Origin of the sequence: Bradyrhizobium roseum, assembly GCF_030413175.1 — a bacterium.
GTDB lineage: Bacteria > Pseudomonadota > Alphaproteobacteria > Rhizobiales > Xanthobacteraceae > Bradyrhizobium > Bradyrhizobium roseum.
Genome location: NZ_CP129212.1, coordinates 6,823,243 through 6,878,610 on the forward strand (window position 1 = coordinate 6,823,243; position 55,368 = coordinate 6,878,610).

Consider the following 55,368-nt stretch of genomic DNA (forward strand, 5'->3'; position numbering starts at 1 on the left):
CGATTCGTCCCCGAGCACCGATTGCCGGAACCGCGACGTCAGGATGACGCCGTCTGCCGGCGGCATCACGAACGGGAGCGCTTCGGGATTGATCTTGATCTGGGCGAACGCCGTTCCGCGCCCCTCATGGGCGAGTTCGCGCAACTCGGTGACTTCGGCCATGGTGCGGACGATGCGCGAGGTGCGGATGCCGCAGGCGGTGGCGATCGCCGCAAGGTCGACGCCGGAAGCCGTCGGCGTCTTCTGCATGCCAGTCTCGCCGAAGCGCTCGTTGTCGAGCACGGCGATGGTGAGGTTCTTCGGCGCCTCCACCGCGATCGGTGCCAGCGAACCGACATTCATCAGCAGCTCGCCGTCGCCAGTGATGACCAGCACCTTGCGCTTCGGCTGCGCCAGCGCCAGGCCGAGCCCGATCATCGACGCGCCGCCCATCGCGCCCCATAGCGGGAAATTGTTGGCATGATCGCCGGCGGCCGAGACGTCCCAGTTCGGCGCGCCGAGGCCGGCAATGACGAGCAAGTCGGCACGGTCGCGAACCAGTTCGTTGACGACGTCGCGGCGGTTCAGCAGTGCGTTCGGGTTGGCGGTCATTTGCGGGCAAGCTCCTTGAAGTTCTTGGCACCGAGGACGCGCTGTCCGAGCAGGACCGCGACCGGCTTCCAGGTGTTGAAGGCGAGGTGCGCCGCGCCCTGCACGGTGGAGGCGACCAAATCAGGATCGTCCACCTTGTTCACGATCACGCCCATGGCTTCCAGCGAGGGGCGCGTGCCCTGCCCCATCGGGATCTGCCATGGATTGAACTCGCCCCAATCGCCGCGCATGGTGACGATCATCAGCAGCGGCATGTGGCAGATCACCGGTAGCGACAGCATGTTGATGCAGTTGCCGACGCCGCTCGACTGCAGCAGCAGCACGCCGCGCTCGCCGCCGAGCCACGCGCCCGCCAGCATCGCCACCCCCTCTTCTTCCGTCGTCAGGGTAACGACGCGCGTCTCAGGGTCGGCCTCGAAGGAACGGATCAGGCGGCTGTGACCGGCGTCCGGCACCATGGCGACCTGGCGAATGCCGGCGTCCTTGAGCACGCGATAGATTTCATCCGGCCATGTCGGCAGCGGGGCCTGCGCCGCGCTCCCCGCTTTTGCTGCTTCCGCCATCGGGCTCCGTTTCCTCTGCGATTCCAGGTTCGATTGACGCGAACCATAGATCGCCGCAGGGGGTTGAGGAATTTGAATGTGAGCATGGCTTGTATCGCGAAATTGAAAGGCTTGGTGCACCACGCTCCTCCATTTCGTTGAGGTGCGGGCGCACGCTTGCGCCGCGTGCGTTGCCGCATTCATTGAGGACGACGCGAAGCAGTGACAGCTGGTTGGATGGCCGACGCAACCAGAAAAGATTCTGACAACCTCAACGCGAATTGTTCTTGATTTGTTCCATTTTGTCAGGCAGGCTGAACAAGCTCATTCAGGAGTTTTTCGATGGACCGCGTTCAACCTGGTTACGTTCAGCTCGTTCTTCATGACAACGAGGACACCCCGCAGGATTATGTCATCGGCCTGCTCCGCTCGGTATTCGGTCAATCGCCGACCGACGCCTTCGAGGTGATGGTCACCATCGAAAAGCGCGGCAAAGCAGTTTGCGGCACGTATCCGCGCGCCGTCGCTGAGGCGCTGTTGCAGGCGGCATTGGAACGAATCAGGGCATCGGGCCATCAGCTGGCGATGACCGCCCAAGCCGGCGATGACCTCGGCAATGATCGCTGCAAGCTGTGCGGCAATTTCTCCGAACATCCGCTTCGTTTGGTACGCAAGACGGCGCTGGTTTGCGACGACTGTATGCTGGCGACCGCGGAAGAACTCGGCGTCATCAAGGAAACAAGGCGATTCGACTTTGCTTGTACCGCCATTGAGTGGCATTTCGCCGGCTTCTCCCCGGATGATTTGATTTCAGCGTCGCGTCAGTTTCCCGGACACATGCGCGCCGACGTTCAGACTGCGGTCGACCAATTGTTCTCTGGTCAGCGCGGCAGGTTTTTCGGCATTCAGGAGTATCACCGCTACGATACCCTCACCTTTGCCGCGCTGACGAGGCCCGGACACAGCGCGCATGCCATCGCGCCGGCGCAATACCATGATGTGGAGGTGGGTGACGCCGAGCCGGTCAAATGCCTCGACAATGGACTTTGGCTTTCTGACGCCGGGGACTTGCGATATGCCGTCGTGCTCTCCGCTCATCGCGAACATGGAGAGGAAGCGGGTGTTCGGATCGAGATCGCGGTGCCCTCCGGAGAGACAGGCGCAGAGTTCGTGAGACTCTGCTTCGCGGCCATCGAGGACGCGGTCAACGCCGCGAACTGCTACCGGGGCAAGGTCCTGTCATTCGATGGCGGCGCCAACTATCGTGGCAGATCGCGCGGCCTGATGGTGCACAGGCTGCCGCCCGTCGAACGCGCCAACGTGATCCTGCCCGAGACGGCACTGAAACTGCTCGACCACAACATTCTCAACTTTGTGGAGCGCCGCGCACAGCTGCGCCTGCTCGGTCAGTCGACCCGCAAGGGAATCCTGCTCTACGGACCGCCCGGCACCGGAAAGACACACACCATTCGCTACCTCGCCAGCAGCTTGCCCGGCCACACGACATTGATCATCACGGCTGCGCAGGTCGCCCTGCTCGGAGCCTATATCAACCTTGCTCGCTTGTTGCAGCCGGCCATGGTGGTGATCGAGGATGTCGACCTCATCGCACGGGATCGCGAGAGGATGGGACCGTGCGAAGAATCCATGCTCAACAAGCTTCTCAACGAGATGGACGGGTTGAAGGAAGATGCCGACATCCTGTTTGTCCTCACGACCAACCGGCCCGAACAACTCGAAGGCGCACTGGCTAACCGGCCCGGCCGGATCGATCAGGCGATCGAGATTCCGTTGCCCGATGATGCCGGCCGACGCAAGCTGGTTCAGCTCTACGGCAAGGGTCTGCGGCTCGACGAAGCCCTGATTGACGAAGCCGTCCGGCGAACCCGGGGCGTCAGCGCCGCCTTCATCAAGGAATTGATGCGGCGTACCGCGCAGGCCGCCATCGGCCGGGATGGCGGCACGGCCATCACGTCAGCCGATATCGGTGAAGCGCTCGATGACATGCTGTTCGCGAGCGGCAAGCTCAATGTCAAATTGCTCGGAGGGGCACTCGAAATGGCGCAGGCGGCAGCCGCGGTGTGACAGGTTCGATGCGCATTGGCGGGCCGAAAGGATATTACTTCGGCTTGGAATCCGGCGGGCAGTTCGGGTCGACCTTCAGCGGCTTGCCGCCGCTCTGCACGGTCGGCGCAGCCGAGTTGGATCCGCCCGCCTCGGGCAGTATAGCGCTCTTCTCGACGGACATTGAATTGGCGGTCTTTTCCTCGCCTCTTCCCGTTGTCGCAGCTGACGACGTGGTGCAAGCCGTCTCGGGCTTGGCGTCCGAGGCGCCGGTGGTCTGGGCGGCCGCGGCGCTCATGCCCAGCAGCCCGGCGACGATCAATACCGCGACCCGCGTCATCATATTCTCCGGCCTAAATGGATTACCCGGACCAAACGTCCGGCCCCAGCGATGGTTCCGGAACGACCATCGCGGCATTGCGACAACCCGCCGTCACGCCGTATGTTGCGGCATCCAGGGAGCCCTTGATGACCATCGATCTCACCCGACGCACGCTGCTCCACCTCGCCGGCGTCTCATCGCTGACCGCGGCAGCTGTTGCCGCAGCGCGGGCCGAGGGCACGGCGGGCGGCGGGCCGACCTTTGCCAACCGGACGCCGATGCGGGTCGGCATGGTGACGTTGCGCGTGCGCAACCTCGATCTCGTCGCCGATTACTATCGCGACGTGATCGGCCTCACCGTGATGGCACGCTCCATGATGGGCGCGCTGCTCGGCGCGGGCGGCGTGCGGCTGTTGAACCTGCAGCGGCGGGAAAGCGCGCCGCGCGAGACACGCAACGCCGCGGGGCTCTATCACACCGCGTTTCTGATGCCGACGCGAAAAGACCTCGCGCGCTGGCTGGTGCACGCCGCCGCCAACAAGGTTCGGCTATCCGGCTTCGCCGATCACCTCGTCAGCGAATCCGTCTATCTCGACGATCCCGAAGGCAACGGGATTGAAGTCTATGCCGACCGCGCCCCCGATACCTGGAAATGGGACGGCGGCTCGGTCGCGATGGCAACCGACCAGCTCGACATCGATGGCCTGCTGGCGCTGACGGATACGCGCGCACCCAATTATGCCAAGGCGCCCGACGATCTCAGGATCGGCCACATGCACCTGCGCGTCGGCGACCTCGAACAGGCCGAGCGCTTCTACGGCGGCGCCATCGGCCTGGATCCAACCCGCAAGCGCAGCGGCGCTGCGTTCCTGTCTTCGGGCCGCTATCACCATCACCTCGGCATCAACGTCTGGCAAAGCGCCGGCGCCGGCCCGCGCGACAGTACCTCCATGGGCCTGGCGTGGTTTTCGCTGGAGATCGCGGCGGAAGACATTCTGCAGGCGCAGACGCAGCGCCTGCGGCAGGCGGGCGCGCCCGTCACCGCCATCGAGAACGGCATCGAAACCTCGGACCCTTGGGGCACCCAGGTGCGTCTTGTCAGTGTCTGACGCTTCGGACAGGCGTCGATGGGCGGCGCAGCCGGTTCGGATTGTCCCTGCCGGCAAGCCGGAAATGGGAGCTGCCTTCGCCCGAGACCTTGAACCTTATTTCTTCTTGCCGGTACCCAAGGTCGGCTGCCAGCCGCCGGCCTTCTGGCTCGGCGCCGCGGCAATGACCTTGATCTTCTCCTTCTTGGGCTTCTTGGTTTCCCGATTGCCTTTTTGCTCGCCTTTGGCCATGTCGATCTCCCTGGATTGCTGGTGTGCCGGAACTGAATGCTACTGGTCGGTATAAGTCATCGATCAAAGACGAGGCGGGTCGAGATCGTACCTGACCTTGAAAGTCGTGATCAGATCGAGCGTGCGGGTACGATAGAAATTGTCGGCCTCCGAGACCGGCCGGCTGATGCTCGCGCTCCATCCGTAAGCATCGTCGAACACAAACATCGTCATCCCCAAAGGCCAGGGACCATGGAGGCTCCTCGCCTGCTCGACAATCATGTCTTGGAGTTCCTCGGCGGTCTTGGCGGCTCTGATGTTCATGGTTTGCCTCCGCAACCTGTTGAAGGCGAGCGGCTTGCAAACCCCGTCACCAATAGACGCTGTCGAGAACGCGGTGATGACTGACCCTAGGCTCGCGTCGCGGGAATAGCGAGCGCTAAAACGCGGTGGAGACACGCGCACCGGCTGCCGCACTCGCCTTTGCTCTTCACCAACCCGCATCGCGATTGCGGAAGCATCGCTGACGCAATCCCGTCACGACCAATGCGGCGCATCTCAATCGAAGCCCGATGGCAGCTCTCCCTTGCGGAAAATGACCGTCGGCTCGTCATCGTAGTCACCCATCTCCGCATCGCCGGTGGATGAAAAGGCAACGACGCCGAGCTTGCTCAAGGCCAGCCGCTCCGCGGTCCGAAGGGCGCCGGTTGCCGTCTTGCAGGCAATCGGCGCGTCGGCCTTCAGGCTTCCGCCCCGCCCGGCGTTGAATGCCTGCACGAAATAGCTTGTTTCGCGAGCCATGGTGATCTCCCTTGAGAATACACGCAGCACCGCATCTCTGGATTCAGGACATCGACCGCATCAATTCTGAGATCTGCATTGTCGCAAAGTTGGAGTACGTGTCCGACACGGCATAAGGCAGGATGAGCTGATCATTGTGCGCCATCGCTCCGCAGGTATAGACGACGTTGGGGACATAACCTTCGCGTTCGGAAAGCTCGGGTCGCAACAACGGCTCCTTCGAACGCGCCAGCACCCTGGATGGGTCGCGCTTGTCGAGCAGCGCCGCGCCGATCGAATATTTGCGAACCGGGCCGACACCGTGCGTCAGCATCAGCCAGCCTTCCTCGAGTTCGACCGGAGATCCGCAGTTGCCGATCTGAACGAACTCCCAGGGAAATTGCGGCTTCAGGATCGCCTGGCCCTCTTCCCATCTGTACAGATCGTCGGAATAGAGCAGATAGAGATTTTCATTGTCCTGTCGCGCGATCATGGCGTACCTGCCGTCGATCTTGCGCGGAAACAACGCCATGCCCTTGTTGTGCGAGGCGGCGCCTTGCAACGGCGTCATCTTGAACGAGAGGAAGTCGGCGGTCTCGATCAGTTCCGAACGGATCGCAGTGCCTCGGTAGGCGGTGTAGGTCGCGTAATAGGTCGTGCGCCCTCCGTCGCTGAACTGGACGAAACGCGCATCCTCGATTCCGTTCGCCTGGGATTCCGTCACCGGAAAGATCACGCGCTCGCTGATGTCCGTCGCCGGCTCGAAGACGATTTCGACATTGTCGCCGATCGGCCCGGCGCCTCGATGCGCGATACGAGGGCTCGTGGCGAGCCGGGCCGTCGGATCGACGCTGATGCTGCCATCCGCCGCGATGACACCCGAGCGAAACGTCAGCGACGATACGTGCCCTTCCCCAACAGCGCGAAGACTCAGAATGAAACGCAGGTTGCCTTTGGGAATATCCGACTGATCGGGGTGCGGAACGATGCTCGGATTGAACAACGCCGATGCTTCAAAGGAGTATTCGTTCAGGAAGTAGGCGCCGATCAGCTGACGCTGCACGTCGGAGAATCCGCGGTGCGCCATCAGCGCCACTTCCATTTCATCGGCCCGCCGCTCAAACGTCTCCAGCAGGTTGCGATGACGGCCCTGGAAATTCTCCAGCACATCGGCCAGTTGCCCGGCCGCGACCTGCGGATCGAGATTGAGAACCCGCTCCACAATATGGTTGGCGCGGGTCTTGTCGGTCGGGTTGAGATCGCGCGGTTCGGTCGTCGGCTTGAACGGACGTACGATCACCCGCGCGGGATCGGGCCTTAAATGGAGCGCCCGCCGATTGACAAAAGTGGCTTGCAAAACGGTGACCTCTGTTGGCTTTTGGGTGGCTGGACGCTTCACTCAGGTACCGGTGGCGCGAAGCGCCACGGGATTCGTCGGGTTGATACTGGCGCGCGCAAGCTGGCGCATGTCGGCCAGTGCCAGCAGATACGACACCACCGATTCGCCGCCACGATTTTCATTGGCGCGGTCCGGATGCAATCCATCGCGACAGCTGCCGGTCTCGGGGTCGACCAGCGGAACCGACAAGTCGTTTCCGCCGAAGAACCAGAAGAAGACCCCGGCCGCGGTGGATTTCCATTCGACGTCGCCGTCCGCGCGCCACGCCGTCAGGCAAGCTGCAATCGTGGCGGTGGCTTCCACCGGCTGCTGATCGAATGTCCCGGGATGTTTCCGATGTTCGCCGAAGCTCGTGGTACCCACGGGACGGAAAAACCCGGTCGACGACGTCTGCAGCGTCATCAGCCAACGAAGGGTTCTCAGGCCGGCATCGACATAGACGGGGGTTCGGGTCGCAAGGCCGGTCGCAATCAGCGCCTGCGGCAGGCGAGCATTGTCATATGCCAGGACTTCCTCGAACCAAACCCAGTCCGGCGTTTCGACCAACGCAAGGGCAGACAGCAGCGTATCGGCGAGAAAATGCCTGACCTCACGGGCGCGCTGATCCTCTGGAACCGCGGCGCAGTAGCCGTCCAGGCCGAGCAGCGTGAAAGCGATGGCGCGAGGCGAGCGAAACGCCGCGCCGGTCGAGAGCGCCTCGGCGAACAAGGCCGCGGCCCATCGGCGACGCGACCGGCTGGCATCCTTGCGCGCGCATTCGCCAAGGGCCCACAAGGTTCGCCCGTGACTGTCCTCGGAGCCTTCATCTTCCAGCCAGGTTCGGTTGAAGCCCATGAAGTTCCGGAACCGCCTGGCATCGGCATTCCAGGCATGCTGCACAAAGGCGGCGAAGCGCCCGGTTTGGCTTTCCGAAAGCGGCTTCTCGCCCGGCTCGTTGAGCGCGCAAGCCAGCAGCAAGGCGCGGGCATTGTCGTCCACGCAATATCCATGCGCACGATCAGGCACCGAATGTACGGCGTGCTGGAACAGCCCGGTATCGTCGCACATCGATAGGAAATGGCCCAACTGCATGTCCGGCACTTCGGGGCCGTGCGGGGCGATCGCGTCCGGGGCCGCGCGCGCAATCACCTTCAGCCGGTGGCCTTGCCGGGCATTTTCGAAGGCGGTCATGTACCGCTCGGCGGTACGCTCCCATGTCATCGACCGGCTGGTCGCGTAGGCGCGCTCGCGCATGGCTTGCCGGCGCGGTCCATCCGTCAGCAATGACGCGATTTCGTTGCCGGTCTCCGCCGGGTCGCCGAAGGCGACGAGCACGCCGCGGCCGTCTGCCAGCAGCTCGCGCGCATGCCAGTAAGGCGTCGAGACCACCGGCTTGCCCAGGCCGAAGCTGTAGGCCAGCGTGCCCGATGTCATCTGCGCCTCGTTGAGATACGGCGTGACATAGACGTCGCACATGGAGATGAATTCGAGCAGCGTGGATTGATCCACGAACTGGTCGAGGAATACGACGTGGTCCTCGACGCCGAGCTTGCGTACACGCGCCATCAGGCTGCCGCGATAGGCTTCGCCCTGGTCGCGAACCAGATTGGGATGCGTCGCTCCGAGCACCACGTAAACCGCGTCCGGCCGTCTTTGCAGGATCGAGGGCATGGCGTCGATCATGACCTCGATGCCCTTGCTGGGAGACAGCAGGCCGAACGTCAAGATCACCGACCGGTCGCTATATCCGAGTTTGGCCTTTGCCACGTCCGGCGCGACGAACGGAAAATCGGGAATGCCATGGGCGATGACTTCGATCTTGTCGTCCGGCACGCGATAGACATTGCGCAGCAGTTCGCGGCCCTTGCTGGCCATCACGATAACTTTCGACGACAGCTCGACAATACGTTCCATCACCGCGCGCTGCGCCGCCGTCGGCGCGGCCAGCACCGTGTGCAGGGTCGTGACGACCGGCATGGTCAGGCGGGACAGCAGTTCCAGGATATGAGCCCCGGCGTCACCGCCGAAGATGCCGAATTCGTGCTGCAGGCAAACGATGTCGAATCGGCCGGCATTGAGAAACGCCGCGGCGCCGACATATTCCTCGATGCTGTCGTCCTTGATCTGCCAGGCGACGGAATCGGGATAGTCGTAGCTCTGCCCGTGGTCGGTCATTGCCACGATGCAGGTTTGCAGGTTTGGCCGCGCATTGGCGATCGCGCGCTGCAAGTCGGTGGAGAATGTCGCGATACCGCAGCGGCGAGGCAACGAATTGCCGATGATTGCGATCTTGCGAAGCGGCGTCATATTTGTGCCTCGGCAAGGCGCGTGAGCTTCGACGGCTCGACGGCGGCGGCCTGATCAGGTTTGATCGATTGCCCGGAGAGCTTGTGCAACAGCGAGCCAATTGGCTCGCTTGCAGGATAGGTGACGAGAGCGGTCAGCCCGCTGGCACCGACTTCGATGCTGTTGCGGCCGCCGCTGACAAAGACCGCCTCACCGATTGACATCGCGGCCAATCCGATCGCGGCATGGCCGTCGAGCGCGAGAATCCAGGTTTCCGGGTCGGCGAGCAGCGCCCAGCTAGAACCCGAGGGCAGTTCAATCAGCTCAAGCACGAAATGCTGGCTGGCCACCAGGACGGTCCGCTCAGGAGTCAGGCGGGCGGCAGGACGTGGTGTCCGAAGCGGCCAGGCGTTTGCGACCGCTACGCCATTGTCGACGTGCAGTTCACGTTCCCGGCCGTAATCGAACAGCCGAAACGTGGTGTCGCTGCGCTGCTGAATCTCGGCGAGCACGATGCCGGCGCCGAGCGCGTGGATCGTGCCGGCCGGAATGAAGATCACGTCGCCTTTCGCCACCAGACGCCATTGAACCAGATCGACGATCGAACCGTTCGCGATCGCGGCGTACAATTCCTGTGGCGTGATACGTCGGTTCAGACCGACGCCGATCCGAGCGCCCGGCTCCGCCGAGAGGATGTACCACGCTTCGCTCTTGCCGTTCGGCATCCCCATCGCGCGCGCATAGGTGTCGTCCGGGTGGACCTGAATCGACAGCGGTGCGCTGGTGAAGAGCAACTTCACAAGCAAGGCAGGAGCCGGCGCATCGCCGTCAGCGCGGTCGAACCAGAGCTCTCCCACCGCATCTCCGGCCACATCGATGCTGCTCCACGGCTCGAGATTGCTGACACCCCAGGGCTTCGGCATGGCCCGCACAGACGCGTGTTCGATAGACATAGCGTCTCCTGACCCGTCACGCGCACGCCGAAGCGACGTGCCGCCGGTCGAAATGGTCCGCAGGATATGTGGCTTAAGCGTTGCGCCCGCCGGATCGCCTTGTGCGAAACCGAGTACGCTGTTGTTCATATGGATACTGCCGGCCCCAATAACAACCGCCATCGCGATCGGCAGGGCGCGGTTCTTCCTACGGAATCTCGTCGGTCCAAACCTTGAAGCCGACCAGCGTGTTTGGCCCGAAGGTCTGCGTGATCGGCACATCGGAAGCGTCGCGGCCCTGCGCGATCAGCACGCGGCCGATCCGCGGCTCGTTGTTGCGGGGATCGAAGGTGCGCCAGTGGCCGCCGATATAGGCTTCGAACCAGCCGGCGAAATCACCGACCGCCCAGGGTTTTGGCGTGCCGATGTCGCTCAGATAGCCCGTGCAATAGCGCGCAGGAATGTTCATGCAGCGACAGAACGCAATGGCCAGATGGGCATAGTCGCGGCAGACGCCCTTGCCTTCCTCATAAGCCTCCCACGCCGTCTTGCTGGCGCGCGCGTGCTCATATCCGAAGGCGATGTGATGGTGCACGAAATCGCAGATTGCCTGGACCCGCGCCCAGCCCGGCGGGGTTTTCTCGAACAATCGCCAGGCGATGTCCGAAAGCCGGTCGGTCTCGCAATAGCGGCTGCCGAGCAGATAGACCAGGGTATCCGCGGGAAGATCCTCGACCGCATGCTGAACCGCGGAAGCAAACACCGGATCCGGCAAACCGCTGTCGCGCACCACGCCATCGCCGGCAAGGCGGACGCGGCCGGCGGGCGCGACCATCCGGCTGCACCAGTTGCCGAACATGTCGCGATAGGGCGTGATCTCGACGACCGGATCTGTCGTGAGGAAGTCCGGCACGATGACATCGGATGCGCGGGTGAAGTGCATGCCGAGCACCATGATCATCGGTGTCGGTTGCGGAAAATCGTAGAGCATTTCGAATCCGACGCGAAGCTTCACTCGAAACGCCTTTCTAGCTGCTAAGTGCTCGAAGTGGCTATGAAAACGGCGAATACAAGCCGCGGCCCGGCTTATTCGATCAAATACGGCGCTATGCGGAGAAATCGATAGCTAATTGCCGCGAAAGCGCGCACGCTGTCACGATGTCCGAGAAACATCAGAACTTCGCGCGCCGGCTGGCCGGACTATCGGCATGACGACGCGCACCCGACGGGAAACGGTTCATTTCAGACATTCATTCCAGCTCAAGGGCGTCGACCGGCAACTCCCACCGGGAGCTTATGAAGTCATCGCCGACGAGGAGATGATCGAAGGCCTCTCGTTCCCGTGCTTCCGGCGGGTCGCCACCATGATCATGGTGCCCGGTGCACCGCCGCAACGGTCGTCGACGGAGATGATCTCGATCAGTTCGACCGACCTGTCCGACGCGCAACGCCTCGATGCGAGCGCGCCGCGATGACCGAGACGCCGATCGATCTCGACAAGCATCGCGGCATGGCGGCGCAGAAGGCCACCGATATCCGCCGCGTGATCGCAGACGTCGAGGCCAACGCGAAACTGCTGCGTGACAAACAGGGGGTCGTCGAAATCGAGATCCTTAGCGCGCCGGCCACGTCGTGGTCCGAAGCGGTGGCCAAGGCCCGTTATGTGCTCAACCTGTACGCCGCCGGCCTCGCGCCGACCGATACGCACCACCGCGACCTCGTGGCCGCCGTGCTCGCCGATCTCACCCGGCTTTCCGTGGAGGACAGCTGAACAAGCTCGGCTTGCGAGGCACCATCCTCACCATCCAGCCTTCCCGACAGGGAACGGCGTCAACCGAAGGTACCTGATGCAAAATCTCTCGCCACGTCATGTCATGACGGAAGAATCGCTTCGTCTCGGAGTGGAGTCCGGCTGGTATTCGACCAAGGTCAGTGGAACCTTCGTGTCGGGGCCACATTCTTCCGAAGCGGATTGCCTGCGCAGGATCGCAGAGATCAATCCGCCGCCGGTGACGAAAAGAAAAAGCTGACCGGCAAGACCGCACCGTTTCGGGAGGAAGCCCTGATGACCTTCGCGCGCGGCAACGTCCGAGGCTATGACGACGACCGGATGGTCCTGCTGTTTTCCATGATGGACGACGGCCGGGAAGTGCCCTGCGCCGTCAGTGCCGCGGCGATGGATGAACTGGAGCATGTGCCGCGGACGCCGGCCAACCGGCGCGAGGAACAGTTCGCGCGGCTGCGGGACCGAATCGAGGCCTGTGCGTCACGCAAATTCGAGGCGCGGGAGTTCGAAGGCACGCCCCCCGGCATCATCGTGCGCGGCATCGATTTCCGCTCGTGAACGCCCCGGCGGGCATAAAAAAGGGCGCGAGGGCCGGTTTGCGGACCGGCGCCTGATCATGTTTTATGGTCCGAGATATTTCTCAAAGGGACCGATGCATGAACTTGCCGATGAGCTGGGACGAATGGGCCGACCATGACGGCGTGGCGCTGGCCACGCGCGTCGCCAAGGGCGAACTGACGGCCGCCGAGCTGGCGGCGCAGGCCGCCGCCGGCATTGCCAGGGTCGACCCCGCGCTTTCCGGCGTCGTCGAAGTCTTCGAGGATGCGGTCGCAGACCCCGCCACCGACGGCACCAATCTGGACGGGCCGTTTGCGGGCCTGCCGTTCCTGATGAAGGACCTCGGTCCCACCATGAAGGGCCGCCTGCAGGAAATGGGCTCGCGCTATATGCGCGGCAACCGCGCCGCCGCCGACACCTTTATGACGTCGAAGATGCGCGGGGCCGGGCTCAATTTGATCGGCCGCACCACCACGCCGGAATTCGGGGTGTGCAGCTCGGCGGACAATCCGGAAGTTTACGTCACGCGCAATCCCTGGAATACCGACTACACCACCTGCGGCTCGTCTGCCGGGAGCGCCGCGATGGTCGCGGCCGGCGCAGTGCCAATCGCGCACGCCACCGATGGCGGGGGCTCGATCCGAATCCCCGCGGGCGTCAACGGCAATATCGGACTGAAGGTCTCGCGCGGTGTGTTCTCGCTGTCGCCGCTGATGTCCGACCTTTCCGGACTGGTCTCGATCCAGGGCTGCCAGTCGCGCACGGTGCGCGATACCGCGGCCTTCGTCGATGCCTGCCGCGGTCCGGCGCCGGGCGAGTTCATGCCGTTCTGGTCGCCGCCCGAGCCCTATACGCGGATGATCACGCGCGACCCGGCGCGGCTGAAAATCGCGCTGTCGCACCGATGGGGCGAGTACAGCGCGACACCGCATATCGCAGCCGAGCTGGAGAAGACCGGGCGCTTCCTCGAAGGCCTCGGCCATCACGTCGACTATGCCTTGCCGGAACTGGATTACCGCGAGGCCTTTGCCGCGCAGACCACCTGCTACATCAGCAATTTCGCCGTCGTGATCTCCAACATGCTGGCGGCGCGCGGACTGGACAAGCCGCCGGAAGACCTGATCGAGCCGATCAACATCCGGATCTGGGAGCATGGCCGCAACACGACGTACGCCGACCGGGCGCGGATGCAGGCCGTGTTCAACACGACGTCGCGCGGCTTCGGCAAGTTCTTCGAGGATTGGGATATCATCCTGACCCCGATCACGGCTTTGCCGACGCCGAAGGTCGGCACCACCGAGTATCTGACCATCAGCGACAACCCTGATGTGCTGGACTGGTTCGGCAACCTCTGGCGCAACTTCGCCTTCACGCCGCTCGCCAATCTCTGCGGCATCCCCGCGATCTCGCTGCCGCTCACCAGCCACGAGCATGGCCTGCCGCTCGGCATCCAGGCGATCGCAAGACAAGCCAATGACGGGCTGCTGCTGCAGTTCGCGGCGCAGATCGAACGCGCCATCGAAGGCAAGTGGAATGCAGGCGAACGCCCCGGCGTGCATGTGACGCGCGGCTGATCTAAGCCCTTATTGCGCTTGCAGCAAGACGACTGGCCCGGCCTCGTCGCTTGAGGTTTCGTGTTCTTCCCCGAGCAGAGCGTCGCGGGCCTGCTTGAGCCGCTTCAGGCTCGCCACGTTGATTTCACGCTTCTCGTCGAGCCGATTGAGATAGGACAGCGCGGCCTCGACCTGGGCGAGGTTCGGGACATGGTCCATGCTGTTCGATCCTTGCGCTGCGGGCTGATCGGCTTGCTCAAAGGCTGGCCTTGGGCGGGCGCCGCACTCGTACCATGCAGATGGCAGACCGATTGTGAAATCCATCACACGTGGCGCACGGCATTGTCGCTGGTGCAGCCGGCGGAGACCTTGGCGATGTCGCCCTCAAAGCCATCGCAGCCTCTCCCCGACGCGAGGCCAAAACAAAAACATCGAAAACAACCCCATGCACAGTAGGGATGTGCATGGAATCGCTAGCATTTTCGCGGCGGCTTGCGGCCACGGAATGGGCCCGTCATCCTGCCACTTCGCCAGAACGCATAGGGTGGGCGAAGTGCAGCGTGCCCACCCTCTTGCAGCGTGCTCGGTGAAAAATGGTGGGCACGTCGCTTGCGCTCCTTTGCCCACCCTACGCCACCTGCGATCGATCCCCCTACTTCCACTTCGCCAGATAGAAGCGCGGCAGTTCGTCCGGGTACGGGGTGAAATCGAGCTGTTTGGCGTGGCCGTAGGTCGTCACGTAGGTGTGCAGCGGCGCCCAGTAGGCCTGTTCGGTGATCCGCTTGATGACACCTGAATACGCTTCCTTGCGCACTTCCGGGTTGATGCTCGATCCGCCCTGGATCAGTCCCTTGTGGATGTCGGGATCGCGCGCGTAGTCGTCGGCGCCATTGTCGAAGAAGTTGGGCAAGAATGCCGAGACGTCGTTGATCGAGAAGCTGCCCCAACTTCCGAGATACATGCGCAACTCGCCCGCCTTGGCGCGCTGGATCAGCGCCGCGGTCTGCAGCTGGTTGAGCTTGGCGCGGATGCCGACGGCAAGCAGGTAGTTCTGGACCGCCGAGCCCCATTGCGGCAGCACGTAGCTGGCGAGCTCGACGTCGAAGCCGTCGGGGTAACCGGCCTCGGCGAGCAGCTTCTTCGCCTTCACCGGATCATAGTCGTAGGTCACCGCGGCTTCGGCGTCGCAGCCGAACTGCGACGGGAAGCATGGCGCCGCCGGCACGCGACTCCCGCCGGTGACGAGCTTGTCGGCGATCGCCTTGCGGTCGATCGCGTGCCAGATCGCCTGGCGCACCTTGTGCTTGGTCAAGGGATTGTCGGCGCCGGTGCGTCCGGCGGCATCCAGCGAGAGATAGCCGACGCGCATCGATTCCTTCCGCACCGCCTGCAGATGCGGCATCTTGTTGACGGGATCGAGCTGGTCCGGGTTCATGTTCCAGATCCAGTCGGCGCGACCGGCCAGCAGTTCGGTCATTTCGGTGGTGGCGTCGGGCACGAAGCGCACGCTCAGCTTCTTGATCGCGGGCTTGCCCTTCGGGCTGCCGGCCCAGTAATCCTCGAACCGCTCGAAATCGATGGAGACGCCCGGCTCGACCTTGGTCATCTTGTAGGGGCCGGCGCCGACCGGCGCCTTGGCGTAGCCTTCGGCGCCGACCTTCTCGCGATAGGCTTTCGGATAGATCGGGATCACCAGCGCGAAATATTCCAGCGCCGCGGGGTTCGGCCGCTTCAGCGTGACGCGGACCGAGAGGTCGCCGGTCTTCTCGGCCTTCTCGAGCCAGTTGTAGTTCGCGGGCGTCGACAATTTGCTGGCGGGATCGGCGATCAGGTTGATGGTGTAGACGACGTCGTCGGCCGTGAACGGGCTGCCGTCGTGGAATTTGACGCCGGGCCGCAAGGTGAACTCGATCGTGGTCGGATCCGGCTGCTTCCATTCGGTGGCGAGCAGCGGTTCGAGCTTGAACGTATCGGGGTTGCGGTAGACCAGCGCGTCCCAGCCCTGATGGTGCATCACCACGCCGGTGCGCAGATTGTTGTAATAGGGATCGATGTTGGGCAGCGCATCGCGCATCACGATCCGCAGCATGTCGGCCGATTTCTGGGCCGCCGCGGGCATCGCGGCGGCGCCGAGCAGCGCCATCGCCAGAATGGCCGCGCCGAGCCTGTTTTGCAGTCGCATATCGCTCTCCATTCTCAATGTGTCGTGATGTCAGTCAAGTGAAGCACGCCTCATGCCAGATGACATTCTACCATTCCCTGCGGCGGGCGGACCATGCGCGTTGGTGCCTCATGGCGGCAGCGGTCGATCGCCACGCGGCAGCGCGGGTTGAAGCGGCAGCCCGGCGGAATATTCGCCGGATCCGGCATGATGTCGCCGAGGCCGATGTCCGGCACACCCTTGCCCGGCTCCGGCGTCAGCACGCTCTGCAGCAGCGCCTTCGTATAGGGATGGGCGGGTTCGCGAAACAGCGCGTCGGTTTCGTTGCGCTCGACGAAGCGGCCGAGATACATCACCGCCACTTCGCTCGCGACATGCTCCACGACCGCAAGATTGTGGCTGATGAAGAGGTAGGTCAGCCCGAGGTCGCGGCGCAGATCGGCGAGCAGATTGAGGATTTGCGCCTGCACGGAGACGTCGAGCGCGCTGGTCGGCTCGTCGCAGATCACGATGCGGGGCTCCAGAATCAGCGCACGCGCGATCGCCGCGCGCTGGCGCTGCCCGCCGGAAAGCTGCGCCGGCATGCGCTCGCCCATCGCCGCCGACAGTCCGACGCGTTCGAGAATGCCGCCGACGCGGCGCTCGATCTCGGCGCGCGTAAACGTGCCTTGAGCGTCCAGCGGCAGCGCCACGATGTCCTTGATGCGGCGGCGCGGGTTCAGCGAGGCGAACGGATCCTGAAACACCGGCTGGATCAGCCGGGCGCGCGCCTTGCGGTCGAGGTCGAACAGGCGCTTGCCGTCGACCAGCACGGTGCCCGCCGTCGGCTTGAGCAGCCCGAGGATCAGGCGTGCCAGCGTGGATTTGCCGCAGCCGGATTCGCCGACGATACCGAGCACGCTGCCGGCCGGCACGCTGAAGCTGACGTCGTCGACCGCGACCACGCGCTTTTCCGCCGACGTCAAGCCGGTGTGGACGCGGAATTCGCAGCGCAGATTCTCGACTTCGATCGCGGCGGTCATGCGGGTTGCAGCTCCGCCCAATCCGGTTCGAGCCGGCAAAGATAATCATGTGCCTCGCCGGCCGGCCGACGCGGAATTTCGCGCGCGCATGCTTCCGTGGCGTGGGCGCAGCGCGAGCGGAAAGCGCAGCCGGCAAAGCCCGGCCCGATCGCCGGCACCACGCCCGGGATCGAGCCGAGCGGCTTGTCACGTTGCACCCGGCCCGGCACCGGCACACAGGACAGCAGGCCGCGCGTATAGGGGTGCTGCGGCGCGCGGAACAGCTCCGTGGTCGTGGCGCGTTCGACCACCTCGCCGGCATACATGACAGACACGTGGTCGGCGACGCGCGCGACGATGCCGAGGTCATGGGTGATCAGCAGGATCGAGAGCCCGAGATCGCGCTTGAGGTTGGCGAGCAGCCGCAGGATCTGCGCCTGCACGGTGACGTCGAGCGCGGTGGTCGGCTCGTCCGCAATCAGGAGTTCGGGATCGCACATCAGCGCCATCGCGATCATCACGCGCTGGCGCAGGCCGCCGGAGAGCTGGTGCGGAAACTGACCCAGCCGCATTCCCGGCGCGGTGATGCCGACAAGCCCCATCAGTTCGGCGGCGCGGTCGAGTGCGGCCGCGCGCGAGCCGCCCTTGTGGCGCGTCAGCACTTCCGCCATCTGCGAACCGATGGTGAAGGCCGGATTGAGGCTGGTCATCGGCTCCTGAAAGATCATCGCCATGCGGTTGCCGCGCAGCCGCGCCATCTCGCGATCGGACAGCGCGGTGAGATCGGTGCCGGCAAAACTCATCTTGTTGGCGGAACGCTGGCCGCCGCGGGCGAGCAGGCTCATCACCGCCAGCGCGGTGACGGACTTGCCGCAGCCGGACTCTCCGACCAGGCAATGGGTCTCACCCTTCTCGACCCGGAACGAGGCGCCGCGTACCGCCGCGGTACGGCCGCCGAAACTCACCTGCAGTCCGTCGACCTCGAGCAGCGCGCTCATCGCAGCCGCTCCGAGCCAAGCAGATTGCGCAACCCGTCGCCGACCAGATTGATGCCGAGCACCAGCACGGCCAGCGCGACGCCGGGGATCATGATCACCCAGGGCGAGAAGAACATGTAGTCCTTGCCTTCGGCGATCATCAGGCCCCATGACGGCAGCGGCGGCGGCACGCCGAGGCCGAGAAACGACAGCGCGGCTTCGAGCAGGATCGCCAGCGCCATTTCAAGCGTGGCCACCACGGCGAGATGACTCGCGATGTTCGGCAAAATCTCCTTGATCAGGATATGCGGCAGCGAGGCGCCGGCGCACCAGGCGGCGCTGACATAGTCATGGTTACGGACCTGCATCGTGGTGGAGCGCGCCACCACCGCAAAGCGATCCCATAACAACAGCCCCAGCGTCGCCACCACGAGCCCGAGGCCCGATCCCATCAGGCCGACCACGGCGAGCGCCACCAGCACGACCGGGATCGACAGGCGCGTGGTGATGGCGAACAGCACGATATCGTCGATCCGGCCGCCGAAGAAGCCACCGAGCACGCCGAGCGTGATGCCGATCAGGCCCGACGTGATCACCGTCATGATGCCGATCAACAATGAAATGCGCGCGCCATAGACCAGCCGCGCCAGATAATCCCGCCCGAGCTGGTCGGTGCCGAGCAGGTGTCCGGCCTGCGTGCCCTCCATCCAGAACGGCGGCTTGAGGCGGTTGCCGAGATCCTGCGTGAACGGGTCCGCCGGCACCAGCGCATTACCGATGACGGCCGCCACCACCACGAGCCCCACGATGGCGATCCCGATCGCGAAAGCAGCGCTCCCGAGACGTGAACTGCCCGCGCTCGAAGGCGGCGCCGCCTGAATGGCAATCGGCTCGCTCATGCCGTGCGCAGCCTCGGATCGAGCAGCGCATTGAGGATGTCGGCGAGCAGCGTCAGCCCGATGTAGAACACGGCAAGCACCAGCACCACCGCCTGCACCACGGGGAAATCGTTCTTGGCGATGCTTTCCCAGCCGAGATAGCCGACGCCGTGCAGCGCGAACACGGTCTCGATGACGATCGAGCCGCCGAGCATGAAGCCGAGCTGCACAGCGGCGATCGAGACCACGGGAATGGCGGCGTTGCGCAGCGCATGCTTGAAGATGATGCGCGCCCGCGACAGACCTTTCGCGCGCGCCGTACGAATATAGTCGGACGCCATCGCCTCGATCATGCCGGAGCGCGTCAGCCGCGTCAGCGCCGGGATCGCGGTGAAGGCAAGCACGATCCCCGGCATCACGAAATGCTGCCAGGTGCCGGTGCCGGAGATCGGCAGGATGCCGAGTTGCAGGCCGAGCACGATCATCAGGATCAGCGCCAGCCAGAAGCTCGGCACCGCCTGCCCCACCATCGTGAACAGGGTGACGCCGCGGTCGACCCAGGTGTTTTCGCGCAACGCGGCGAGGATGCCGAGCGGGATCGAGATAATCAGCGCGAGACTCAGGCCCACCAGGCCGAGCGTGACCGTGATCGGCAGGCGCTTGAGGATCAGGTTCGCTACGCTGTCCTTGAAGAAATAGCTCTGGCCGAAATCACCGATCAAAGCCCGGCCGGTCCAGGCGAAGAACTGCACATAAAGCGGGCGATCGAGGCCATAGGCCTTGCGCACGATTTCGACGTCGGCCTGCGTCGCCGATGGGCCGGCGATCGAAACCGCGAGGTCGCCGGACAGCCGCGTCAGCAGGAACGCAAGCGTCATCACGGTGAACGCGACCAGCACACCGATGGCAAGACGCCGGGCAATCAAACGCAACATCAACAAAACCCCAGGACCGGCGAACGCGTCCCCACGCTCTTAGGCCGGCCAAGCAAACGCAACGGTGTCACTAAACTGTCGTCCCACGCAAGAGAGCTGACGATTGCCACGATTGCCCTTGTGACAACCCCCAAGGCGATGATTGCAATGTGCGTGCCAACACGAGATGCAGTCGCCCGGCCCCTTTTCGAGGGAGAATCTGGACTATTCCCGGACCGAATAGATCAGGGACGTCCGCCAATCAAGGCGCCGGCCGGCTTCGACGCCTTCCGGCCTGGCCTACGCAGGGCGCAACGCCCATTTTTCGAGCGACCCGGGCACCAACAAGCGCCGGCCGACCGCAGCGTCACGACGACGCCGCGCGGGTCATGAAAGGTAGCGATCCGGCGCGAACGGCTTGACGTCATAGGGCGGCGGCGCGCCGGCGATCATGGCGGCAATGGCGGCGCCGGTCGCGGGGCCCGTCGTGAAGCCGATGTGCTGGTTGCCGAAGGCGAGCCACAGGCCGGCATGCCGGGGCGCCGGGCCGATCATCGGCAGGCTGTCGGGCAGTGTCGGCCGCGCGCCGCGCCAGGTTTCGCCGACCACGTCGCCGAATTCGACCACGCCACGCGCGAGCGGGACCACCTGGTCGAGCTGGGAGAACGAGGACGGCGCATCGCGGCCGGTCAGTTCGACGCCCGAGGTGACCCGGATGCCCTGCTCCATCGGCGTCATCAGAAAACTGCCGTCGGCGTCATGGATCGGTCGCCGCAGCGTGCGCGCCGGGTTCGGCTTGAATTCGCGATGGTAGCCGCGCTCGAAGGCCAGCGGCACATGATAGCCGAGCGGCCGCAAAATATCCGATGACCACGGCCCCAGCGCGACCACGACGTGGCGCGCAAGAATTTCGCCATCGGCGAGCACGACCCGCCAGCAATCGCCATCCGGCACGATCGCCTTGACGTCGGATGGCCTGACGTCGCCGCCCGCGCCCGCGAACATCCGCGCATAGGCCTTGACCACCTCGCCCGGCGAATCGACCGAGGCGGTCTGTGAGTGCAACAGGCCCACCTTGTAGACCGGCACGATATCCGGCTCGAGCGCGGACATATCCTGACGGTCGAGCAATTGGCTGGCGATGCCGAATTCGGTCAGCAGGGCCTGCTCCTGCTTCGCCGCCGCGACCGCATCGCCGCGCCACGCCTTCAGCCAGCCGGTCTCGCGGATGCGATGCCCCGCTCCCGCCTTCACGATCCATTCCCGGTGCAGTTTCAGCGAGGCGCCGATCAAGCCGTGCAGCGCGGCCGCCCGCGGCCTGAGACGCGGACCGGCCGAATTAGCCAGAAAGCGCGCGACCCATCCCGCGTTCTGAACCGCCCAGACCGGATTCCAGCGCAATGCCGGGTGACGGTTGGTGAGGTATTTCGGCAGCGCCTTCCACAGCGAGGGATTGTTGAGCGGCGAAATCGAGCCGCTGGAGATGATGCCGGCATTGCCATAGGAGGTCTCGCTGCCGGGCTCACGCCGGTCGACGAGCACGACCGACATTCCACGCTCTCGCGCAGCATAGGCCGTCGATACGCCGACGATTCCCGCGCCGAGCACGGCGACATCAACTGTTTCTTCCAGCATTGGCTTTCCAGATACCTGTCACGGCAGGATTTCACATCACGACCCGCCCGCCAATAGGCGGCGTTGCGCTCGGGAATCTTTTCGCGTCCTGACCCGGCACAGTCAAATCGGAATAGCATCAAATGCAAGAATGCATGCAAGCAGCGGCATGAGATGCGCCGCTCGACTGCAGAACCAACTTGAAAGCGCCATGCCGAAGCGGCAATTTGGAAAATCAGTCATCGATCTTCGGGTCCACCCAATAGCCCGGCCGCCTGCTCCACAGAACCGATAAAATCATACAACAAAGGTTCATCTGCCATGAGTCAGCCATCAGGTCCGCTCGCTGGTATCAAGGTTCTGGATATCACCAGCGTGCTGTACGGCCCGTACGCCAGCCAAACGCTGGGCGATTGGGGCGCGGAAGTCATCAAGATCGAGCCGCTGACGGGAGACACGTGGCGCTACAGCGGCCAGTTCCGCAATCGCGGCATGAGCGGACAGTTCATGGCGGTGAACAGAAACAAGCGCAGCCTGGCGCTGGATCTCAAGCAGCCGGACGGCAAGGCCGTGTTGCAGCGCCTGATCGCCACCGCGGACGTCCTGCTCACCAATATCCGTCCGGCGGCCTTGGCAAGACTGGGTTTTGGCTATGACGCCTGCCAGCAGATCAATCCACGGCTGGTCTACGCCGCCGCCACCGGCTTCGGCCAGGACGGACCCTGGGCCGCCCGCCCCGCCTTCGACGAGGTGATCCAGGCCAGTTCCGGTTTCGCTTCCGCGATGGGCAGCGACGATGAACCGGCCTTCGTGCCGAGCCTGGTCGCGGACAAGATCTGCGGGCTGACGATCGTGGGCGCGGTGTCGGCGGCGCTGCTGCATCGCGCGCGCACCGGCAAGGGACAGATGGTCGAAGTCCCCATGTTAGAGACCATCACCGCCTTCAACAGCATCGAAATGCTCGGCGGCCACGCCTTCGATCCGCCGATCGGACCGGCCGGCTACAAGCGCATGAAAGAGCGGCGGCCGGTGCGCACCAGGGATGGCTGGCTGACCATGCTGCCTTATTCGGGAGACAACTGGTGCACCTTTTTCGAAACCGTCGGCCATCCCGAATGCATTGAACAATTCGCGGTCAGGGACGCGGTGGCGCGCGGGAAAAATATCGATCGGATCTACGACAAGATGGCCGAGATCGCGATCACGCGGACCACGGCCGAATGGGAAGAACTGCTGCTTCGCATCGACGTTCCCCACGCCGCGTTTGCGAAGATTACCGAGATCGCCGAACAACCGCATTTGAAAGCCGTCGGGATGATCACCACGCTCGATCATCCGAGCGAGGGCAAGATCCGGCAGGCACGTCCCTCCGCCCGCTTTTCGGATACGCCGGCGGAAATCCGCCGCATGCCACCCCGGCTTGGCGAGCACTCGCGCGCGATCCTGCGCGAGGCCGGCTTTACCGAGGAAGACGTGGCTTCCATGATCGAGAGGAAAGCGGTCGGGACCTCCTCCTGAACCCGTACACCGAGGTTCTTGAGGGAGGTGAAGATCGCCTTGGCCGCCACAATGGAGCGATCCGCCGCAGAATCACACGCGCCGGTCGAATGGCGCGCACCGGCCGACGGCGAGAATTCTCAGATCGAAGTGCGCGCTTGCGAAGCTGCGCGAGGTTGCCGCGGCTGAACCCCGGGCGATGTATCCGCGGGGAGGCCGGGCTCGGGTCCCGCGATCGGAGCGGATTCTTCTCCCAGCGCCCGCCGCACCATGCTGCTGAGTTCGGATTTGCGGTAAGGCTTCGAGAGCAGCAGGACGCCGGGATCAAGCCGCCCGTGGTGCACGATCGCATCCTCGGTATAACCTGACGTATAGAGGACCTTCGTTCCCGGCCGGCGCCGCTCCATCTCGTCGGCAAGCTGACGGCCGGTCAGGCCTCCCGGCATGATCATATCGGTAAACAACAGGTCGAACGCCGCGCCGCGCTCCTCCAGTTCGAGCGCCGCCCGGCTGTCGGTCGCCGCGAGCGTTTTATAGCCGAGGCTGTTCAACTGGGCGAGCACGAAGCCGCGGACGAGGTCGTCGTCCTCGACCACCAGAACGGTCTCTCCGGCGCCCCGCGCGTGCTCGACCACGGGCGCGACGGCGTCGGCAGAGCCGGCCGCGGTCGGCAGATATAGCTTGAATGTGGTGCCGAGACCTTCCTCGCTGTAGACCTTGATGTGCCCGCCCGACTGCTTCACGAAGCCGTACACCATGCTGAGGCCCAATCCCGTGCCCCGGCCGGTCTCCTTGGTGGTGAAGAAGGGCTCGAATATCTTGTCGCGGACCCCCGGCGGCATGCCGCTGCCGGTATCAGTCACGGCGACCATCGCGTAGGCGCCCGAGCGAGCGTCGGGATTCATGCGCGCATAGGCTTCGTCGAGCACCACATCCGCGGCTTCAAGTATCAGCTTGCCGCCATGCGGCATCGCATCCCGGGCATTGATCGCCAGGTTCAGCAGCGCATTGGCGAGTTGCGAAGGATCGATGTGAACGGTGGGCATGTTGTCGGCCAGCCGCAACCGGACCTCGATCTGCTCGCCGAGCGTGGGCTTGAGCAGCTTGCACATTTCCTGGATGGTCTCGTTGATATCCACGTTGCGCGGCTGCAGAGGCTGCTTGCGGGCGAAAGCCAGCAGATGCTTGATCAATTCGGAGCAACGATCGGCGGCCTGATCGATCAGCGCCGCGACGTCCTGAAGATCGCTCCGGCCGCCGAGCTCGGCCACGAGGATTTCCGTCGTCCCGGTGATGACCGTGAGCATATTGTTGAAGTCGTGGGCGACACCGCCGGTGAGTTTTCCGATCGCATCGAGCTTTTGCGACTGATGCAGCTTGCGTTCGATGTCGCGACCCGCGGTGACATCGTGATAGATCAGCGCGGCGCCGCTGAATTCCCCCGCGGCATCGTGCAGCGAACAGCAGCTGACCAACGTATGGATCGGATCGTGCCGACCCGGCTGACGGATCACGACTTCTTCCTGGTCGAACTGTTCGCCGCGCATCGCGCGCGCCACCGGCATATCGCCGGTGGCGATGATCGTGGTCCCGTCGGCGCGATACAAGGCGTTCACCGCCCTCAATTGATCGAGCGTCATCCCGGGGCGATAGCCCAGCAGCGACTCGGTGGCGCGATTGGCAAGCAGGATCGCTCCTTTGGCATCGATGATCAATGCCGCCTCAGCCATGCCGGCGAACATGCTCTTGATCACCGACGTCGAACGGAGAAGCTGCTCCTGTGCGACAACCAGATGCCGGGTACGGTCCGCGACCGCGGCTTCCAGTCTTTCGTTCTCTCCTTCCTTGTCGCGCAACGAACTCTTCAGCTCCCGGCTGTCCCGAATCAGGATCAATGCGAGAAGGACGACCAGCGCGGTTCCGACGAGGCCGGCGGCGACCAGGTAGCTTCCAGTCTGTTGCGATTGTTCGGACCTGGCCGCGAGCAACCGCTCCTCTTCGGCCACCAGCTGGCCAAAACTCTCGGTGACGGCGGCCATCGCGGAGATGCCCCCGCCTTTCGCGATCAGGGCCGCCATTCCCGCCGTATCGCCCGCCTCCCGAAGCCGGACCAACTCGCTGGGTCCCGCAAACCGTTGGGCCACGATGACGCCGGTGCTTTCCAGCAGGCGCGTCTGGCGCGGATTGTCCCGCGTCGTCTCGGTCAGATCCGCGAGGGCCGGCCCGATGCGCTCCAGGGATTCGCGGTACTCCGCCGCCAGACGCGGATCGTTGGCGAGCGCGAATCCGCGCGCTGCGCTCTCCGCCTGGCGAATCAGAAGCTGCGCGTCCGAGAGCTTGTGCAGGACTTCCAGGCTGTGGGTGACCCGCAGCGCATCGGAACGGGATTTGAATTCGAGGAAGATCGAGGCCGCGCAGATCAACAACAACGCGAAAAGGCCCATGCCGAGCAGGGCGCGCTGTGACCGCATCGCGAACCGTCGCCGGCTGAGCCGGGAATTCTTATTCGAGTTCAGACGCAAGCCTTCCGGCGCTGTCGCGCCCCCCGCAAAAAAACTCCACGTAAAGGCCAGAGAGTTATGTCCTCGACGTACCAAGCCCCAGCGCTCGCAGTCGATTTCGTCAGCCGCGAATCGTCACGCAAGCTACAGACGATGCCAATTATCGTCTGCACACAAACGGGCATACCGCCAGCATCCGAATGCGATTTGCAGGAAGCGCATCATCATCGCACCTTTTTGTCTGGCGTGCGGCCGGCGCCCTTTCCGGAATCCGATTGCGTGTTGGTGACGCGCGGCGATCAACCCGTCGCCAAACAGATGATATCCGTCATTCCAACGCGTTCGATGCGACCTGATTCGCGTTTGTCAGAAGTTGCTCCGCGAACGCTTCGCCTGCCCCGGATTTACAGCGCTACGCCGATACCGATCCTTTTCGGGAAAGCGCTGATCCTGTTCAAGGGCAGCGTGAACTGCACGGTGCTCGAACCGGAAGGCCGGCTGGTATCGATCCTGTCGATCGACGCGGCGTTGCTCGACCAGAGCAGGTTCGATTTCGACGACGGCTTTCTCCTGGTGCGGCTGCCGGTGGCGGAACTTGCCCGACTTCAAGCGTCAAGCCGGCCCATCTCCTCCGGGAGTTACTTGAGGTCCCTGAACACTCTACGGAAATCCGGGAGCTGCAATCTTTCTTTCTCCCGCTGATATTCGATCTCGTTCAAAGGGCCTATCGCTGAAATGCGTGTCCGGAGGTTCATCTCATTGGGTTGTCGGACGATGTAATAGAACTCCGTGATCGACCGGTTTGCCGGCTGCGACCCCATCCGGGGATGCCGGGCGACTACGATGTATTTTGGACTCCAGCCGGCTTGAAATACGGTCGCGTCGGGGAGGCCGTCACCTGCGCAGTCACCGCGCATGTCAGCGGATACGGACCGACAGAGGCTCATGTCTTCGAGAATGTCGACTGCGACCAGCCGGTATGGTCCGTCAAGGACTTCGTCCCAAACGAATCCATTGCCGCATCCGGTCAGGCATAAGAACGTGACCAGGCTGGCCCTTCGCATGGCGTGTGAAATCATGCCTGGAGCCGCAAGATCGGTAATTTTGGAGTGCCCGGTCTTATACCGAAGTGGCGCGCCCGAAGAGATTCGAACTCCTGACCCCCAGATTCGTAGTCTGGTGCTCTATCCAGCTGAGCTACGGGCGCGTTTTCGCCTGGCATTTGGGCCTTGAGGGGCCCGGATGCGTCCGGACAAGGCCGGACGGTCGCGAAAGAGCGCTTTAGCTACCCGCTCCCGCCCCGCTTTGCAAGGGTTGGGGAAGCCGGTTTTGGGCGGTGAAGCCGGGGCGGTTAATTCGATGTCGTTCAGCCACTTGCACGACAGGCCGGTGGAGTTTGCCTGTGATCGCAGCGGGATTCCCCGCAATGACGGATGGACCGACAGGCCTTATGCCCACGCCCGCTCGTTGCGGACGCTCTGCAGTTCCACCGGGCGGTCGGGGATCGATATCCGGAAGGTGGCGCCGATGGTGCCTTCGACGAGGTGGATGTCGCCGCCATGGGCGCGGATCAGTTCGGCGGCGATGGCCAGCCCCAGCCCGCTGCCGCCGGGGCGGCCGGAGGTCTGGAACGCCTCGAACAGGTGCTCGCGCGCTTTCGCCGGCACGCCGGGGCCGGTGTCGGAGACCTCGATGATCGCGACCGAGCCTTCGCGGCGGCCGGTGATGCGGATCTGCAGCGGCGACCCCTCGCCCCGCGGGCGGCTTTCCAGCGCCTGTGCGGCGTTACGCACCAGGTTGAGCAGCACGCGAAACAGCTGGTCGGGGTCGGCGTCGATCGCGAGCCCGCGCTCGATCGCGCTGATCCAGGTGATCGAGGCATCGGCGGCCAACCCGGCAGATTCCCGCACCTCGGTCGCCACCGGCTCGACCAGGATCATGCGGCGGTCGGGCTCGGCCTCCTGCGCGCGGCCATAGGACAGCGTCGACTGGCAGAAATCGATGGCGCGTTCCAGCGAGCGCATCAGTTTCGGTGCAAAACGCTGCACGCGCGGGTCCGGCACGCTGGCGAGCTGGTCCGACAGCAATTGCGACGACGCCAGAAGATTGCGCAGATCGTGGTTGATCTTCGAAACCGCCAACCCGAGCGCGGCGAGCCGGCTCTTCTGCGAGAGCATCGAGACGAGATCGCGCTGCATGTCGGACAATTCGCGTTCCGCCACGCCGATCTCGTCGCCGCGCTGGCTCGGCACGATGATGCGCGCCGCGCTTTCCGGATTTTCATGGAAGCCGACCAGATTGGCTGTCAGCCGACGCATCGGGCGGACGAACAGGTAATGCAGCACCAGGTAAACCAGCCCCGCAGCGAGCACCGCTATTCCCAGCGAGACCAGCAGCAGGTTGCGCGAGAAGCGATACATCGCCTGCCGCAGCGGCTTTTCATCGACCACGACCTCGATGAATTGCGCGCCGCCGGGCGCCGGTCCCACCACGCGGATGGTCTGGTTGCCCCGCTCGAGCATGGTCTCGAAGGACTCGACGATCGCGGACCATACCGTGAGCTCCCGCATGTCGATGTCGCGATCGATCGCCGGCGGCAGGTCGGCGCTGGCGAGCATCCGGCGCTGCTGCCCCATCTTGATGGCCACCGCGCGCGCGCCGACGCTGCTCAGGATCTGCCGCGCCAGCGAATCCGGCACCATGCCGAGCGGCGCCGCGTCCAGCACCAGGGCGGCCGTATTGGCCGCCGCGAGGCGGTCGTTCAGCCGGTTCATCCAGAAATTCGCGATCGAAGGCACGTAGATCATCAGGAGCGCGATCATCACGAGCGGAATCGTCAGCAGCAACAGCTTGCCGGACAGGCCGAGGCGTCGCGCGGCGTGGCACCGCGGCGCTTGGGGGGTCGGCTGGTCGTCGGTCGCTGACACGAATATCCGCCTCGATATCCCCAATATGCCTGTCTTGACGTCGGTATTGGGGGCCCGCCGGACAAGGGATCGGACTGGTTCTTATCCGTACACTGATTCCGAGGATGCGTTTCGGCCTCCGACAGGTCAAATTACCGATCGCTAATGTCCTGACGTCCTCATAGCCCGGCGCGCCGCCGTCCCGCTTTAAAAAACCCTGTAAAAACAGATATGTTCGCCCCAGATGCGACGTTTCAAGGAACCGCCGCTGCGGCAACCCCCGACATTGACGAAAACAGGTCGCTCCCGTATAAGCCGCGCAACTGTCCGCGATGGCCCGGTTCAACCCGGGGGCGGCTCGATTTGGGCCGTAGATGGCCTGTTTTCGGGCCGGAGCGCATCATCGGACTTGATCTCAATCCAACAGGCAAATTGCCCGGTCAGCGGAGAACTACCCGTGAAGCGGACTTATCAACCCAGCAAACTGGTGCGCAAGCGCCGTCACGGCTTCCGCGCCCGTCTCGCCACCGTCGGCGGCCGCAAGGTTCTCGCCGCCCGCCGTGCGCGTGGCCGCAAGCGTCTGAGCGCCTGAGCCGGATTTTCCGGAGATTTCATTCATGGATCGGCTGAGGCAGCGGGCGGACTTTCTCGCCGTTGCCAATGGCACGCGGGCAAACAGTGCTGCCTTCGTCGTGCAGGGCCGCCGCCGCGACGATGACGGCCCGATCCGGATCGGGTTCACCGTTACCAAAAAGAACGGCACCGCCACCGAGCGCAATCGCATCCGGCGCCGGCTTCGCGAACTCGTGAGGCGGCTGGATGCCATTTCCATGCGCCCCCATCATGATTATGTGCTGGTCGGCCGCCGGGCCGCACTGACCCGCGACTTCCTGACCATGCTCGACGATCTCCGTTCGGCACTGCATCGCCTCGACCGGCCGCCGGCGGCGAAAGCCCTTTCGAGCGAAGTGGATACCGGTTCGCGTCGAGAAAACGCACCGAAACTAAAAGCGAGGGCTTCGGCGCTGACGACGGTCAGAGCCGAACGGGCCCGCAATCCGAATTGAATGGCGAGATCCCAAAACGATGTCCGATAATCGCAACACCATCCTCGCCGTCATTCTGTCCGGCCTCGTGCTGATCGCGTGGCAGTATTTCTACAACATGCCGCAGATGGAGCGGCAACGCGCACAAACCGCCGCCCAGACCGAAGCCGGCAAAACGACGCCGGGATCGACCGCGCCAGGATCGGTCGCGCCGGGTTCGACCGCGCCGCAACCGGGCGCGGCCCCTTCCGCCGCTACGCCCGGCGGCCAGCCGGGCGCCGCGCAACCGGTCGTCAGCCGGGAGGCCGCGATCGCAGCCTCGCCCCGCATCAAGATCGAGACGCCGCGGCTGTCCGGCAGCATCGCGCTGAAGGGCGCGCGCATCGACGACCTGGCGCTGGAGAAATTCCGCGAAACCGTCAATCCCAAGTCGCCCGCGATCGTGCTGTTCTCGCCTTCGAATACGGCGCACCCCTATTATGCCGAGTTCGGTTGGGTCGCGGCCTCGGGCTCGAAGGCGCGGCTTCCTGACCGCGACACGGTGTGGCAGCAGGAGGGCTCGGGCGCGTTGTCGCCGGGCAACCCGATCACGCTCAAATATGAAAATGGTGAGGGCCTCACCTTCCGCCGCATCATCACGATCGACGACAAGTACCTGTTTACGATCAAGGACGAAGTGACGAACGTCGGAAGCGCGCCGATCACGCTTTACGCCTACGCGCTGATCTCCCGTCACGGCAAGCCGAAAATTGCCGGCTATGCCGTTCGCCACGAAGGTCCGATAGGCGTGATGGGCGATCAGTGCCTGCGCCAGGGTTTCAGCATCATCGCCGAGTGCCAGGAAGGCAGCTACGATGTCCTCGACAAGGAGCGTCAGCTCGTCTTCAACAAGATCAAAAATGCATGGTTCGGCATTACGGACGTGTATTGGGCGGCGACGCTGCTGCCCGACCCCAATACGACGCTCAATGCCCGCTTCTCGGCGGATGGGACCGGCGACCTCACCAAGTATCAAGCTGACTATCTGCTCGAGCCGGTGACGGTCCAGATCGGCGGCACAAGCACGGCCGATGCACGTCTTTTCGGCGGCCCGCGCGAAGTGGCGACGGTCGACCAATACGATCGAGAGCTCAAGCTCAACCGCTTCGAACTCCTGATGGATTGGGGCCGCTTTTACTTCATCACGCGGCCGATGTTCTGGGTGCTCGACTGGCTCTACCACCTCGTCGGAAACTTCGGCGTCGCCATCCTGTTGCTGACGGTGCTGATCAAGCTGGTGTTCTTCCCGCTCGCCAACAAATCCTATGCCTCGATGGCGAAGATGAAGTCGGTGCAGCCGCAACTCGCCGCGCTGAAGGAACGCTTTCCGGACGACCGTCAGAAGCAGCAGCAGGAAATGATGGAGATCTACCGCAAGGAGAAGATCAACCCGATCGCCGGCTGTCTTCCGATCGCGCTGCAGATCCCGGTGTTCTTCTCGCTCTACAAGGTGCTGTTCGTCACCATCGAAATGCGCCACGCGCCGTTCTACGGCTGGATCAAGGATCTCTCGGCGCCCGACCCGACCACGATCTTCAACCTGTTCGGCCTCATCCCGTGGGATCCCATGATGCTCGGAGCCGTGGTCGGCCCATACCTCATGCTCGGCGTCTGGCCGATCATCATGGGCATCACGATGTGGTTCCAGATGAAGCTGAACCCGACGCCGCCGGATCCGACCCAGAAGATGATCTTCGACTGGATGCCGCTGATCTTCACTTTCATGCTGGCCGGCTTCCCGGCGGGTCTCGTGATCTACTGGGCCTGGAACAACCTGCTCTCGGTGCTGCAGCAGAGCTACATCATGCGCAAGAACGGCGTGAAAGTGGAACTGTTCGACAACATCAAGTCGATGTTCGCGCCCAAGAAGGCCGTCGAGAAGACCTGACGACTGACCGTAGCTTCCACCAATCCATCCGCGACGTCATGCCCGGGCCTGTCCCGGGCATCGACGTTTTGGGACATTGAGAACAAGCGACGGTGGGACCAGCGCCGGTGCTCAGCCTTCGCTGATTCGCGTCGGCGAGACGCCGAACCGCCGCCGGAAACAGCGGTTGAAATAGGATACCTCGTTGAAGCCGCACGCGTAGGCGATGTCGCCAACTCGCATGACGGCTTGCGGCGGCCCGGTCAGCAACGCGCGCGCCTTCTGCAGGCGCAATTCCATCACACGCTCGGCGAAGCTGACCCCGCTCTCCTGCATCAATTCGTTGACGTAGCGTGACGACAACCCCATCGCGTGCGCGACTTCTGCGGGGCGGAACGACGGCCGACTGAAGCCGGCCGCGATGCGCCTCAAGATCTCGTGCGCACGCGCCGCGCGCAGGCCGCGCATCCGCGCCAGTTCGCGGGCATCGCGGCCGGTGCCGAACGCGAGCGCGATGAGATCAGTCATGGTGGTACCGATATGCGCCAGCAGTGCAGGTTCGTCGCCGAGATCGTCCGGCGCGAACAGCAGTTGAAGGTACCGGCCGAGGAAGCGCACCGGCGCGAATTCGGCGTCGACCGGCCTGACCAGCAGATCGTCCACGTTGGCAACCAGCGCGCCGAGACGCCGGCGCGGAATGAACAGCGACGACGATGGGTTGTTCGCCGGGCTTCGCAATCGACCGCCCATCGTATTGGTCGCGAGGAGCATACTGCCCGGCCGGATGGTCGCGTCGCGGCCGGACTGCGTGAACGTGGTGACGGACCCGCCCTGGTTCAGGCACAGGATGAGATCATCGCTGCCGTCGATCGCGGCATAGCGGGCCGGCCGTTCGAACCGGTCGACGGTACCCTGGAGCCTGATCGCGCCGATCTCCTGGAACCGGGCCAACTCGCAGCGTATCGAGAACGGCCGATCCGCCACTGGCGAAATATCGAGCTTGCAACTGTACTTGGCGAAGCGATCCTGCCACACGGCCAGCCGGGCCCGATCGTCGAGATGCGCCGGCAGGTCGTCGGACGCGAGGGTAAATCGCTGGCCCGGCGTCGCCGTTTCGTCGTTCGCAACACTCACCTGACGCTCCGCTGTTATCCTCTATCGATGCCGACACCTCGAGGTAGTCGCACCTCGCATGCGATGCGTTCATCGTGAAAAACAGACGCGTCCAACCCTTTCTTCGTCCTCGCGCACGGCAGTTCCCGTGCGTTCAAGGGTGGCGCCGGTCGATCCAATCGGCGATGCCTCGAACCGTAGCAGCCAGGCAACACATGCGCACAAACCGGGCGCGCCGCCTGCGCGTCCAACCGGAGCGCTCGCCTGAACTGGACGATCGAAAGCGACTGCCGCTAGCTCACACCGCAACAACGCAGCCAGCCCAGAGGAAGTTTTCATGCGCAGATTTTCGCTTTCAGGTTTTCTTGCCGCCGTTGGCGCCACGGCGATACTGGCGTCGTCCTTTGACGTACGCGCGGCCGACCTTGCTCCGATCACCAAGGCGTCGCCCGCGGCGGCGGTCTACAGCTGGACCGGCTTTTATCTCGGCGCGAACGCCGGTTACGGATGGGCCCGCAACACCGACCGGATCACCGCGGTGAACGACGCGGCCGGCCTCATCGCCAACAGCTCCATCGCCACCTCGTTGCCGATCGATGCGGATGGCTTCGTCGGCGGCGCACAGATCGGCTATAATTGGCAGATCAGCCCGCTCTGGGTCGTCGGCCTCGAGTCCGATATCGCCTGGACCGACCTCAATGGCACCGTATCGGTGCCGGGCCCGAACGACACTTCGCGCATCATGACCGGCACCCAGAAGCTCGACTGGCTCGGCACGGTGCGTGGACGCGTCGGCGTCACGCCGGCCGCCCGAACCCTCCTGTTCCTGACCGGAGGCTTCGCCTACGGCCATGGCAGCCTGGCCACCGCGCTGACCCGCACCACTGGATGCGCCTTCAACAACTGCCAGCAGGGCGCCACGTCGGGGACCCTCACCGGATGGACGGTCGGCGGCGGCGCCGAATGGGCCTTCGCCGCCAACTGGAGCGCCAAGGCAGAGTATCTCTATTACGACCTGGGAAGCCTGTCGCACCGCATGATCGATCCCAACTTCGCATCGACCTTCAACGCCAGCGCCGATTTCACCGGCCATATCGTGCGCCTGGGCGTGAACTACCGGTTCTGATCGCCGAAACTGTCGGGCGCCGGCCTCGCGATAGCATTGCAGGGCCGGCGCCCGCCGTGAAACGGCAAAGGCCGCCACCACATTCACCTTTCGTCTCCTGCCACGCTTTGCTAAGCGTCGGTGCATGACCACCGACATCGATGCGAAGCTGATCGAGGAGGGCCGAAAGCTCTTTGCCGGCGACTGGAAATTCGTGTGGGCCTCGCCCTCGATCGAAACGCTGCCGCCGATGGCGGGCATGGAGGTGGCGTTCGCCGGCCGCTCCAATGTCGGTAAATCGAGCCTCATCAATGCGCTCACCGGGCGCAACGCGCTGGCGCGTACCTCGCATACGCCGGGCCGTACCCAGGAACTGATCTTCTTCGACGGTCCGGACAATTCAGGCCTGCGGCTGGTCGACATGCCCGGCTATGGCTACGCCTCGGCGCCCAAAACCCAGGTCGCGTCCTGGACCAAGCTGATCCACCAATTCTTGCAGGGCCGCGCCACGCTGGCGCGGGTCTATGTGCTGATCGACGCCCGCCACGGCGTCAAGGAGGTCGACCAGGACGTGCTGAAGACGCTGGACAAGTCTGCCGTGAGTTATCAGGTGGTGCTGACCAAGGCGGACCAGGTGAAAAAGGCCGAACTGGAAAAGAACCTCGAACAAACCACCACCGCCCTCGCAAAACATCCCGCGGCATTTCCGGAAATCCTGGTGACGTCCTCGCGCTCCGGAACCGGCATGGCTGAATTGCGCGCCGCGATGGTGCGGCTGTTGCACGAGCGCGCCGGATGAGCCGCGCGGGACGCATCCTGATCGTGCTGGCCGGCATCATGGGCGCCGACGGCGTCATGCTGGCGGCAGCCTCCGCCCATGGCGCCGACGCCGCGCGGCTGGCTTCGGCATCGTCGATGCTGCTGTTTCACGCCTGCGCGGTATTGGGCGCCGTCGCGCTGGCGGAGCGCGGGATTGTGCACACCAAAATCGGCATCGCGGCGGCTTTCGGCTTCGTCCTCGCGGCCAGCCTGTTCGCCGGCGACCTGACGCTTCGGCAGTATGCCGGCCACGGATTGTTCCCGATGGCCGCGCCGACCGGCGGGACGCTGCTGATCGCGAGCTGGCTGGCGCTGGCGGTAAGCGCGGCCTGGCCGAGGCGGTAACTCTTCCCTTCTCCCCTTTGTGGGAGGGAAGAAAGCAACTTTGCGCCCTGCCCGCCAATCGGATAGAACCCGCCCGACATCTGGAATGGCGAGAACCGATTGATGACATCAACGCCGACGATCAGCCCGCTCGATCAGGCCCGCATCCTCTCCGAAGCGCTGCCGCATATGCAGCAATATGACGAGGAAACCATCGTCATCAAATATGGCGGCCACGCCATGGGCGCGGAGGAAACCGCAAAAGCCTTTGCCCGCGACATCGTGCTGCTGGAGCAGACCGCGATCAATCCCGTCGTGGTGCATGGCGGCGGGCCGCAGATCGCGACCATGCTGAAGCGTCTCGGCATCCAGTCGGAATTCGCAGCCGGCCTGCGCATCACCGACGCCGCAACCATCGAGATCGTCGAGATGGTGCTGGCGGGTTCGGTCAACAAGCAGCTGGTCGGCTACATCAACGAAGCCGGCGGCAAGGCGGTGGGGCTTTCCGGCAAGGACGGCAACATGGTGAAGGCGTCGAAGACGACGCGCACGATGGTCGATCCTGACTCCAACATCGAGAAGGCGATCGATCTAGGCTTTGTCGGCGATCCCGACCAGGTGGACCTGACGCTGCTGAACCAGTTGATCGGCCATGAGCTGATCCCGGTGCTGGCGCCGCTGGCGACCTCGCATGACGGCCAGACGCTGAACGTCAACGCCGACACCTTTGCAGGAGCGGTAGCGGGCGCGCTGAAGGCCAAGCGGCTGCTGCTGTTGACGGACGTTCCCGGCGTTCTCGACAAGTCGAAGAAACTGATCCCGGAACTGTCGATCAAGGATGCGCGAAAGCTGATCGCCGACGGCACGATTTCCGGCGGCATGATCCCCAAGGTCGAGACATGCATCTACGCGCTGGAACAAGGCGTTCAGGGCGTCGTCATCATCGACGGCAAGATGCAGCACGCGGTTTTGTTGGAGTTGTTCACCAATCAGGGCACAGGCACGCTGATCCACAAGTGACGCACGCGATCTCCCCTGCTCCCACCGTCGCGCGCCGGTTCAGCGCAAGAATGCGGCGGTATGGGAGACGCACGGTCATTGCGCTGCCCGCCGCAGCAATCTCGCTGTTCGTTTCCGCCCTGCCCGCCTTCGCCGACCTGAAACTCTGCAACCGCATGAGCTATGTGGTCGAGGCTGCGATCGGCATCGACGAAAAGTCCGCCACCGCCACGCGCGGCTGGTTCCGGATCGATCCGGCCGCCTGCCGCGTGGTGCTGCAGGGCGCGCTGACCGCCGACCGCATCCTGTTGAACGCGCGCGCGCTCGGCGTCTACGGCGCTTCGCCGATCCCGCAAAACGGCAGCGACACGCTGTGCGTCGCGCCTGATAATTTCGTCATCGCCGCCGCGCGCCAATGCCGCGGCAACCAGACGGCGGCGCCTTTCACCCAGATCATGCCGACGCGCACCGACGACGGTAACCTCGTCGCCTATCTCGCCGAGGACTCCGAATATGACGACGAGCAGGCGCGGCTCGCCGGCATCCAGCGCCTGCTGGTCATCGCCGGCTATGACGCCGCCCCGATCGACGGCGTCGACGGGCCGAAGACGCAAGGCGCGCTGGCGGCCTTCCTGAAGAGCCGCGGGCTGAGCGCGGACGCCGTGCAGTCGCAGAATTTCTTCACCACCATGATCGAGGCCGTGCAGAAGCCATCATCCTCGGGGCTGACCTGGTGCAACGACACGCCGCACAAGATCATGGCCGCGGTCGCCACCGATGACGGCAAGGCGGTGACCAGCCGCGGCTGGTACCGCATCGATCCCGGCAAGTGCCTGCATCCCGACGTGACCGGCCAGCCGAAACAGGTGTTCAGTTTTGCCGAGGCCGTCGATGCAGATAACCGCGCCATCAAGCTCAAGGACAAGCCGCTGAACTGGGGCGGCGCGAAAGAGCTGTGCACGCGCGAGAGCAAGTTCGAGATCAGCGAGCAGGGCGATTGCGGCACCCGCGGTCTGGCGCCGATCGGATTTGCGCCGGTTGATATCAATAGCGGCGGCAAGACGCTGCGGTTTGCGATGCCGTGATGAGTCCCCGCCCTCTCGTCGTCCCGGCGAACGCCGGGACCCATAACCACCGGACTGAGTTTTGGCCGCGATAGCAACCACAACCAAAGGCGACACACACCGTGCTCACCAATAACCGCCGCGGCGTATGGGTCCCCGCGTTCGCAGGGACGACGGGATGAGAGTATAATGAAAACAAACCCACCCCGCCCTTTCACCCACATCGACACCTGGGTGTTCGATCTCGACAACACGCTCTACCCGCACCACGTCAATCTGTGGCAGCAGGTCGACGCGCGGATCGGGGAATTCATCAGCACGTTCCTGAATATCTCCGCGCAAGAAGCCCGCGTGCTCCAGAAGGACTATTACCGCCGCTACGGCACCAGCATGCGCGGGATGATGACCGAGCACGGCGTGCATGCCGATGATTACCTGGCCTATGTGCACAAGATCGATCACTCGCCGCTGGAGCCCAACCCGGCGATGGGGGCGGCGATCGCCCAACTGCCCGGCCGCAAGCTGATCCTGACCAACGGCTCGACCGACCATGCCGGCGCGGTGCTGGAGCGGCTCGGCATCACGGAGCATTTTGAGGCGGTGTTCGACATCATCGCCGCCGAACTGGAGCCCAAACCGGCGCCGCAGACCTACGACAAGTTCTTGCGCGTCCACGGCGTCGACCCGGCGAAGTCAGCGATGTTCGAGGATCTCGCCCGCAACCTCGTGGTGCCGCACCAGCTCGGCATGACGACGGTGCTGGTGGTGCCCGACGGCGCCAAGGAAGTGGTGCGCGAGGATTGGGAGCTGGAAGGCCGCGATGCGGCCTATGTGGATTATGTGACGGATGATTTGACGGGGTTTTTGGAGAAGGTAGGCAGGACGTAGCTTCACCCTCCACTTGTCGTCCCGGCGAAGGCCGGGATCCATACCGCGTGATCTATCGAGAAAGCACGGCCGCAGACGCTCCGCCAGCTATCGCCTCGGCTTGCTGAGGCCAAGCCATCGCCCTTCCTGCCCCAAACGTCGGCCGCGGCGTATGGGTCCCTGCGTTCGCAGGGACGACGGCAGAGTTTGCCTTGACTCTCTTGCCCCAAATCCCGAAAAAGCCGGTCAACTCCGCCCGAAATCGCCCGAGGAAATCCGATGTCCCTGTCCGCGCTCGAATCCACCGTCAACACCGCCTTCGATGCCCGCGACGGCATTTCGACGTCGACCAAGGGCGAGGTGCGCGAGGCGGTCGACCATGCGCTGGAGCTGCTCGACAAGGGCGAGACGAGGGTCGCCGAGCGCGGGGCTGACGGCAAGTGGAAGGTCAACCAGTGGCTGAAGAAGGCGGTGCTGCTGTCGTTCCGCCTCAACGACATGAGCGCGATCCCCGGCGGTCCCGGCAATGCGTCCTGGTGGGACAAGGTGCCGTCGAAGTTCGAGGGCTGGGGCGAGAACCGTTTTCGCGACGCGGGCTTCCGCGCCGTGCCCGGCGCGATCGTGCGCCGCTCGGCCTTCATCGCCCGCAACGTCGTGCTGATGCCGTCCTTCGTCAATCTCGGCGCCTATGTCGATGAGAGCACCATGATCGACACCTGGTCGACCGTCGGCAGCTGCGCGCAGATCGGCAAGCGCGTGCATATTTCCGGCGGCGTCGGCATCGGCGGCGTGCTGGAGCCGTTGCAGGCCGAGCCCGTGATCGTCGAGGATGATTGCTTCATCGGCGCGCGCAGCGAGGTCGCCGAAGGCGTCATCGTGCGCAGGGGCGCGGTGCTGGCGATGGGCGTGTTCCTCGGCGCCTCCACCAAGATCGTCGACCGCGCCACCGGCGAGATTTTTGTCGGCGAGGTTCCGGAATATTCCGTCGTGGTCCCCGGCGCCCTGCCCGGCAAGCCGCTGCCGAACGGCCAGCCCGGCCCCTCGACCGCCTGCGCCGTGATCATGAAGCGCGTCGACGAACGCACCCGCGCCAAGACCAGCATCAACGAACTGCTGCGGGACTAGGATCGAACCCACGGACTTCGCGCGCGGCTAACCTTCCGGACCTCGGGCTCCGGCCCCGGAGCTTTACGCATGGACCGGACCTGGTACCTGTTCCGCGCTCTCGATCAGGCGGCTGCATGACCGCGACAAGAGCGGCTGGTGGATGGTGCCGTTCTTCCCCGTACCCGGCTTGTCATAGTGCCGAAGGCTGGCACGCCCCCGGTTTGGCGTGTTAAACCGGGCTATGAATGACGCCGTTTCCATCACCCGCGACCTCGTCCGTTGCCCGTCCGTCACTCCCGCCGATGCCGGCGCGCTCGGCGTCCTCGAGCGCCTGCTGAAAGATGCCGGCTTCGACGTACACCGGGTCACCTTCAGCGAGCCCGGCACGGCCGATATCGACAATCTCTACGCCCGCATTGGAACGGAGGCACCGCACATCACCTTTGCCGGACATACCGACGTGGTGCCGCCCGGCGACGAAGCCGCCTGGACGCTCGGCGCGTTCTCCGGCGAGGTGAAGGACGGCTTTCTCTATGGCCGCGGCGCGGTCGACATGAAGGGCGGCATCGCCTGCAGCGCCGCAGCCGTGCTGCAATATCTCGCCGACAATGGCGGCAAGCCAAAGGGTTCGATCTCGTTCCTGATTACAGGGGACGAGGAAGATATTTCCGTCAACGGCACCATCAAGCTTTTGAAATGGTGCGCCGAGCGCGGCGAAAAATTCGACCATTGCGTGCTCGGCGAGCCCAGCAATGTCGAGGTGCTAGGCGACTGCATCAAGATCGGCCGCCGCGGTTCGCAATCCGGCACGTTGTATGTCGACGGCGTGCAGGGCCACGTCGCCTATCCGCACCGCGCCTCGAATCCGGTGCCGGATATTTCACGGCTGATCGTGGCGATATCGGACGAACCGCTCGATCACGGCAGCGCACAGTTTCAGGCCTCCAATCTCGAATTCACCTCGGTCGATGTCGGCAATACCGCGAGCAATGTGATCCCGGGTCAGGCCCGCGCAAAATTCAACATCCGCTTCAACGACAACCACACCCAGGAGACCCTGCGAGAATTGGTCGAAGCGCGGCTGGCAAAGGCCTGCGGCAACCGCATCCGCGCCCGCATCGTCTGGGAATATTCCAACTCCAACGTGTTCGTGACCAAGCCCGGCGCCTTCACCGACCTTGCGGTGAGCGCGATCGAGGAAGTGACGGGACGCAAGCCGGAGCTTTCCACGAGCGGCGGCACGTCGGATGCGCGCTTCATTTCCAGCTATTGTCCGGTGATCGAATTCGGCCTGGTCGGCCAGACCATGCACCAGATCGACGAACGCACGCCGGTGTCGGATCTGGAGAAGCTGACGAAGGTATATCGGGGAATTCTCGACCGGTATTTTGGGTAGGCACCGCTTTCGCCGTCATTCCGGGGCGCGCGCAGCGCGAACCCGGAATCCAACTTACCTCTTGCACATGCGGCGAGTTGGATTCCGGGTTCAGCCCTGCCGGGCTGCCCCGGAATGACGAGTCGAGAGTGAGAGCAAACTAATACTCCACCCGCACCAGATAGAGCCCGTCGGGCGGCGCGACCGGGCCGCAGGCGGCGCGGGTGCGGGCGGCGAGCGCACCTGCGAGGTCGTCGGCGCTCCAGCGGCCTTCGCCGACCCACACCAGCGAGCCCACCATCGAGCGCACCTGGCTGTGCAGGAACGAGCGCGCCGACGTCAGGATCGTAATCTCGTCGCCGTCCCTGACGACGTCGAGCTGGTCGAGCGTCTTTTCCGGCGATTTCGCCTGGCATTCGGTATCGCGAAACGTCGTGAAATCGTGCTTGCCGAGCAGGCGTTGCGCCGCGGCGTGCATCGCGTCGGCATCGAGATGGCGCGGCACCCGCCAGCTGCGCTTGATATCAAGCGCGAGATTGGCGCGGTGGTTGGTGATACGGTAGCGGTAATGCCGCTTCCTAGCGGAGAACCGCGCCTCGAAATCGTCGGCGACGACTTCCGCGTTAAGCACGCCGATCGGGTGCGGTCGCAGATGCGCGTTCAGCCCGTCGCGCAACCGGCCCGGCGGAAACGTTTTTGCGATGTCGCAATGCGCGACCTGCGCCAGCGCGTGGACGCCGGCATCGGTGCGACCCGAGCCGTGGACGCGCGCGGGCTCGCCGCAGATCGCCAGTACCGCCGCCTCCAGTGCGCCCTGCACCGTCGGCGCGTTGTCCTGGATCTGCCAGCCGGAAAACGGCGTGCCGTCATATTCGATGATGAGCTTGTAGCGGGGCATCAGCCGAGCCGCGCCGGCGGCTTCAGCGGCGTGCCGCGCAAGAAATCCGCGGCTTTCATCGGGGCCTTGCCGGCACGTTGCAATTCGAGAATACGGATCGCGCCGTCCCCGCAGGCGATGGTGAGGCGATCATCGAGCACCTCGCCCGGCGCGCCTGCGCCTTTCGCCGGTTCGCAGCGCAAAATCTTGATCCGCGCCGGCTCACTGTCGCCGGCGAGTTCGCACCACGCGCCGGGAAACGGCGACAAGCCGTGAATGTGCCGCAGCACCTCGCGCGCCGGACGCCGCCAGTCGATCCGCGCTTCGGCCTTCTCGATCTTGGCGGCGTAGGTCACGCCGTCTTCGCTCTGCTTCTGGAGCCGTAGCCCGCCACGGGCGAGCGCGCCCATCGCGCGCACCATCAAATCCGCGCCGAGCGGCGCCAGCGCGTCATGCAGGTCAGCGGCCGTCATCGTATCCGTGATCGGCAGCCGTTCCGCCATCGCGACATCGCCGGTGTCGAGGCCGGCATCCATCTTCATCACCATCACGCCGCTCTCGGCGTCGCCGGCCATGATCGCGCGGTTGATCGGGGCGGCGCCGCGCCAGCGCGGCAGCAGCGAGCCGTGCAGGTTGAAGCAGCCGAGCGGCGGCGCATCGAGAATGGCCTGCGGCAGGATCATGCCATAGGCGACGACGACCGCGGCGTCAGCCTGGTGCGCGCGAAATTCGTCGAGCGCTTCCGGCGTCTTCAGCGTCGTCGGCGTCAACACGGGAATGCCGAGCCGCCGCGCTTCCTGCTCCACCGGGCTCGGCTGCAGCTTCATGCCGCGTCCGGCCGGCTTTGGCGCACGCGTATAGACGGCCACGACCTCATGGCCATGGGCCACCAGTTCGAGCAGCGTCGGCACCGCGAAATCGGGCGTGCCCATGAAGATCAGGCGGAGCGGCATGACTGGTATCCTACCCACATTCAACTTACTCCGTCATGGCCGGGATCGACCCGCCTGCGGGGCCGAAGCCCCTTCGGCGCGGCGAAGGCCCGGCCATCCACGTCCTTGCTGCACTGAGATGGAAAGACGTGGATGCCCGGGACAGGCCCGGGCATAACGGCTGAGAGAGCGGCAGCCTTACTCCGCCGCGCGCTTGGCGGCCTTGGTAAACTTCTTGATCACGCGGTCGCGCTTCAGCTTCGACAGATAGTCCACGAACAGCACGCCGTTGAGGTGGTCGATCTCGTGCTGGATGCAGGTGGCGAACAGCCCGTCGGCGTCTTCCTCGTGCACCTTGCCGTCGAGATCCGTGAAGCGGATGCGGACCTGCGCCGGGCGCTCGACCTCCTCGTAATATTCGGGGATCGAAAGGCAGCCCTCCTCATAGACCGACAATTCCTCCGACGAGGAGATGATTTCCGGGTTGATGAAGACGCGGGGCTTCGGCTTGATCTCGCCGTTCTCGTCCTTCTTGGCGAGGTCCATCGTGATCAGCCGCACGGGTTGCGCGACCTGGATCGCCGCCAGCCCGATGCCGGGGGCGTCGTACATGGTCTCGAACATGTCGTCGGCGAGCTTGCGAATCTCCGCCGTCACCTTCTCGACGGGCTTGGAGACCAGCCGGAGCTGCTTGTCCGGCAGGATGATGATTTCTCGGAGGGCCATGACGCGCGATTTAAGCTGCTGATTTGCCGGGGTCAATCCGCCCGCGCGGCCGTTAAGGCCACGTTAACCATGATTTTTAAGGCAGCGTTAACCACGAAAATTAAGGCGTCGTTTACCATAAACGTTCCCTCTTCGTTCGCGAAAGCAGGCGAATCGGGCTACAAGTCGCGCATGAACGAAATCCTCCTCACCGTCGGCGAGCTGCCGATCCATGTCGGCGAGGCCCTGACGGGTTTTGGCGCGCTGGCTTTGCTGCTGCTGCTGACGATCGCCATCGTCATCGCCCGCTCCGGCCGCCGCGGCGCGGAATTGGCGATGGCGCAGGCGATTCGCGCCGATGAGCTGGAGGAGCGGCTGAGCGAGATGCTGCGGGCGCAGAGTGAATCCACCGGGCGGGTCGACGCGATGGCACACGCGCTGGTCGGCCGCCAGTCCGAAATGACGCGCGCGGTCAACGAGCGGCTGGATTCGGTGACGCACCGCGTCGGCCAGTCGATGGAAGCGACCACGCGCCACACCATGGACAGCCTGCGCGTGCTGCACGAGCGGCTCGGCATCATCGACAACGCACACAAGAACCTCACCGACCTGACCTCGCAGGTGACGACCTTGCGCGACGTGCTCGCCAACAAGCAGTCGCGCGGCGCGTTCGGCCAGGCGCGGATGGAAGCGATCGTGCAGGACGGCATGCCGCAGGGCGCGTACGAATTCCAGTACACGCTCTCGACCGGCAAGCGGCCGGACTGCGTGGTGTTCCTGCCCGACCAGCGGCCGCTCTGCATCGACGCGAAATTCCCGCTGGAGGCGATGACCGCGCTGCACGACGCGCGCAGCGACGAGGAACGCAAATTCGCCACGCAACGGCTGCGCAACGACGTGATGAAGCACGTCAACGACATCGCGGAAAAGTACCTCATCCCCGGCGAGACCCAGGACACCGCGCTGATGTTCGTGCCGTCGGAATCGGTCTACGCCGAAATCCATGACGGCTTTGACGACGTGATCCAGAAAGCCTACCGGGCCCGCGTCGTGCTGGTGTCGCCCTCGCTGTTGATGCTGGCGATCCAGGTGATGCAGCAGATCCTGAAAGACGCGCGGATGCGGGACGCCGCCGACCAGATCCGCACCGAAGTGCTCAACCTCGGCGACGACCTCGGCCGCTTGCGCGACCGCGTGCTCAAGCTGCAAAAGCATTTTGGCGACGTCAACGAGGACGTCCGGCAGATATTGATCTCCGCCGACAAGATCGAAAAGCGCGCCGGCCGGATCGAGGAGCTCGATTTCAGCAAGACAGACACGCCGGTGGAAGCGCCCCGCCTTGCCAACAGCGAAACGCCCGAGCTGTTCCCGGTGCCGCGCAAGCTGCAGGCGGGGGAGTAGTTTCTTCCCTTCTCCCCTTGTGGGAGAAGGTGGCGCAAAGCGCCGGATGAGGGGTTCTCTCGGCTAGGGTGCCCGCGGAGAGAACCCCTCACCCGTCTCAATCGCGTTTCACGCGATTGATCCACCCTCTCCCACAAGGGGAGAGGGGAAGTAAGCTCGAATATCTGCTAACACCCCTCTATGACAGCACCGGAATCCACCTCCGCCTCACCCGACAAAGCCACGCCCCCCGCCCCCTCCTGGCGCGAGAGCCTTGCCGTTTATCTGCAGCCACGCGTGCTGATCGTGCTGATGCTCGGGTTTTCCTCCGGGCTGCCGCTGGCGCTTTCCGGCTCGACGCTGCTGGTGTGGATGCGCGAGTCCGGCGTCGATCTCACCACCATCGGGCTGTTTGCGCTGGTCGGGACGCCGTACACGCTGAAATTCCTCTGGGCGCCGTTGGTCGATGCGCTGCATGTGCCGCTGTTCACGCGCGCGTTCGGCCGCCGCCGCGGCTGGCTGGTATTTTCGCAACTGCTTTTGATCGGCGCGATCCTGCTGCTGGCGCTGACCGATCCGGCGCGCTCGCCGCTGTTCGTCGCGCTGGGCGCGCTGCTGGTGGCGGCCATGTCCTCGACCCAGGACATCGTGGTCGATGCGTTCCGCGTCGAGAGCCTGCCCGAGAGCGAGCAGGCCGCCGGCATGGCGTCCTATGTCGCGGCCTATCGGATCGGCATGCTGATCTCGACCGCCGGCGTGCTGTTTCTGGTCAGCGCGTTCGAAAGCACCGGCATCGGCCGCCACGCCGCCTGGATGTGGGGCTATGTCGCGATGGCGGCTTTGGTGCTGATCGGCACCATCACGACGCTGCTCGCCACCGAGCCCGAGCAATCAGTGCGCGCGGAAGCCGCCACGCGCGACGAGGACGCGTTGACGCGCGTCGTGCATGCGGCCGTCGGCGCGTTCTCCGAGTTCCTCGCCCGGAAATTCGCCTGGGTGGCGCTGGCGTTCGTGGTGCTGTTCAAGTTCACCGACGCATTCTCCGGCACGATGACCGCACCGTTCGTGATCGACCTCGGCTTCACCCGCAACGACTATGCCGCCATCGTCAAGGGCGTCGGCCTGATCGCGACCCTCGTCGGCGGCTTTGCCGGCGGCTACGTGGCGCGGCGCTATTCGCTGGTCGCAAGCCTGTGGATCGGCGGCGTGCTGCAGGCGCTTTCCAACCTGGTATTCGCCTGGCTCGCCTATGTCGGCGTCAATCAATGGGCGCTGGCCGCCGCGATCTCGGCGGAAAACTTCACCGGCGCGATCGGCACCGTGATCTTCGTCGCCTATCTCTCGGCGCTGTGCCAGAACCCGCTGCACACGGCGACGCAATACGCGCTGCTCACGGCGCTCGCCGCGGTCGGGCGCACCTATCTGTCATCCGGCGCGGGCTATGTGGCGGAGACGACGGGCTGGCCGCTGTTCTTCGTGATCTCGATGCTGGTTGCCGTGCCGAGCCTGATCCTGCTGGCATGGCTGCAGCGGCGCGGGCATTTTGAGGCCGTGGGGCCCGTGAAGGTGTAGGTCCGCTGGAGGCCGCGAACTCACTTGTCGTCCCCGCGAAGGCGGGGACCCAGTATTCCAGAGCAATTGCGATTCAATCGAGAGAGCGCAGCGTACTGGATCGTCCGGTCAAGCCGGACGATGACGGCGGCGTTTGTGGCAACGGCCGCGAATACTCAATGCTTCGTCACCACGCTCCACTTCGTGATGACAGCCTCGCTCGTCTGCCCGGCTTCCTGCGCGCAGGCGACTTCGTCGACCTTCACAGAAATTTCCTTGCCGATGAAATTCTTCAATTGCGCGGCCTGGGCGTCGCTGTTGGTAACGAGCTGGAACGTCTCGGGTCCGGTTTCCAGATTGCACAGCCCGCTCGGCGGCGGCAGGCGGCGCGGCGCGCTGGTGATCTGGTAGGTCTGCGGGCGCTTGCTCCGCTTGCTGGCCTTCATGGCGTTGAGTTCGCCCGACAGCACGTCGCCGGCATTGATCGGCTTGCCGGGCTTCGGTTCGGCCTGCGCCCATGCGGAAGGTGCGGCCAGGGTCACGGCAATCGCCATCATGGACACAAAACAGGAGCGCTTGCCGAATCGCGGTTTCGTCATTTCGATCAGTTCCGGTGTGTTGGCTTTTTGATTTGACGCGTTTTCTTCACGCGAACCGGGATCCACTTCGCTTGAAAACGCTCTAGAACAGCGTGCGCTGACGCATGGCAGCCGATAGCGTACCTTCGTCGAGATAATCAAGCTCGCCACCGACAGGCACGCCATGCGCGAGGCGGGTAACCTTGACGTTGGCGTCCTGCAGGAGGTCGGTGATGTAATGCGCCGTAGTTTGGCCATCAACCGTCGCATTCAGCGCCAGAACGATCTCATTGACCTGCGATTCGTGCGCACGGGCCACCAGCGCGTCGATGGTAAGATCCTGCGGACCGACGCCGTCAAGTGGCGATAATGTGGCGCCGAGCACGTGATAACGGCCGCTGGTTGCGTTCGCCCGCTCCAGCGCCCAGAGATCGGCGACGTCGGCGACCACGACGATGGTCGAGGGATCGCGCCGGGGATCGGTGCAGACCGTGCAGGGATTTTGCGTGTCGATATTGCCGCAGGTCTTGCAGACCTGGATCTTGTCGATCGCGACCTGCAACGCGCCCGCGAGCGGCGTCATCAGCGCCTCGCGCTTCTTGATCAGATGCAGCGCCGCGCGCCGCGCCGAGCGCGGTCCAAGCCCCGGCAGCCGCGCCAGCAGCTGGATCAGGCGTTCGATTTCGGGACCGGCAACGCTGGCGGCCATTTCAGCCGAGACCGAGCCCGGGCGGCAGGCCGAGTCCGCCGGTCAGCGACTGCATTTTTTCCATCGCCGCGGTCTCCGCCTTGCGCCGCGCGTCGTTATGCGCGGTCACCAGCAGATCTTCCAGCACCTCGCGCTCCTCGGCCTTCATCAGCGAGGGATCGATCTTGACGCCCTTCACTTCCATCTTCGCGGTCATGCGCACGGCGACCAGCCCGCCGCCGGAAATGCCCTCGACTTCGAGATTGCCGAGTTCTTCCTGCATCGCCTGCATTTTGGACTGCAGTTGCGCCGCCTGCTTCATCATGCCGAGAAAATCAGCCATCGTTCGTCCTCTGGAGAGCTCGATCAGTCGTCGTCGTTGTCGGGGCTCTCGTTCAAGTCATCAGTGTTAATATCGGATTCCGGCGGCTCGGCGGCAAGCCTCCGCACCTCGACCACCCTGGCGCCGGGAAATCGCGCCAATACTTCCTGCACGCGCGGATCGGCCTCCGCAGCGCGGGCGTGCTCGTTGCGCGCCTGCTCGTTCTGCGCGCGCAGCGTCGGCTGGCCGGCCTCGTTGGAGACGATCACGGTCCAGCGCCGCCCGGTCCATGCTTCCAGCTTGCGCGAGAGGTCGTTGACCAGGCCGCGCGCCGCGTTGCGCTCCAGCGCCACTTCGAGGCGCCCGTCCTCGAATCGAACGAGGCGCATGTCGGATTCCAGCGCCTGCTTGGTCAGGATATCGCGCTTCTCGCCGGCGAGGGCCACGAGTTGCGGGAAAGTCGTGAGCCGCAGCACGGGCGCGGACTCGGCCTGGGCCGACGGCGCCACCATTTGCGGCCGCACGGAGGCTTCCGCGCCGGAGCGGGACGATGAAGGCGCGCGCATCGGCGACGGAGCGGACATGGAGGATATCGGTGCGCTGGACGCCGCCCGTGACGGCGCCGCGCCGCCGGAGGCGATCTGCGATCCGCCGCCGTTGGCATCGAGCATCTTGATCGCTTCGTCCGGCGTCGGCAGGTCGGCGACATAGGCGATGCGGACCAGCACCATTTCGGCCGCCGCCGCCGGCCGCGTCGCGGTCTGCACTTCCGCGATGCCCTTGAGCAGCATCTGCCACATCCGCGACAATACGCGCATCGACAGTTTTGCGGCGAACTCGCGGGCGCGGACCCGCTCGGTCTCGCCGAACGCGACATTGTCGGCGGTGGCGGGAACGATCTTCACCCGCGTGACGAAATTGACGAATTCGGCCAGATCCGACAGCACCACGACCGGATCGGCGCCGACATCATATTGCGCGCGGAACTCGCCGAAGGCGCTGGCGATATCGCCGCGCGCCAGATATTCGAACAGGTCGATCACCCTTGTGCGGTCGGCAAGCCCCAGCATCTGCCGCACCGCGTCGGCACGGACGAGGCCCGCCGCATGCGCGATCGCCTGGTCGAACAGAGACAGCGAATCGCGCACCGAGCCTTCGGCGGCGCGCGCGATGATGCCGAGCGCTTCGGGCTCGACCTCGACGCCTTCCTTTTTCGCGATGTTGCCGAGGTGGTTCATCAGCACGTCGGCCTCGACCCGGCGCAGATCGAAACGCTGGCAGCGCGACAGCACGGTGACCGGGACTTTGCGAATTTCGGTGGTGGCAAAGACGAACTTGGCGTGCTCGGGCGGTTCCTCCAGCGTCTTCAGGAAGGCGTTGAACGCCGCCGTCGACAGCATGTGGACTTCGTCGATGATGTAGACCTTGTAGCGGGCGCTGGCCGGCGCATAGCGCACGCTGTCATTGATCTGGCGGACGTCGTCGACGCCGGTGTGGGAAGCGGCGTCCATCTCGAGGATGTCCATGTGCCGGCTTTCCATGATCGCCTGGCAGTGCACGCCGAGATCCGGCATGTGGATGGTCGGGCCCTTCACCGAGCCATCCGGCTTCTCATAGTTGAGCGCGCGGGCAAGGATTCGCGCGGTGGTGGTTTTGCCGACCCCGCGGACCCCGGTCAGGATCCAGGCCTGCGGAATTCGGCCCGTTTCGAACGCGTTCGAGACGGTGCGGACCATGGCCTCCTGGCCGATCAGGTCGTCGAAGCTGGACGGGCGGTATTTTCGCGCCAGCACCCGGTAAGGCTTGGCCGTCTCGGCGCCGTCTGACTTGTCGGGGGGAGCGCCAGCATCACTCATCGGTCGATCCGCAATTGATTGTCTCTCGGGGCCGGCTTGCGGAACGGAGCGAAATCGGCGCCAAGGGGCGAACTTTGCCGCCACAATGCGCGATTCGCTCGAAAAACAGGTAGGAGACTGACGAGCGACCCGATCCGGACCTCGTTAGGGCTGCTTCCTTCCGGACCTGACCCGGTTGGCGAGTGGCTCGTCCACCGCCAATCTCCCGGTCCTTATTTGGGGCCAAAAGGGCCGGAAAGCAAGCGGGGTCGATCCGGGCCATGCACCGAAACCACCCCTGTTTCGTCACGGCCGGGCTTGACCCGGCCATCTCCGTCTTGCTTGTTCCAGTCCAGCGCAAAAAAGACGTGGATGCCCGGGCATAGGCGAGCGGAAGCGACGCCGTCCTTTCGGACGTCTATGCCGGACATGACGAAGGAACGAGCATGCCATCGGACGCCTGGTCGCTGCACTCCCAGCTCAAGAAGGACACGATCGACATCGGCGACCTGCCGCTGTGCAAGGTGCTGGTGATCAAGGATGCGAATTACCCGTGGCTGCTGCTGGTGCCGCGCCGGGAGGGCGCTACGGAAATCATCGACCTCGACGAGGTCGCGCAGGGCCAACTGATGACCGAGATCTCGCGGGCGTCGCGCGCCCTCAAAGAGATCACCAAATGCGACAAGCTCAATGTCGCGGCCTTGGGCAATCTGGTGCCGCAGCTGCATGTCCACGTCATCGCGCGCCGTACGAGTGATGCGGCGTGGCCGCGCCCGGTCTGGGGCGTGATGCAGCCGCTGGCGCATGACGCCGAGGAAGTCCAGAATTTCATCAACGCGCTTCGCCGCAAGATCTGGTTGGGTTGAGAAAAAAATGTCCGCATTCGACGCATATCCATTAGGCAAGCCCGCTTTCGTGACCCACACCATCGACCGGGCCGCGCATTTCCGCACCAACGACGACAAACTGTTCGCGCTGGAAGGCCAGAGCAACGCGCGGGCCTATGTGGTCTACCGCGACTCGCTCGTCATGAAGCAGGACGAGAGCGGCCCCCGCGCGCTGCTCTCGATCAAGGAAGCGCTGGATTACGGCGCCAATCCCGGCACGATCTTCTTGGGATTAGCCGACGGCGCGCCGGTGTTCGGCATGGGCATGTCACCCGCTGCCGCCGAGAAACTGGTCGGCCGCAGCGACGTCGCGGTCACGGAATTGCGCGGCATGGCGATGCAGGGCGTGCTGCCGCTCGAGCAATTGTCGTCGATCGCGATGGCGAAATCGCTGGTGGGCTGGCATCAGCGCCACGGGTTCTGCGCCAATTGCGGCGCGCGCACCTCGATGAAGGAAGGCGGCTGGAAGCGCGAATGCGGAAGCTGCAAGGCCGAGCATTTCCCGCGCACCGATCCGGTCGTGATCATGTTCGTCAGCCTCGGCGACAAGGCGCTGCTCGGCCGGCAGAAGCAGTTCATGCCCGGCATGTATTCGTGCCTCGCCGGCTTCGTCGAAGCAGCCGAGACCATCGAGGACGCCGTCCGCCGCGAGATTCTCGAGGAATCCGGCATCCGCGTCACCGACGTGAATTACTACATGACGCAGCCCTGGCCCTATCCGTCGTCGCTGATGATCGGCTGCACTGCGCGCGCGATCAGCGAGGAGATCGTCGTCGACCGTGTCGAACTTGAGGATGCGCGCTGGTTCGACCGCGAAGAACTGGCGCTGATGCACAAGCGGCAGCATCCCGACGGACTGTTCGCCGCCCATCCGTTCGCCATCGCCCATCATTTGATCGGGCAATGGCTGCATGGCGGCGGCAATACCGCCGCTTAGCCGGGAACCGACGCCTTTCTGCCCGATTGACTTGCGACTTCAATGGACATGACGGGCCCACGCATGAACGTTCAGGATAAAAAGGCGCCGAAAATGCCCCCACGCATTCTCTGCATCGGCATGCCGGTGCGCGACCTCACCTTCCATACGCCGGGAGTTCCCGGCCGCGGTTCCAAGGAGAACGCCACCGCGTTCGACGAGATCTGCGGCGGCAACGCGCTCAATGGCGCCATCGGGATTGCCCGGCTCGGCGGCCGCGCCTCGATCTGCGGTCCGATGGGCGATGCCAGCGAGACTTCGAGCCGTTTCATCTTCGACCAGATGGCGAAGGAAGGCATTGAGACCAAGCATCTGATCCACATGGAGGGGCTGGTAACGCCGATCTCGGCCGTCATGATTGATCCCTCCGGCGAGCGCACCATCGTGACCTTCCGCGATCCAAAGCTGTGGCAGGTGAAGCTGCCCGACTTCGACACGCTGCTGGACGACTGCGCCGCCATCCTCACCGAGAGCCGCTGCGCCGAATTCTGCACTGAACTCTGCGCCGAGGCCGTCCGGCGCGGCATTCCCGTGATCGTGGACGTCGACCGGGCGATGTCGCTGCGCGAGGGCCTGTTGAACGCCTCCACGCACCTGGTGTTCTCCAGCGAGCCGCTGCAGGAGACGGCAGACGTCACCGACGACGCCCAGGCGCTGAAGAAGATCGCCAAGCTGACCGGCTCGTTCCTGGCGGGGACCCGCGGCCCGCGGGGCACGATCTGGCTCGACGAGAACGGGGAGATCCAGGAGACCCCGGCCTTCCCGGTGCATACTGTGGACACCCTCGGCGCCGGCGACGTCTTCCACGGCGCCCTGGCGCTGGCGATCACCGAAAAGCAGGAGCTGCGGCAGGCGCTGCGCTTCGCCTCGGCCGCCGCGGCGCTGAAATGCACCCGGTTCGGAGGCGCTTTCGCTGCCCCGCAACGTGCTGAAGTTGAAGAGCTTTTAGTCAAGGGCAAGGTTTCGGGCGCGGCTCCGGCTCACCCATAGCAGGCCTTGCTATAGAAGATTTTTCTATATATTAGGAGAAACAACCTCTCCTATGGAACATTCTTCCCATGACCGACCTCGCCGTTCAGCTTCCTGAAGCCAACCGCCGCCTGGATGCGATCGACCGCAAGATCCTGACCGTGCTGCAGGAGGACGCCTCCCTGTCGGTCGCCGAAATCGGCGACCGGGTCGGACTGTCGTCGACACCGTGCTGGAAGCGAATCCAGCGGCTGGAGGCCGATGGGGTAATCCTGCGCCGGGTGGCGCTGGTCGACCAGAACAAGATCGGGCTCGGTATTTCCGTGTTCGTCTCGGTCGAGAGTTCCGACCATTCCGAGGCGTGGCTGAAGACCTTCGCCAGCGCCGTGAGCGCCATGCCCGAAGTGATGGAGTTCTACCGGATGGCCGGCGACGTCGATTACATGCTGCGCGTCGTGGTCGCCGACATGGCGAGCTATGACGTGTTCTACAAGAAGCTGATCGGCGCCGTGCCGCTGAAGAACGTCACCTCGCGCTTTGCGATGGAGAAGATCAAGTCGGTGACGGCGCTGCCGGTGCCGGCGGCGTAATCCGCCTTCGCTCCGGCGGCGAGCGGCTTACGTCGCGCGCTCAGATTTTCTGGTTATACGCGCCGACTTCGGGATGCGTGCGCAGCACCGAATCCATCGCCTCGAACATGTCGCGCATGCGCTGCTCGCTTACCGGGCTCTCGACCACCACCACGAGCTCCGGCTTGTTGGACGAGGCCCGCACCAGGCCCCAGCTGCCGTCCTCGACCGTGACCCGCACGCCATTGACGGTGACGAGATCGCGGATGTTCTGGCCTGCGACTTTCTCGCCGTTCTTCTGCATGTCCTCGAAGTGTTTCACGACAGCGGCGGCGACGCCGTATTTCGTCTCGTCGGCGCAATGCGGCGACATCGTCGGAGACGACCAGGTCTTCGGCAGCGCGTCCTTCAGATCGGCCATCGACTTGCCGGTCGCACGATCGAGCATTTCGCAGATCGCGATCGCCGACACCAGGCCGTCGTCATAGCCGCGTCCGGTCGGCTTGTTGAAGAAGAAGTGGCCCGATTTCTCGAAGCCGGCGAGCGCGCCCAGCTCGTTGGTGCGACGCTTCATGTAGGAATGGCCGGTCTTCCAGTATTCGACCTTTGCGCCCTGCTTCTGCAGCACCGGATCGGTAACGAACAGTCCGGTCGATTTCACGTCAACCACGAACTGTGCGTCCTTGTGGATCGCCGACATGTCGCGCGCCAGCATCACGCCGACCTTGTCAGCGAAGATCTCCTCACCGGTATTGTCGACCACGCCGCAGCGGTCGCCATCACCGTCGAAGCCGAGGCCGATATCGGCCTTGTGCGAGAGCACCGCATCGCGGATCGCGTGCAGCATCTCCATGTCTTCCGGATTCGGATTGTACTTCGGGAAGGTATGGTCGAGTTCGGTGTCGAGCGGAATCACCTCGCAGCCGATCGCCTCCATCACCTGCGGCGCGAACGCGCCGGCCGTGCCGTTGCCGCAGGCGACCACGACCTTCAGCTTGCGCTTCAGCTTCGGTCGGCTGGTGAGATCGGCGATATAGCGCGCCGGGAAATTCTCGTGGAATTGATAGGAGCCGCCGGCCTTGTTGTCGAACTCGGCGTTGAGCACGATCTGTTTCAGCCGCGTCATCTCTTCGGGGCCGAAAGTGAGCGGACGGTTGACGCCCATCTTGACGCCGGTCCAGCCATTGTCGTTGTGCGACGCCGTCACCATCGCGACGCAGGGCACGTCGAGATCGAACTGCGCGAAATACGCCATCGGCGTCATCGCCAGCCCGATGTCGTGCACCTTGCAGCCCGCCGCCATCAGGCCGGATATCAGTGCATACTTGATCGAGGCCGAATAGCCGCGAAAATCGTGGCCGGTGACGATCTCCTGCTTGACGCCGAGTTCCTTGATCAGCGCGCCGAGCCCCATGCCCAGCGCCTGGACGCCCATCAGGTTGATTTCCTTTTCGAAGAGCCAGCGCGCGTCGTATTCGCGAAAGCCGGTCGCCTTCACCATGGGGGCGGATTCAAACGCATAGGTGTTCGGAATCAGCGCGGATTGGGGCTTCGGGAACATGAGCGGCCTTGTCATTGAAATGCCTGAGCGAACACCGCAGCCTTAGCGAATAGCCGGGCCGGGCGATAGGCGGGAATGGCGATTTGTGGCGGTTAATAAAGGCAGACTGGTAAGCGGTAAACCTTACTGCTCCAGCACGAGCCTGCCGTCGGCATATTCGAAGCGCTTCAGCTTCGACAGGAACGACAGGCCGAGCAGGTTTTCGGACAGCGCCTCATCCGGCAGCACCATGGCTTCGACATCGCGCACCACGAGACCGCCGACGTCCATCACGGGAATCCGGGCGCGGGCTGCCTTGATGGTGCCATTGGCCGTGTTGACCTTGGCGTTGTAGTCGCCGCGCAACGGGCGAAGGCCGAACTTCGCCGCGGACTTTTCATTCAGCGCGACCACGGACGCGCCGGTGTCGACCATGAAATTGATGTGCTGGCCGTCGATCCGGCCGATCGCCTGGAAATGGCCGCGGAAATCGCGGGGAAGGCTGACGCGGGCGCCGCCGGTCGGAGAGACGGTCGTCTTGGGAAAGAATGGATCGGCCGCAGAATGGCTGGCAGCCACCTTGTCGGCCCCCTTGGCAAGGGCGGGGGTCGGCGACATCCGGTCCGCCATCTGGGCCATGAAGACGCCGGCACCGGCTATCGCTGCGGCAAACATCAGAAGGTTACGCATTACGCCACTCTACGCGGGGTCCAAAGACCGCCGATTTCACCACGCCACCCGCCAACCCGCGACTAAGCCGCAGGGTTGAAGGTCGTCATTTCGGCCAAAAGGATGAGCGAAGGGTTAACGAATTATCATCAAGTGCCGCGCGGCTTGACGCGGCGCGTCGGCGGCGCGGTGGCCGGGTCTTCCGGCCAGGGATGGCGGGGATAGCGGCCGCGCAAGTCCGAGCGAACGGCGGCATAGCTGCCGCGCCAAAAGCCCGGCAGGTCGCGCGTCACCTGCACCGGGCGCTGCGCCGGCGACAGCAATTCCAGCACCAGCGGCACCGCGCCCTTGGCGATCGAGGGATGGGCGTTGAGCCCGAACAGTTCCTGCAGACGGACCGCGATGGTCGGCCCCTGCTCCGCCTCATAGTCGATCGCCAGCATGGTGCCGGTCGGCGCCTCGAAATGAGTCGGCGCTTCACGATCGAGCCGCGCGCGCAATTCCCACGGCAGCAGCGCCATCAGCGCGTCGGAGAGATCGCCCGAGGAAAGCTCCTTCAGCGCGGTCTTGTCGTACAGCGCCGGCGCCAGCCAGTTTTCGGCGCC

General features: G+C 64.3%; 56 protein-coding genes, 1 tRNA gene, 1 other RNA gene and 1 pseudogene (2 of these 59 cut by a window edge). 27 read left to right on the plus strand and 32 right to left on the minus strand.

Annotation, left to right across the window (positions count from 1 at the left end; genetic code table 11):
• Window positions 1-591, minus strand: the 5' portion of a protein-coding gene (locus QUH67_RS32290; protein ID WP_300943827.1) for a thiamine pyrophosphate-dependent enzyme. 12 nt of this gene lie to the left of the window's left edge; 591 of the gene's 603 nt are visible here — the first part of the coding sequence; its start codon is at window positions 589-591; its stop codon lies beyond the left edge, outside the window.
• Window positions 588-1,154: a thiamine pyrophosphate-binding protein gene (locus QUH67_RS32295; RefSeq protein ID WP_300943829.1), complete on the minus strand. Its 567-nt coding sequence runs from the start codon at window positions 1,152-1,154 to the stop codon at window positions 588-590. The genes QUH67_RS32290 and QUH67_RS32295 overlap by 4 nt, the downstream gene beginning before the upstream one ends.
• 321 nt (window positions 1,155-1,475) lie before the next feature.
• On the opposite strand from QUH67_RS32295, the gene QUH67_RS32300 reads away from it, so the two are divergent.
• Window positions 1,476-3,218 carry an ATP-dependent Clp protease adaptor ClpS gene (locus QUH67_RS32300; protein WP_300943831.1) on the plus strand — a complete coding sequence of 581 codons (1,743 nt, stop codon included), beginning with the start codon at window positions 1,476-1,478 and terminating at the stop codon, window positions 3,216-3,218.
• Between the two features lie 34 nt (window positions 3,219-3,252).
• On the opposite strand, the gene QUH67_RS32305 is transcribed toward QUH67_RS32300, so the two are convergent.
• Window positions 3,253-3,537 carry a hypothetical protein gene (locus QUH67_RS32305; protein WP_300943833.1) on the minus strand — a complete coding sequence of 95 codons (285 nt, stop codon included), beginning with the start codon at window positions 3,535-3,537 and terminating at the stop codon, window positions 3,253-3,255.
• A gap of 128 nt (window positions 3,538-3,665) precedes the next feature.
• Here QUH67_RS32305 and QUH67_RS32310 point away from each other — a divergent pair, with 128 nt between their 5' ends.
• Window positions 3,666-4,628 (plus strand): VOC family protein, encoded by a 963-nt coding sequence (locus tag QUH67_RS32310; protein ID WP_300943835.1) that lies wholly within the window; start codon window positions 3,666-3,668, stop codon window positions 4,626-4,628.
• Window positions 4,629-4,724: 96 nt separating this feature from the next.
• On the opposite strand, the gene QUH67_RS32315 is transcribed toward QUH67_RS32310, so the two are convergent.
• The 7 genes from QUH67_RS32315 to QUH67_RS32345 all read right to left on the minus strand — a co-directional run bounded on the left by QUH67_RS32315 (window position 4,725) and on the right by QUH67_RS32345 (window position 11,229).
• The gene (locus QUH67_RS32315) at window positions 4,725-4,859 is read right to left on the minus strand and encodes a hypothetical protein (RefSeq protein WP_300943837.1); all 135 of its coding nucleotides are present in this window, start codon (window positions 4,857-4,859) and stop codon (window positions 4,725-4,727) included.
• A gap of 63 nt (window positions 4,860-4,922) precedes the next feature.
• On the minus strand, window positions 4,923-5,162 hold the full coding sequence (locus QUH67_RS32320; protein WP_300943839.1) for a hypothetical protein: 240 nt from the start codon (window positions 5,160-5,162) through the stop codon (window positions 4,923-4,925).
• A 234-nt stretch (window positions 5,163-5,396) separates the two neighbouring features.
• On the minus strand, window positions 5,397-5,639 hold the full coding sequence (locus tag QUH67_RS32325) for a hypothetical protein (RefSeq protein ID WP_300943841.1): 243 nt from the start codon (window positions 5,637-5,639) through the stop codon (window positions 5,397-5,399).
• 43 nt (window positions 5,640-5,682) lie between these two features.
• Entirely contained in the window at window positions 5,683-6,975 is a 1,293-nt protein-coding gene (locus QUH67_RS32330; RefSeq protein WP_300943843.1) for a glycoside hydrolase family 130 protein, read from the minus strand.
• 42 nt (window positions 6,976-7,017) lie between these two features.
• On the minus strand, window positions 7,018-9,303 hold the full coding sequence (locus QUH67_RS32335; RefSeq protein WP_300943845.1) for a glycosyltransferase family 4 protein: 2,286 nt from the start codon (window positions 9,301-9,303) through the stop codon (window positions 7,018-7,020).
• Window positions 9,300-10,235 carry a class I mannose-6-phosphate isomerase gene (locus QUH67_RS32340; protein WP_300943847.1) on the minus strand — a complete coding sequence of 312 codons (936 nt, stop codon included), beginning with the start codon at window positions 10,233-10,235 and terminating at the stop codon, window positions 9,300-9,302. The genes QUH67_RS32335 and QUH67_RS32340 overlap by 4 nt, the downstream gene beginning before the upstream one ends.
• Window positions 10,236-10,422: 187 nt before the next feature.
• Entirely contained in the window at window positions 10,423-11,229 is an 807-nt protein-coding gene (locus tag QUH67_RS32345; protein WP_300943849.1) for a transglutaminase-like domain-containing protein, read from the minus strand.
• A 193-nt stretch (window positions 11,230-11,422) separates the two neighbouring features.
• Here QUH67_RS32345 and QUH67_RS32350 point away from each other — a divergent pair, with 193 nt between their 5' ends.
• The 5 genes from QUH67_RS32350 to QUH67_RS32370 all read left to right on the plus strand — a co-directional run bounded on the left by QUH67_RS32350 (window position 11,423) and on the right by QUH67_RS32370 (window position 14,132).
• Window positions 11,423-11,689 carry a hypothetical protein gene (locus QUH67_RS32350; protein WP_300943851.1) on the plus strand — a complete coding sequence of 89 codons (267 nt, stop codon included), beginning with the start codon at window positions 11,423-11,425 and terminating at the stop codon, window positions 11,687-11,689.
• Entirely contained in the window at window positions 11,686-11,985 is a 300-nt protein-coding gene (locus QUH67_RS32355; RefSeq protein WP_300943853.1) for a hypothetical protein, read from the plus strand. Before QUH67_RS32350 ends, QUH67_RS32355 begins: the two co-directional genes overlap by 4 nt.
• A 76-nt stretch (window positions 11,986-12,061) precedes the next feature.
• Window positions 12,062-12,244, plus strand: a complete 183-nt coding sequence (locus QUH67_RS32360) for a hypothetical protein (RefSeq protein ID WP_300943855.1) — start codon at window positions 12,062-12,064, stop codon at window positions 12,242-12,244.
• 35 nt (window positions 12,245-12,279) lie between these two features.
• A complete protein-coding gene (locus QUH67_RS32365; protein WP_300943857.1) occupies window positions 12,280-12,558 on the plus strand; it encodes a DUF1488 family protein in 279 nt (92 codons plus the stop codon).
• Window positions 12,559-12,656: 98 nt separating this feature from the next.
• A complete protein-coding gene (locus tag QUH67_RS32370) occupies window positions 12,657-14,132 on the plus strand; it encodes an amidase (RefSeq protein ID WP_300943859.1) in 1,476 nt (491 codons plus the stop codon).
• Between the two features lie 9 nt (window positions 14,133-14,141).
• On the opposite strand, the gene QUH67_RS32375 is transcribed toward QUH67_RS32370, so the two are convergent.
• From QUH67_RS32375 to QUH67_RS32405, 7 genes are all read right to left on the minus strand, one after another.
• Window positions 14,142-14,330 carry a restriction endonuclease subunit S domain-containing protein gene (locus QUH67_RS32375; RefSeq protein ID WP_300943861.1) on the minus strand — a complete coding sequence of 63 codons (189 nt, stop codon included), beginning with the start codon at window positions 14,328-14,330 and terminating at the stop codon, window positions 14,142-14,144.
• Window positions 14,331-14,763: 433 nt separating this feature from the next.
• A complete protein-coding gene (locus QUH67_RS32380; protein WP_300943863.1) occupies window positions 14,764-16,293 on the minus strand; it encodes an ABC transporter substrate-binding protein in 1,530 nt (509 codons plus the stop codon).
• Window positions 16,294-16,343: 50 nt separating this feature from the next.
• A complete protein-coding gene (locus QUH67_RS32385) occupies window positions 16,344-17,294 on the minus strand; it encodes an ABC transporter ATP-binding protein (RefSeq protein WP_300943865.1) in 951 nt (316 codons plus the stop codon).
• Window positions 17,291-18,271, minus strand: coding sequence for an ABC transporter ATP-binding protein (locus QUH67_RS32390; protein WP_300943868.1), 981 nt, complete (start codon window positions 18,269-18,271; stop codon window positions 17,291-17,293). Before QUH67_RS32390 ends, QUH67_RS32385 begins: the two co-directional genes overlap by 4 nt.
• Window positions 18,268-19,149, minus strand: coding sequence for an ABC transporter permease (locus QUH67_RS32395; RefSeq protein ID WP_300943870.1), 882 nt, complete (start codon window positions 19,147-19,149; stop codon window positions 18,268-18,270). Before QUH67_RS32395 ends, QUH67_RS32390 begins: the two co-directional genes overlap by 4 nt.
• Window positions 19,146-20,063: an ABC transporter permease gene (locus tag QUH67_RS32400; RefSeq protein WP_300943871.1), complete on the minus strand. Its 918-nt coding sequence runs from the start codon at window positions 20,061-20,063 to the stop codon at window positions 19,146-19,148. The genes QUH67_RS32395 and QUH67_RS32400 overlap by 4 nt, the downstream gene beginning before the upstream one ends.
• Before the next feature lie 366 nt (window positions 20,064-20,429).
• Window positions 20,430-21,677: an NAD(P)/FAD-dependent oxidoreductase gene (locus QUH67_RS32405; protein ID WP_300943873.1), complete on the minus strand. Its 1,248-nt coding sequence runs from the start codon at window positions 21,675-21,677 to the stop codon at window positions 20,430-20,432.
• Window positions 21,678-21,977: 300 nt separating this feature from the next.
• Between QUH67_RS32405 and QUH67_RS32410 the strand changes: the two genes are divergently transcribed.
• Window positions 21,978-23,174, plus strand: coding sequence for a CaiB/BaiF CoA transferase family protein (locus QUH67_RS32410; RefSeq protein ID WP_300943876.1), 1,197 nt, complete (start codon window positions 21,978-21,980; stop codon window positions 23,172-23,174).
• A 119-nt stretch (window positions 23,175-23,293) separates the two neighbouring features.
• Here QUH67_RS32410 and QUH67_RS32415 read toward each other — a convergent pair whose 3' ends face one another.
• Entirely contained in the window at window positions 23,294-25,624 is a 2,331-nt protein-coding gene (locus tag QUH67_RS32415) for a CHASE3 domain-containing protein (RefSeq protein ID WP_300943877.1), read from the minus strand.
• A gap of 183 nt (window positions 25,625-25,807) precedes the next feature.
• Here QUH67_RS32415 and QUH67_RS32420 point away from each other — a divergent pair, with 183 nt between their 5' ends.
• Complete coding sequence (locus QUH67_RS32420) at window positions 25,808-26,356, plus strand: hypothetical protein (RefSeq protein ID WP_300943878.1); 549 nt, start codon at window positions 25,808-25,810, stop codon at window positions 26,354-26,356.
• Window positions 26,357-26,784: 428 nt separating this feature from the next.
• On the opposite strand, the gene QUH67_RS32425 is transcribed toward QUH67_RS32420, so the two are convergent.
• Together QUH67_RS32425 and QUH67_RS32430 are read right to left on the minus strand one after the other, a co-directional pair.
• Window positions 26,785-26,861 (minus strand) — tRNA-Arg (locus QUH67_RS32425).
• Between the two features lie 241 nt (window positions 26,862-27,102).
• Entirely contained in the window at window positions 27,103-28,581 is a 1,479-nt protein-coding gene (locus QUH67_RS32430) for a sensor histidine kinase (RefSeq protein WP_300943879.1), read from the minus strand.
• 436 nt (window positions 28,582-29,017) lie between these two features.
• Between QUH67_RS32430 and rpmH the strand changes: the two genes are divergently transcribed.
• From rpmH to yidC, 3 genes are read left to right on the plus strand one after another with little or no spacing between them, the layout of a single operon-like run.
• Window positions 29,018-29,152 (plus strand): 50S ribosomal protein L34, encoded by a 135-nt coding sequence (rpmH, locus tag QUH67_RS32435; RefSeq protein WP_011471298.1) that lies wholly within the window; start codon window positions 29,018-29,020, stop codon window positions 29,150-29,152.
• Window positions 29,153-29,177: 25 nt separating this feature from the next.
• Window positions 29,178-29,627 carry a ribonuclease P protein component gene (gene rnpA / locus QUH67_RS32440; protein WP_300943880.1) on the plus strand — a complete coding sequence of 150 codons (450 nt, stop codon included), beginning with the start codon at window positions 29,178-29,180 and terminating at the stop codon, window positions 29,625-29,627.
• A 19-nt stretch (window positions 29,628-29,646) separates the two neighbouring features.
• Window positions 29,647-31,533, plus strand: a complete 1,887-nt coding sequence (gene yidC, locus QUH67_RS32445) for a membrane protein insertase YidC (RefSeq protein WP_300943881.1) — start codon at window positions 29,647-29,649, stop codon at window positions 31,531-31,533.
• A 111-nt stretch (window positions 31,534-31,644) separates the two neighbouring features.
• Here the strand turns inward: yidC and QUH67_RS32450 are convergent, their stop codons facing one another.
• Window positions 31,645-32,646 carry an AraC family transcriptional regulator gene (locus QUH67_RS32450; protein ID WP_300943883.1) on the minus strand — a complete coding sequence of 334 codons (1,002 nt, stop codon included), beginning with the start codon at window positions 32,644-32,646 and terminating at the stop codon, window positions 31,645-31,647.
• Between the two features lie 316 nt (window positions 32,647-32,962).
• On the opposite strand from QUH67_RS32450, the gene QUH67_RS32455 reads away from it, so the two are divergent.
• The 9 genes and pseudogenes from QUH67_RS32455 (at window position 32,963) to dapE (ending at window position 40,306) form a co-directional block, all read left to right on the plus strand.
• Window positions 32,963-33,751, plus strand: coding sequence for an outer membrane protein (locus QUH67_RS32455; protein WP_300943884.1), 789 nt, complete (start codon window positions 32,963-32,965; stop codon window positions 33,749-33,751).
• A 124-nt stretch (window positions 33,752-33,875) separates the two neighbouring features.
• Window positions 33,876-34,529 (plus strand): ribosome biogenesis GTP-binding protein YihA/YsxC, encoded by a 654-nt coding sequence (yihA, locus tag QUH67_RS32460; RefSeq protein ID WP_300943886.1) that lies wholly within the window; start codon window positions 33,876-33,878, stop codon window positions 34,527-34,529.
• Entirely contained in the window at window positions 34,526-34,894 is a 369-nt protein-coding gene (locus QUH67_RS32465; protein ID WP_300943887.1) for a DUF423 domain-containing protein, read from the plus strand. The genes yihA and QUH67_RS32465 overlap by 4 nt, the downstream gene beginning before the upstream one ends.
• A 102-nt stretch (window positions 34,895-34,996) precedes the next feature.
• A complete protein-coding gene (gene argB, locus QUH67_RS32470; protein ID WP_300943889.1) occupies window positions 34,997-35,893 on the plus strand; it encodes an acetylglutamate kinase in 897 nt (298 codons plus the stop codon).
• Between the two features lie 77 nt (window positions 35,894-35,970).
• Entirely contained in the window at window positions 35,971-36,957 is a 987-nt protein-coding gene (locus tag QUH67_RS32475; RefSeq protein ID WP_320416159.1) for a DUF1036 domain-containing protein, read from the plus strand.
• A 168-nt stretch (window positions 36,958-37,125) separates the two neighbouring features.
• Window positions 37,126-37,824: a pyrimidine 5'-nucleotidase gene (locus tag QUH67_RS32480; protein WP_300943892.1), complete on the plus strand. Its 699-nt coding sequence runs from the start codon at window positions 37,126-37,128 to the stop codon at window positions 37,822-37,824.
• Window positions 37,825-38,082: 258 nt separating this feature from the next.
• Complete coding sequence (dapD, locus tag QUH67_RS32485) at window positions 38,083-38,928, plus strand: 2,3,4,5-tetrahydropyridine-2,6-dicarboxylate N-succinyltransferase (protein ID WP_300943894.1); 846 nt, start codon at window positions 38,083-38,085, stop codon at window positions 38,926-38,928.
• Window positions 38,929-39,028: 100 nt separating this feature from the next.
• Window positions 39,029-39,106 (plus strand): annotated as a pseudogene (locus tag QUH67_RS35075) (DUF805 domain-containing protein); the annotation flags it as partial.
• 45 nt (window positions 39,107-39,151) lie between these two features.
• Window positions 39,152-40,306, plus strand: coding sequence for a succinyl-diaminopimelate desuccinylase (dapE, locus tag QUH67_RS32490; protein ID WP_300943896.1), 1,155 nt, complete (start codon window positions 39,152-39,154; stop codon window positions 40,304-40,306).
• A gap of 139 nt (window positions 40,307-40,445) precedes the next feature.
• Here dapE and truA read toward each other — a convergent pair whose 3' ends face one another.
• The 3 genes from truA to def form a co-directional block, all read right to left on the minus strand.
• Window positions 40,446-41,183, minus strand: coding sequence for a tRNA pseudouridine(38-40) synthase TruA (gene truA / locus QUH67_RS32495; protein ID WP_300943897.1), 738 nt, complete (start codon window positions 41,181-41,183; stop codon window positions 40,446-40,448).
• Window positions 41,183-42,115, minus strand: coding sequence for a methionyl-tRNA formyltransferase (fmt, locus tag QUH67_RS32500; RefSeq protein ID WP_300943899.1), 933 nt, complete (start codon window positions 42,113-42,115; stop codon window positions 41,183-41,185). The genes truA and fmt overlap by 1 nt, the downstream gene beginning before the upstream one ends.
• A gap of 177 nt (window positions 42,116-42,292) precedes the next feature.
• The gene (gene def / locus QUH67_RS32505; protein WP_300943900.1) at window positions 42,293-42,820 is read right to left on the minus strand and encodes a peptide deformylase; all 528 of its coding nucleotides are present in this window, start codon (window positions 42,818-42,820) and stop codon (window positions 42,293-42,295) included.
• A 171-nt stretch (window positions 42,821-42,991) separates the two neighbouring features.
• Here def and QUH67_RS32510 point away from each other — a divergent pair, with 171 nt between their 5' ends.
• Window positions 42,992-44,200 (plus strand): DNA recombination protein RmuC, encoded by a 1,209-nt coding sequence (locus QUH67_RS32510; RefSeq protein ID WP_300943902.1) that lies wholly within the window; start codon window positions 42,992-42,994, stop codon window positions 44,198-44,200.
• Window positions 44,201-44,380: 180 nt separating this feature from the next.
• Window positions 44,381-45,751, plus strand: a complete 1,371-nt coding sequence (locus QUH67_RS32515) for an AmpG family muropeptide MFS transporter (RefSeq protein ID WP_300943904.1) — start codon at window positions 44,381-44,383, stop codon at window positions 45,749-45,751.
• 155 nt (window positions 45,752-45,906) lie between these two features.
• Here the strand turns inward: QUH67_RS32515 and QUH67_RS32520 are convergent, their stop codons facing one another.
• The 5 genes from QUH67_RS32520 to ffs form a co-directional block, all read right to left on the minus strand.
• Complete coding sequence (locus QUH67_RS32520) at window positions 45,907-46,329, minus strand: hypothetical protein (RefSeq protein WP_300943906.1); 423 nt, start codon at window positions 46,327-46,329, stop codon at window positions 45,907-45,909.
• A gap of 82 nt (window positions 46,330-46,411) precedes the next feature.
• Window positions 46,412-47,017, minus strand: coding sequence for a recombination mediator RecR (gene recR / locus QUH67_RS32525; protein ID WP_300943907.1), 606 nt, complete (start codon window positions 47,015-47,017; stop codon window positions 46,412-46,414).
• A gap of 1 nt (window position 47,018) precedes the next feature.
• A complete protein-coding gene (locus QUH67_RS32530; RefSeq protein WP_300943908.1) occupies window positions 47,019-47,339 on the minus strand; it encodes a YbaB/EbfC family nucleoid-associated protein in 321 nt (106 codons plus the stop codon).
• 23 nt (window positions 47,340-47,362) lie between these two features.
• Entirely contained in the window at window positions 47,363-49,174 is a 1,812-nt protein-coding gene (locus tag QUH67_RS32535) for a DNA polymerase III subunit gamma/tau (protein WP_300943910.1), read from the minus strand.
• 109 nt (window positions 49,175-49,283) lie between these two features.
• An RNA gene (gene ffs / locus QUH67_RS32540) (signal recognition particle sRNA small type) lies at window positions 49,284-49,380 on the minus strand.
• 219 nt (window positions 49,381-49,599) lie between these two features.
• Between ffs and QUH67_RS32545 the strand changes: the two genes are divergently transcribed.
• From QUH67_RS32545 to QUH67_RS32560, 4 genes are all read left to right on the plus strand, one after another.
• The gene (locus QUH67_RS32545) at window positions 49,600-50,019 is read left to right on the plus strand and encodes an HIT domain-containing protein (protein WP_300943911.1); all 420 of its coding nucleotides are present in this window, start codon (window positions 49,600-49,602) and stop codon (window positions 50,017-50,019) included.
• Between the two features lie 7 nt (window positions 50,020-50,026).
• Entirely contained in the window at window positions 50,027-50,977 is a 951-nt protein-coding gene (gene nudC / locus QUH67_RS32550; RefSeq protein WP_300943913.1) for an NAD(+) diphosphatase, read from the plus strand.
• Window positions 50,978-51,040: 63 nt separating this feature from the next.
• Window positions 51,041-52,006 carry a sugar kinase gene (locus tag QUH67_RS32555; RefSeq protein ID WP_300943915.1) on the plus strand — a complete coding sequence of 322 codons (966 nt, stop codon included), beginning with the start codon at window positions 51,041-51,043 and terminating at the stop codon, window positions 52,004-52,006.
• A gap of 68 nt (window positions 52,007-52,074) precedes the next feature.
• Complete coding sequence (locus tag QUH67_RS32560; RefSeq protein WP_300943916.1) at window positions 52,075-52,575, plus strand: Lrp/AsnC family transcriptional regulator; 501 nt, start codon at window positions 52,075-52,077, stop codon at window positions 52,573-52,575.
• A gap of 40 nt (window positions 52,576-52,615) precedes the next feature.
• Here QUH67_RS32560 and QUH67_RS32565 read toward each other — a convergent pair whose 3' ends face one another.
• From QUH67_RS32565 to hrpB, 3 genes are all read right to left on the minus strand, one after another.
• A complete protein-coding gene (locus QUH67_RS32565) occupies window positions 52,616-54,115 on the minus strand; it encodes a phosphomannomutase/phosphoglucomutase (RefSeq protein ID WP_300943918.1) in 1,500 nt (499 codons plus the stop codon).
• Window positions 54,116-54,238: 123 nt separating this feature from the next.
• Window positions 54,239-54,784 (minus strand): TIGR02281 family clan AA aspartic protease, encoded by a 546-nt coding sequence (locus tag QUH67_RS32570; RefSeq protein WP_300943919.1) that lies wholly within the window; start codon window positions 54,782-54,784, stop codon window positions 54,239-54,241.
• Window positions 54,785-54,912: 128 nt separating this feature from the next.
• On the minus strand, window positions 54,913-55,368 hold the 3' end of the coding sequence (gene hrpB, locus QUH67_RS32575) for an ATP-dependent helicase HrpB (protein ID WP_300943920.1). 2,022 nt of this gene lie beyond the right edge of the window; 456 of the gene's 2,478 nt are visible here — the last part of the coding sequence; its start codon lies beyond the right edge, outside the window; the stop codon is at window positions 54,913-54,915.

What these genes read in the sequence shown, in the direction of transcription:
- QUH67_RS32335 (WP_300943845.1), bottom strand. Translation starts at nt 9,303, where the DNA reads ATGACGCCGCTTCGCAAGATCGCAATCATCGGCAATTCGTTGCCTCGC.
- truA (WP_300943897.1), bottom strand. Translation starts at nt 41,183, where the DNA reads ATGCCCCGCTACAAGCTCATCATCGAATATGACGGCACGCCGTTTTCC.
- QUH67_RS32320 (WP_300943839.1), bottom strand. Translation starts at nt 5,162, where the DNA reads ATGAACATCAGAGCCGCCAAGACCGCCGAGGAACTCCAAGACATGATT.
- QUH67_RS32380 (WP_300943863.1), bottom strand. Translation starts at nt 16,293, where the DNA reads ATGCGACTGCAAAACAGGCTCGGCGCGGCCATTCTGGCGATGGCGCTG.
- QUH67_RS32565 (WP_300943918.1), bottom strand. Translation starts at nt 54,115, where the DNA reads ATGTTCCCGAAGCCCCAATCCGCGCTGATTCCGAACACCTATGCGTTT.
- QUH67_RS32300 (WP_300943831.1), top strand. Translation starts at nt 1,476, where the DNA reads ATGGACCGCGTTCAACCTGGTTACGTTCAGCTCGTTCTTCATGACAAC.
- def (WP_300943900.1), bottom strand. Translation starts at nt 42,820, where the DNA reads ATGGCCCTCCGAGAAATCATCATCCTGCCGGACAAGCAGCTCCGGCTG.
- QUH67_RS32340 (WP_300943847.1), bottom strand. Translation starts at nt 10,235, where the DNA reads ATGTCTATCGAACACGCGTCTGTGCGGGCCATGCCGAAGCCCTGGGGT.
- QUH67_RS32520 (WP_300943906.1), bottom strand. Translation starts at nt 46,329, where the DNA reads ATGACGAAACCGCGATTCGGCAAGCGCTCCTGTTTTGTGTCCATGATG.
- yihA (WP_300943886.1), top strand. Translation starts at nt 33,876, where the DNA reads ATGACCACCGACATCGATGCGAAGCTGATCGAGGAGGGCCGAAAGCTC.
- QUH67_RS32560 (WP_300943916.1), top strand. Translation starts at nt 52,075, where the DNA reads ATGACCGACCTCGCCGTTCAGCTTCCTGAAGCCAACCGCCGCCTGGAT.
- QUH67_RS32420 (WP_300943878.1), top strand. Translation starts at nt 25,808, where the DNA reads ATGCCAATTATCGTCTGCACACAAACGGGCATACCGCCAGCATCCGAA.
- QUH67_RS32415 (WP_300943877.1), bottom strand. Translation starts at nt 25,624, where the DNA reads ATGCGGTCACAGCGCGCCCTGCTCGGCATGGGCCTTTTCGCGTTGTTG.
- QUH67_RS32535 (WP_300943910.1), bottom strand. Translation starts at nt 49,174, where the DNA reads ATGAGTGATGCTGGCGCTCCCCCCGACAAGTCAGACGGCGCCGAGACG.
- QUH67_RS32405 (WP_300943873.1), bottom strand. Translation starts at nt 21,677, where the DNA reads ATGCTGGAAGAAACAGTTGATGTCGCCGTGCTCGGCGCGGGAATCGTC.
- QUH67_RS32315 (WP_300943837.1), bottom strand. Translation starts at nt 4,859, where the DNA reads ATGGCCAAAGGCGAGCAAAAAGGCAATCGGGAAACCAAGAAGCCCAAG.
- QUH67_RS32350 (WP_300943851.1), top strand. Translation starts at nt 11,423, where the DNA reads ATGACGACGCGCACCCGACGGGAAACGGTTCATTTCAGACATTCATTC.
- fmt (WP_300943899.1), bottom strand. Translation starts at nt 42,115, where the DNA reads ATGCCGCTCCGCCTGATCTTCATGGGCACGCCCGATTTCGCGGTGCCG.
- QUH67_RS32555 (WP_300943915.1), top strand. Translation starts at nt 51,041, where the DNA reads ATGAACGTTCAGGATAAAAAGGCGCCGAAAATGCCCCCACGCATTCTC.
- argB (WP_300943889.1), top strand. Translation starts at nt 34,997, where the DNA reads ATGACATCAACGCCGACGATCAGCCCGCTCGATCAGGCCCGCATCCTC.
- QUH67_RS32355 (WP_300943853.1), top strand. Translation starts at nt 11,686, where the DNA reads ATGACCGAGACGCCGATCGATCTCGACAAGCATCGCGGCATGGCGGCG.
- QUH67_RS32510 (WP_300943902.1), top strand. Translation starts at nt 42,992, where the DNA reads ATGAACGAAATCCTCCTCACCGTCGGCGAGCTGCCGATCCATGTCGGC.
- yidC (WP_300943881.1), top strand. Translation starts at nt 29,647, where the DNA reads ATGTCCGATAATCGCAACACCATCCTCGCCGTCATTCTGTCCGGCCTC.
- QUH67_RS32360 (WP_300943855.1), top strand. Translation starts at nt 12,062, where the DNA reads ATGCAAAATCTCTCGCCACGTCATGTCATGACGGAAGAATCGCTTCGT.
- QUH67_RS32480 (WP_300943892.1), top strand. Translation starts at nt 37,126, where the DNA reads ATGAAAACAAACCCACCCCGCCCTTTCACCCACATCGACACCTGGGTG.
- QUH67_RS32390 (WP_300943868.1), bottom strand. Translation starts at nt 18,271, where the DNA reads ATGAGCGCGCTGCTCGAGGTCGACGGACTGCAGGTGAGTTTCGGCGGC.
- QUH67_RS32370 (WP_300943859.1), top strand. Translation starts at nt 12,657, where the DNA reads ATGAACTTGCCGATGAGCTGGGACGAATGGGCCGACCATGACGGCGTG.
- QUH67_RS32455 (WP_300943884.1), top strand. Translation starts at nt 32,963, where the DNA reads ATGCGCAGATTTTCGCTTTCAGGTTTTCTTGCCGCCGTTGGCGCCACG.
- QUH67_RS32400 (WP_300943871.1), bottom strand. Translation starts at nt 20,063, where the DNA reads ATGTTGCGTTTGATTGCCCGGCGTCTTGCCATCGGTGTGCTGGTCGCG.
- dapE (WP_300943896.1), top strand. Translation starts at nt 39,152, where the DNA reads ATGAATGACGCCGTTTCCATCACCCGCGACCTCGTCCGTTGCCCGTCC.
- QUH67_RS32325 (WP_300943841.1), bottom strand. Translation starts at nt 5,639, where the DNA reads ATGGCTCGCGAAACAAGCTATTTCGTGCAGGCATTCAACGCCGGGCGG.
- QUH67_RS32545 (WP_300943911.1), top strand. Translation starts at nt 49,600, where the DNA reads ATGCCATCGGACGCCTGGTCGCTGCACTCCCAGCTCAAGAAGGACACG.
- rnpA (WP_300943880.1), top strand. Translation starts at nt 29,178, where the DNA reads ATGGATCGGCTGAGGCAGCGGGCGGACTTTCTCGCCGTTGCCAATGGC.
- QUH67_RS32375 (WP_300943861.1), bottom strand. Translation starts at nt 14,330, where the DNA reads ATGGACCATGTCCCGAACCTCGCCCAGGTCGAGGCCGCGCTGTCCTAT.
- QUH67_RS32570 (WP_300943919.1), bottom strand. Translation starts at nt 54,784, where the DNA reads ATGCGTAACCTTCTGATGTTTGCCGCAGCGATAGCCGGTGCCGGCGTC.
- QUH67_RS32410 (WP_300943876.1), top strand. Translation starts at nt 21,978, where the DNA reads ATGAGTCAGCCATCAGGTCCGCTCGCTGGTATCAAGGTTCTGGATATC.
- QUH67_RS32310 (WP_300943835.1), top strand. Translation starts at nt 3,666, where the DNA reads ATGACCATCGATCTCACCCGACGCACGCTGCTCCACCTCGCCGGCGTC.
- QUH67_RS32395 (WP_300943870.1), bottom strand. Translation starts at nt 19,149, where the DNA reads ATGAGCGAGCCGATTGCCATTCAGGCGGCGCCGCCTTCGAGCGCGGGC.
- QUH67_RS32465 (WP_300943887.1), top strand. Translation starts at nt 34,526, where the DNA reads ATGAGCCGCGCGGGACGCATCCTGATCGTGCTGGCCGGCATCATGGGC.
- nudC (WP_300943913.1), top strand. Translation starts at nt 50,027, where the DNA reads ATGTCCGCATTCGACGCATATCCATTAGGCAAGCCCGCTTTCGTGACC.
- recR (WP_300943907.1), bottom strand. Translation starts at nt 47,017, where the DNA reads ATGGCCGCCAGCGTTGCCGGTCCCGAAATCGAACGCCTGATCCAGCTG.
- QUH67_RS32530 (WP_300943908.1), bottom strand. Translation starts at nt 47,339, where the DNA reads ATGGCTGATTTTCTCGGCATGATGAAGCAGGCGGCGCAACTGCAGTCC.
- QUH67_RS32365 (WP_300943857.1), top strand. Translation starts at nt 12,280, where the DNA reads ATGACCTTCGCGCGCGGCAACGTCCGAGGCTATGACGACGACCGGATG.
- QUH67_RS32385 (WP_300943865.1), bottom strand. Translation starts at nt 17,294, where the DNA reads ATGACCGCCGCGATCGAAGTCGAGAATCTGCGCTGCGAATTCCGCGTC.
- QUH67_RS32305 (WP_300943833.1), bottom strand. Translation starts at nt 3,537, where the DNA reads ATGACGCGGGTCGCGGTATTGATCGTCGCCGGGCTGCTGGGCATGAGC.
- QUH67_RS32295 (WP_300943829.1), bottom strand. Translation starts at nt 1,154, where the DNA reads ATGGCGGAAGCAGCAAAAGCGGGGAGCGCGGCGCAGGCCCCGCTGCCG.
- dapD (WP_300943894.1), top strand. Translation starts at nt 38,083, where the DNA reads ATGTCCCTGTCCGCGCTCGAATCCACCGTCAACACCGCCTTCGATGCC.
- QUH67_RS32515 (WP_300943904.1), top strand. Translation starts at nt 44,381, where the DNA reads ATGACAGCACCGGAATCCACCTCCGCCTCACCCGACAAAGCCACGCCC.